Consider the following 42,513-nt stretch of genomic DNA (forward strand, 5'->3'; position numbering starts at 1 on the left):
CGCCCGGGCCCCCATCGCGGATCCCTCGCCACCACCGCCTGCATGGAGACGCTGCAGGTGGGCTATCTGCACGCCGTCGCGGCCGCCGCCGGCTGCTCCCTCTCCCAGCCCTTCCCCGACAACGGCATCGACTGGCACGTCAGCCACAGCGCGCCCGGGCACACGATCGACGACGAGGTCACCATCAAGGTGCAGCTCAAGGCCACCTACCGGATCCCGCCCGACCCGCCCGGCCGGTTCTTCTCCTTCACGCTCGACAACGAGCACCTCGTGAAGCTCGCCCGCACGCCCGTCTCCGTGCACAAGATCCTGGTCGTCATGCTCGTCCCGCGCTCCCAGGACGACTGGCTCCGGGCCGGACACGACCGGCTCGACCTGCGGCACTGCTGCTACTGGATCAACCTCGCCGGACACCCGGTCACCGGGCGGCGCCGGACCAACGTGCGGATACCGACCACACGCGTCTTCGACGACCGCGCCCTGTGCGAGATCATGACGCGGGTCGGGACGGGAGGCAGACCATGACGCAGCGCCCGCTCCACGAACCACTCAGGACCGCCCGGCCCCACCCCGAGGCACCCTGGAGCCGCCCGCCCGAGCCCGGCCAGGTCGACCCGGCCGTCCTCGGCGCCCTGCTGCGCCGGCACGGCTGGCAGCGCCGCGGCGGGGCCGCGGGACGCTACGGCCGCTGGACCCCGCCCGGACCCGGCGGCCGCCCCACCAGCCTGCTCGTCCCCGAGAACCGCGACTTCCCCGACAGCGACGACCTGCTCGCAGAAGCGCTCACCGCCCTCACCCGCAGCAGCGACCCCGCCGCGCGCGACGTCCTCGTCGGCCTCACCGTGCCCAGCGACGAGATCCACTGGTGGCGCGACGTCCCCTGCGGACCCGCCGGCGTCGCCGCGTGGACCGTCGAGGAACAACTGCGCACCGCCGCCCGGCGACTGCTGCTCGCCGGCGCCCTCGCCACCCGCGCGCGGGCCGGCTACCACGGCGCCCGGCACCGCCGCTCCGCCGCCGCCCTGCTGGACAGCGTCCTGGTCGGCGCCCCGGCCGGCGGCCGGCGCCTGACCGCCTTCGTGCCCGTGGGCACCGGCCGCCCGCTCGCCCTGCGCCTCCACCAGGCCCTCCACGCCACCCGCGAGGCCGTCGACCACCGGCGCGCCACCGGCGGCATGGACGCCTTCGACGCAGCCGTCGGGGCGGGCGTCAGCCGGGAGCTCACCGAGGCCCTCGTCGCCCTGGTGAGCGGTGCCGAGGGCGCCCGGATCGCCGTCGAGTGGGCGCCCGCCGCCGCACCCCCCGACGGCGCCGCCCCCGCCGAGACCGTCGGGTTCACCCCCGGCGACCTGCCCGCCCTGCGCGAGGCCGGCGCCCGCTACCTGCGCGAGGAGCCGTCCGTGCCCGCCCGCGTCACCGGCGACGTGATCCGCATGCGCCGGTCCGGGCGGGGCGGCACCGGCGTCGTACGGCTGCGCGTCCTGGCCGGCGCCGAGGTCCCCCACCTGCGGGTGATCCTCGACGAGGAGGACTACCGCGTCGCCGGACAGGCCCACCTCCTCGGGCTGCCGGTGCGCGTGCACGGGCGGCTGGACAGCAGCGGCGGCTTCCGGCGGTTGACCGGCGCCTCCGGTGTCGTACCGGTCCAGGTGGACGAGGCGGAGCGGGACCGGCTGATGAAGTCGCTCCAGGAGAATCTCGACTTCTTCGAGGATGCCTGCGCCGGGGACGACTGACACAACCGTTTCGCGGTCGGTGGCCGCGGGTCGGTACGATCCGCTGTGGCGCGCGCAGTGGAACGCCGCGCATCCATTCGTCAGTCAGGAGAGACCGGTGTCAGACGTCCGTGTGATCATCCAACGCGATTCCGAGCGGGAAGAGCGCGTGGTGACGACGGGCACTACGGCCGCCGACCTCTTCGCCGGCGAGCGCGCGGTCATCGCCGCGCGCGTGGGCGGCGAGCTGAAGGACCTCGCGTACGAGCTGAGCGACGGCGACGAGGTCGAGGGCGTCGAGATCTCCTCCGATGACGGTCTCGACATCCTGCGCCACTCCACCGCGCACGTCATGGCGCAGGCCGTGCAGGAACTCTTCCCCGAGGCCAAGCTGGGCATCGGCCCGCCGGTCAAGGACGGCTTCTACTACGACTTCGACGTCGAGAAGCCGTTCACGCCCGAGGATCTCAAGGCCATCGAGAAGAAGATGCAGGAGATCCAGAAGCGCGGGCAGAAGTTCGCCCGCCGTGTGGTCACCGACGAAGCCGCCCGCGAGGAGCTGGCCGGCGAGCCGTACAAGCTGGAGCTGATCGGCCTCAAGGGCGCCGCCTCCAGCGACGACGGCGCGGACGTCGAGGTCGGCGCCGGTGAGCTGACGATCTACGACAACCTGGACCCGAAGACCGGCGAGCTGTGCTGGAAGGACCTGTGCCGCGGCCCGCACCTGCCGTCGACCCGGCTCATCCCGGCGTTCAAGCTGATGCGCAACGCGGCCGCCTACTGGCGCGGCAGCGAGAAGAACCCGATGCTCCAGCGCATCTACGGCACCGCCTGGCCGTCCAAGGACGAGCTGAAGCAGTACCTGGACTTCCTCGCCGAGGCCGAGAAGCGCGACCACCGCAAGCTCGGCTCCGAGCTGGACCTGTTCTCCGTCCCGGAGCAGATCGGCTCCGGCCTCGCCGTCTTCCACCCCAGGGGCGGCATCGTCCGCCGCGTCATGGAGGACTACTCGCGCCGTCGCCACGAGGAGGAGGGGTACGACTTCGTCTACACCCCGCACGCGACGAAGGGGGCGCTCTTCGAGACCTCGGGCCACCTGGACTGGTACGCCGACGGCATGTACCCGCCCATGCAGCTCGACGAGGGCGTGGACTACTACCTCAAGCCCATGAACTGCCCGATGCACAACCTGATCTTCGACGCGCGGGGGCGGTCCTACCGTGAACTGCCGCTGCGTCTGTTCGAGTTCGGGACCGTGTACCGGTACGAGAAGTCGGGCGTCGTGCACGGCCTGACCCGCGCCCGGGGCTTCACCCAGGACGACGCGCACATCTACTGCACCCGCGAGCAGATGTCCGAGGAACTGGACAAGACCCTCACCTTCGTCCTGAACCTGCTGCGCGACTACGGTCTGACCGACTTCTACCTGGAGCTGTCCACCAAGGACCCGGAGAAGTTCGTCGGCTCGGACGAGGCCTGGGAGGAGGCGACGGAGACCCTGCGCGAGGTCGCGGAGAAGCAGGGCCTGCCCCTGGTTCCCGACCCGGGCGGCGCGGCCTTCTACGGTCCGAAGATCTCCGTCCAGGCGCGCGACGCCATCGGCCGCACCTGGCAGATGTCGACCATCCAGCTCGACTTCAACCTGCCCGAGCGCTTCGACCTGGAGTACACCTCCGCCGACGGCTCCAAGCAGCGCCCGGTCATGATCCACCGCGCGCTGTTCGGCTCCATCGAGCGGTTCTTCGCGGTGCTGCTCGAGCACTACGCGGGCGCGTTCCCGGCGTGGCTGGCCCCGGTGCAGGCGGTCGGCATCCCCATCGGCGATGCGCACGTCGATTATCTGCAGCAGTTCGCCGCGGAGGCCAAGCGGAAGGGCCTGCGGGTGGAGGTCGACTCGTCGTCGGACCGGATGCAGAAGAAGATCCGCAACGCACAGAAGCAGAAGGTGCCGTTCATGATCATCGTTGGGGACGACGACATGAACGCAGGGACGGTGTCGTTCCGCTACCGCGACGGTTCACAGGAGAACGGCATCCCGCGCGACCAGGCGATCGCCAAGCTCGTCGACGTGGTGGAGCGTCGCGTGCAGGTGTGACGCGGTCCCCGCCGGTGCGGGGATTTCCGGCCCCCGGGAACTCCCGGGGGCCTTTCCCGTCCTCCCGGCGGCACGCCATATGCTGCACGCATGACGAGTGAGCCGGAACAGCAGTGGGGAGTGGGCACGCAGGACGCGTTCCAGCGTCTGTGGACGCCCCATCGGATGGCCTACATCCAGGGTGAGAACAAGCCGAGCGGCCCGGGCGCCGACGACGGCTGCCCCTTCTGCTCGATCCCGGCGAAGTCCGACGAGGACGGTCTGATCCTGAGGCGTGGGGAGCGGGTGTACGCGGTGCTCAATCTGTACCCGTACACCGGCGGCCACCTGATGACCGTGCCCTACCGTCACGTCGCCGACTACACCGACCTCACCGTCGAGGAGACGGCCGAGCTGGCCGAGCTGACCAAGCAGGCGATGACGGCCCTGCGCGCGGCGTCCGGCGCGCACGGGTTCAACATCGGGATGAACCAGGGCTCGGTGGCCGGCGCCGGCATCGCGGCCCATCTCCACCAGCACGTCGTCCCGCGCTGGGGCGGCGACACGAACTTCATGCCGGTCGTGGGCCACACGAAGGTGCTGCCGCAGCTGCTGGCCGACACCCGCAAGATGCTGGCGGAGGCCTGGCCGAAGGCATGACGGCCACGTGACGGCCGGGGCCGTCGCTCTCCGCCCGTCCGGCGCCTGGGACGAGGGCCGACGGGGCCCGGAGCGCAGCGCTGCTCCGGGCCCCGTCGGCCCGACGGCCGGCCGGAGGGCCTACGCGTCGTACACGTCCGCCTTGCGCGGGCTCGCGTCCTGCACGGCCGTGCTGAGGAACGCCGAGCGGGTGCCGAACTTCTCCGTGTCCACGCCGTTCTCCTTCAGCACCTTGATCGCCGCCGCGTGCACCACCCGCAGTACCGGCGTCGCCGCCCGCAGCGCGTCGTCGGCCATGAACCGGTGCCGCCAGGGCTTGTCGGCCCAGGCGTGGCGCAGGCCGAACGGCTCGGGCAGGGCGAGGGTGCCGCCGAGCCAGTTCAGCAGCGGGGGATACCAGGTCAGGGGGGCGCGGGCCGCGAGCCGTACGACCTCGTCGGTGTCGACCAGGGGGAGCTTTATCTTCCGGGTCTCCCACCGCTTCAGCGACTTCTGCACCTCCTTCTCCTTCGCCTCCGGCTTCGACGTGAACAGCCCGTGCACGGGGCCGAGGGCATGTCCGGTGACCTCGATGCGCAGGGTCTCGTAGAGCACGGTCACGGTGATCATCATGGTGATGACCAGCTGGCCGTCCCACAGCGTCCACTGGACGCCCAGGTAGTGCCGGTCGCCGCTGCCGAACTGCTGCTTGTTGCAGATGTCCTGTATGGCGTGCGGTTTGACCTGGTACGCCTCGACGTCCGTGCCCTCGGGCCGGGACACCGAGCCCGCGTTCTCACCGACCGGGGTGACGATCCAGTGGCGTATCGACGGGGTCGGGAAGCCGCCGGTGTTCAGCGGGCCGCGCTCCAGCATGCGCAGCTGGTCGTGGATGGAGCGGATCACGTCCCAGCTGCGGAAGGGGTGGATCTCCCGGTCGGGATCGGCCGGGGCCAGGTCCTCGGCGAGCTGCCAGGCGCCCCAGCGGGTGCCCATGCCGAGGATGCCCTTGGGGCCGGCGTAGAAGACGGAGTTGGACCGCTGCTCGGCGCCGAGCCGGGCGAGGGACTGGCGCAGCGCTTCGGCGGCGGTCTCGCCGGGGTTGCTGGGCACGGCCTCGGGCACCTTGGCGCCTACGCTGCCGCCGGACAGCAGGCTCTCCCAGCGTGCCCGCAGGTCGACGGCGGTGCGTTCGCAGATGCGCTTGGCCCAGAACCAGCCGACGACCGGGAGGACGACCGCCGCGCGTCCGTACCAGCCCCAGAAGCCGCCGAACGGCATGCGCAGCACGAACAGCAGGGCCAGCGCGCCCACGGCGAACAGCAGCACGGTCGCCAACGTGGAGGCGCGTTTGTCCTCGCGCTTGGCGACGGTGGTGCGCAGCGTGAACACCAGCAGCCACACCAGCAGGCCGGGCAGGACGAGCACGCCGCACAGCACCATGATGATCGCGAGCATGTTGTCCCGCTCGCGGCGGATGCGGTTGGCGGCGAGGCAGTGCTCGACCACCACCTGTGGCTCGATGCCGAAGGACTGGATGAGCGGCTTGCGCCCGGCGCCGAGCATGCGGTCGACCACCGCACGGGAGAACGCCTCGCCCAGGTTGGGACGGAAGATCCGGGCCCACCTCCGGCCCGGTTTCACGGTCGACTTGTGCCACTCGTTGTTGGCCTTGAGTATCTCCTCGACCTCGTTGTCCCGGTAGGCCGCCGAGGCCAGCGCGTACGTGGCCGTCTGGCCCTCGTCGCCCGTACGCGGCACCTGCGGCCCGAAGCTGTCCGCGTAACCGCCGTCAACGGTCATTCCCGCCCCCGATCGCCGCCACTGTCGTCCTGCGGCCTTCCCGACTTCCGTGCTCCGCACACCTGTTGATCAGGCCGTCAACAGCGTATCCGCAGGCGCGGACATTCGTCGGCGGACGACCGAAGCCGTCCGCCGAGTGCGGGCAAGCCCGCCCCACAGGTCACTTGGGTCGCGTTGCGCCCCGACTAGGCGACCTGGCGCTCGTGTTGGCGCAGCCTTTCGGCGACCTGGGCGGGCATCGGCTCGTGCCGGGCATACCCGCGGCTGAAGCGTCCGGTGCCGTGCGACAGGGAGCGCAGGTCCACGGCGTAGCGGCCGATCTCGATCTCGGGCACCTCGGCCCGGACCAAGGTACGTGCGCCGGGCGCCTGTTCGGTGCCGAGGACCCGGCCGCGCCGGCCCGACAGATCGCTCATGACGGCGCCGACGTACTCGTCGCCGACCAGCACGCTCACCTCGGCCACCGGTTCCAGCAGGTGGATCCTCGCGCTCGCCGCGGCCTCCCGCAGGGCGAGCGCGCCGGCCGTCTGGAAGGCGGCGTCGGAGGAGTCCACCGAGTGCGCCTTGCCGTCGAGCAGCGTCACCCGCACGTCGATGAGCGGGTATCCGGCGGCGACGCCCTTGGCGGCCTGGGCCCGGACGCCCTTCTCCACCGACGGGATGAACTGCCGCGGCACGGCGCCGCCGACGACCTTGTCCACGAACTCGATGCCCGAACCGCCCGGCAGCGGCTCGACCTCGATCTCGCAGATGGCGAACTGCCCGTGCCCGCCGGACTGCTTGACGTGCCGCCCGCGTCCGGACGCCCTGCTTCCGAAGGTCTCCCGAAGCGACACCCGGTGCGGTACGACGTCGACCTGGACGCCGTAGCGGCTGCGCAGCCGTTCCAGGGCCACGTCGGCGTGCGCCTCGCCAAGGCACCACAGCACGACCTGACGGGTGTCCTGGTTCTGCTCCAGCCGCATGGTGGGGTCCTCGGCGACGAGGCGGGCCAGCCCCTGGGAGAGCTTGTCCTCGTCGGCCTTGCTGTGCGCCTCGATGGCCAGCGGCAGCAGCGGGTCGGGCATGTCCCACGGCTCCATGAGCAGCGGGTCGTCCTTGGCGGAGAGGGTGTCGCCGGTCTCCGCGCGGCTCAGCCTGGCGACGCAGGCCAGGTCGCCGGCGATGACGTGGGAGACCGGGCGCTGCTGTTTGCCGAAGGGCGTGGACAGGGCGCCGATGCGTTCGTCCACGTCGTGGTCCTCGTGGCCGCGGTCGGTCAGCCCGTGCCCGGAGACGTGGACCGTCTGGTCGGCGCGCAGGGTGCCGGAGAAGACGCGGACCAGGGAGAGCCGGCCGACGTACGGGTCGGAGGAGGTGCGGACGACCTCGGCGACCAGCGGGGCCTCGGGGTCGCACGGGCGCAGCTCGCGGGGCCGGCCGTCGACGGTGGTCACGCGCGGGGTGCCGTGCTCCAGCGGGGTGGGGAAGCCGCGGGTGACCAGATCGAGCAGTTCCACCGTGCCGAGCCCTTGCCGGGCGCCCTCGGGGGCGGGGGCGGCGGCCAGCACGGGGAAGAAGCTGCCGCGCGCGACGGCCCGCTCCAGATCCTCGATCAGCGTCGTGACGTCGATCTCCTCGCCGCCCAGGTAGCGGTCCATGAGGGTCTCGTCCTCGCTCTCGGCGATGATGCCCTCGATCAGACGGTTGCGGGCCTCCTCGATCAGCGGCAGCTGGTCCCCGACCGGTTCGGACTCCGCGCGCTCCCCGCCCGAGTAGTCGAACAGCTTCCGCGTGAGCAGCCCGATCAGCCCGGTCACGGGCGCGTGCCCGTCGGGCGACGCGGGTCCGCGCAGGGGCAGGTAGAGCGGCAGCACGGCGTCGGGGTCGTCGCCGCCGAAGGCCCCCGCGCAGATCCGGGTCATCTCCTCGAAGTCCGCGCGGGCGGCCTCCAGGTGGGTGACGACGATCGCGCGCGGCATGCCGACGGCCGCGCACTCTTCCCACACCATGCGGGTGGCGCCGTCCACGCCGTCGGAGGCCGAGACGACGAAGAGGGCCGCGTCCGCCGCGCGCAGACCGGCCCGCAGCTCCCCGACGAAGTCGGCGTAGCCGGGGGTGTCGAGGAGGTTGACCTTGATGCCGTCCCATTCGACGGGCACCAGGGACAGCTGTACGGAGCGCTGCTGCCGGTGCTCGATGTCGTCGTAGTCGCTGACGGTGCCGCCGTCCTCCACGCGGCCCGCCCGGTTCACGGCGCCCGCGGTCAGCGCGAGAGCCTCCACCAACGTCGTCTTGCCCGATCCGGAGTGGCCGACCAGCACCACATTCCGTACGGACGCGGGATGGTCGGCCGCCACTGCCCTGCCGGCGGCTCCGGGGTGGGTGTGCGCCTTGTCGCCCATGACTTGCCTCCCGTGCACGGTGAGGTCACTGCGGGCGCGGGCACGCGAGAGCCGTGTGCGAGCGGCTTCTGCGGCGCCCGCGATCCTTCGAGCTTTCCACTCCCGTCACCGGTCGTCCATACGAGGGACCGGAACCCGTCGCCCGCGGCCGTGCGGCGGGCCCGGGTGCCCGGCCGTCGCCCGCCCGCGCGCGTGGCTACGATGGGCCAGCCGGCGGCCAGCAGGGGCCGCGCGGCGCAGCGACCCTCGGGAAGGCCATGCTGAACAAGTACGCGCGTGCATTCTTCACGCGTGTCCTCACACCGTTCGCCGCGTTTCTCATCCGCCGGGGCGTCAGCCCCGACACGGTCACGCTCATCGGGACCGCGGGTGTGATGGCCGGTGCGCTGGCGTTCTACCCGCGGGGCGAGTTCTTCTGGGGCACGGTCGTCATCACGCTGTTCGTCTTCTCCGACCTGGTCGACGGCAACATGGCCCGCCAGCTCGGCCGCAGCAGCCGGTGGGGCGCGTTCCTGGACTCGACGCTGGACCGGGTCGCCGACGGGGCGATCTTCGGCGGGTTCGCGCTGTGGTACGCGGGCGGCGGCGACGACAACGTGCTGTGCGCGGTGTCGATCTTCTGTCTGGCCAGCGGCCAGGTGGTGTCGTACACCAAGGCCCGCGGCGAGTCGATCGGCCTGCCGGTCGCGGTCAACGGGCTCGTCGAACGCGCCGAGCGGCTGGTGATCTCCCTGGTCGCGGCGGGTCTGGCGGGGCTGCACGCGTTCGGCGTGCCGGGCATCGACGTGCTGCTGCCGGTCGCGCTGTGGATCGTCGCCGCGGGCAGCCTGGTCACCCTGGTGCAGCGGGTCGTCACCGTCCGGCGCGAGTCCGCCGAGGCGGAGGCGCGGGAGGGCGCCGCGCGGGACGACGCCGGCAACGCCTCCCGCGGGAGGGAGGCGACCACATGAGCGCCCGCGACCGGCTGACGGACGCCCTGTACGGGCTGGGCTGGAGCACGGTCAAGAACCTCCCGGAGCCCGCCGCCGCACGGCTCGGCCGCACCATCGCCGACCTCGCCTGGAAGCAGCGCGGCCAGGGAGTGCTGCGGCTGGAGGCCAACTACGCGCGCGTGGTGCCCGGCGCCTCCCCGCAGCGGCTCGCCCAGCTCTCTCGCGCGGGCATGCGCTCCTACCTGCGCTACTGGATGGAGTCCTTCCGGCTGCCGGCCTGGAGCCCCGAGCGGATCCGGGACGGCCTCGACGTCAAGGACCTGCACCACCTGACCGACGGCATGGCCGCCGGCAGGGGCGCGATCCTCGCGCTGCCGCACCTGGCCAACTGGGACCTGGCCGGCGCCTGGGTCACCACCCACCTCGGCATCCCCTTCACCACGGTCGCCGAGCGGCTCAGGCCGGAGACGCTGTACGACCGTTTCGTCGCCTACCGCGAGGGCCTCGGCATGGAGGTCCTGCCGCACAGCGGCGGCGAGGCTTTCGGCACGCTGGCACGGCGGCTGCGCCGGGGCGGCCTGGTCTGCCTGGTCGCCGACCGGGACCTGTCCGCGACCGGCGTCGAGGTGGATTTCTTCGGCGAGACCGCGCGGATGCCCGGGGGACCGGCGCTGCTGGCGCAGCAGACCGGCGCGGCGCTGCTGCCGGCGAACCTCTGGTACGACGACTCGATGATGCGGGGCAGGGTGCATCCCCCGATCGAGGTACCGGAGTCAGGCAGCCGGGCCGAGAAGACGTCTGTGATGACACAGGCGCTGGCAGACGCCTTCGCCACCGGCATCGCCGAGCACCCGGAGGACTGGCACATGCTGCAGCGGTTGTGGGTCGCCGACCTCGACCCCGCGAAGGGGCCCGCGTGAGGATCGGCATCGTCTGCCCGTACTCCTGGGACGTGCCGGGCGGCGTCCAGTTCCACATCCGCGACCTCGCCGAGTACTTCCTGCGGCTCGGGCACGAGGTGTCCGTCCTCGCCCCGGCCGACGACGACACCCCGCTGCCGCCGTACGTCGTCTCGGCCGGACGCGCGGTGCCGGTGCCCTACAACGGCTCGGTGGCCCGCCTCAACTTCGGTTTCCTGTCGGCGGCGCGGGTACGGCGGTGGCTGCACGACGGCGCGTTCGACGTGATCCACATCCACGAGCCGACGTCGCCGTCGCTCGGGCTGCTGGCCTGCTGGGCCGCGCAGGGCCCGATCGTCGCCACGTTCCACACGTCCAACCCGCGCTCGCGCGCGATGATCGCCGCGTACTCCATCCTCCAGGCCGCCCTGGAGAAGATCAGCGCCCGGATCGCGGTGAGCGAGTACGCCCGGCGCACGCTGGTGGAACACCTCGGCGGGGACGCGGTGGTGATCCCCAACGGCGTCGACGTGGACTTCTTCGCCAAGGCGGAGCCCAGACCCGAGTGGCAGGGCGACACCATCGGCTTCATAGGCCGCATCGACGAGCCCCGCAAGGGCCTGCCGGTGCTGATGCGCGCCCTGCCCCGCATCCTCGCCGAGCGCCCGGGGACCCGCCTGCTGGTGGCCGGCCGGGGCGACGAGGAGGAGGCGGTGGAGTCCCTGCCGGCCGCGCTGCGCCCCCGCGTGGAGTTCCTGGGCATGGTCAGCGACGAGGACAAGGCGCGTCTGCTGCGCAGCGTCGACCTGTACGTCGCGCCCAACACCGGCGGCGAGAGCTTCGGCATCATCCTGGTCGAGGCCATGTCGGCGGGCGCCCCCGTCCTCGCCTCCGACCTGGACGCCTTCGCCCAGGTCCTCGACCGGGGAGCCGCGGGCGAACTCTTCGCCAACGAGGACGCCGACGCCCTCGCGGAGGCGGCCCTGCGCCTCCTGGCCGACCCGGGCCGCCGTGCCGAACTCCGCGACCGGGGCAGCGTCCATGTGCGCCGTTTCGACTGGTCGACGGTGGGCGCGGACATCCTGTCGGTCTACGAGACGGTGACGGCGGGCGCGGCGGCGGTGGCCACGGACGACCGGGCCACGGGGCTGCGGGCACGGCTCGGGCTGGCGCGGGACTGAGCCGGGCAGCGCCTGCGGGGGCGGGTGGCCGCGTCCCGTGCGACGGCCACCGCGGCCCGGCGCGGGGCCGCACGCGGGCCGACGGGCGGGCCGCCGTGCGCGCTGCCGGGCTGGGCAGCCGTGACCGGCGTTCCCCGCGGGGCCTGCCACGCAAGGGCCGTCCGCCGCTGAGGGTCCACGACCCGGGCGGCCGACGCCGCGGAAGCCGCGGTCCAGGAGGCGGGATGCGGCCCGCCCTCGCCCCGGCCACCTCGCCCACCCAGGGCCGGCACCGGGCATCGGGCGCACCGGCCGCGCGCGAGGCCGCCGATCCGGGAGCGCCCGGCGGCGCGGCCCCCGTGGTGCGACCGGTAGCCTTGCCGCCCGTGTACTCCACCCTCGTCTGGATCCTCGTCGGGCTCGCGGCGGTCGGGCTGTATCTCAGCTGGACCGCCGGGCGGCTCGACCGGCTGCATGCCCGGATCGACGCCGCGCGGGCCGCGCTCGACGCGCAACTGCTGCGGCGGGCTTCCGTGGCGCAGGAACTGGCCACCTCCGGGGTGCTGGATCCGGCCGCGTCGATCGTGCTGTACGAGGCCGCCCACGCGGCGCGGCAGGCCGAGGAGGAGCAGCGGGAGGTCGCCGAGAGCGAGCTGAGCCAGGCGCTGCGGGCCGTCTTCGCCGACGCGCCGCAGGTCGAGGCCGTGCGCGCGGCTCCCGGCGGTGAGGAGGCGGCGCGGGAGCTGACGGAGGCCGTACGCCGGGTGCCGATGGCGCGGCGGTTCCACAACGACGCCGTGGGCGCGGCCCGGCGGCTGCGCCAGCACCGCAAGGTGCGCTGGTTCCGGCTGGCCGGTCACGCCCCCTTCCCGCTGGCCTTCGAGATGGACGACGAGCCGCCGGCGGCTCTGGTCGACCGGACCTGAGACCACCGGAGGAGTCCCCCGAAAAGAGTCCACAGGGTGTCCATTGGCCCTTGCTGTGGACTGCTGTGTTCACGTTTCCTCGATCGGGCAGCAACCTTCTTTCCACCGAGTGAGGTCAACCCGTGTCCAGCACCCAGAACCAGGCTCCCGAGACCGGCACCGCCCGTGTGAAGCGCGGCATGGCCGAGCAGCTCAAGGGGGGCGTGATCATGGACGTCGTCACCCCGGAGCAGGCCAAGATCGCCGAGGACGCGGGCGCCGTCGCCGTCATGGCCCTGGAGCGCGTGCCGGCCGACATCCGCAAGGACGGCGGCGTGGCCCGCATGTCCGACCCGGACATGATCGAGGGCATCATCGACGCCGTCTCGATCCCGGTCATGGCCAAGTCCCGCATCGGCCACTTCGTGGAGGCCCAGGTCCTGCAGTCCCTCGGCGTCGACTACATCGACGAGTCCGAGGTCCTCACCCCCGCCGACGAGGTCAACCACTCCGACAAGTGGGCCTTCACCACCCCGTTCGTCTGCGGCGCCACCAACCTCGGCGAGGCCCTGCGCCGCATCGCCGAGGGCGCGGCCATGATCCGCTCCAAGGGCGAGGCCGGCACCGGCAACGTCGTCGAGGCCGTCCGCCACCTGCGCCAGATCAAGAACGAGATCGCCCGCCTGCGCGGCTACGACAACAACGAGCTGTACGCCGCCGCCAAGGAGCTGCGCGCCCCCTACGAGCTGGTCAAGGAGGTCGCCGAGCTGGGCAAGCTCCCCGTGGTGCTGTTCTCCGCCGGCGGCGTCGCCACCCCGGCCGACGCGGCCCTGATGCGCCAGCTCGGCGCCGAGGGCGTCTTCGTCGGCTCCGGCATCTTCAAGTCCGGCGACCCGGCCAAGCGCGCCGCCGCCATCGTGAAGGCGACCACCTTCTACGACGACCCGAAGATCATCGCGGACGCGTCCCGCAACCTGGGAGAGGCCATGGTCGGCATCAACTGCGACACCCTCCCCGAGACCGAGCGCTACGCCAACCGCGGCTGGTAGGACGCACCGACATGAGCGACACCCCCGTCATCGGCGTCCTGGCCCTCCAGGGCGACGTCCGGGAGCACCTCGTCGCCCTGGCCGCGGCCGACGCCGTGGCCAGGCCGGTGCGGCGCCCCGAGGAGCTCGCCGGGGTGGACGGCCTGGTCCTGCCCGGCGGCGAGTCCACCACCATCTCCAAGCTGGCCGTCCTGTTCGGCGTGATGGACCCCCTGCGCGCGCGGGTGCGCGACGGCATGCCCGTCTACGGCACCTGCGCCGGCATGATCCTGCTCGCCGACAAGATCCTCGACCCGCGCTCGGGCCAGGAGACCGTCGGCGGCATCGACATGATCGTGCGCCGTAACGCCTTCGGGCGACAGAACGAGTCCTTCGAGGCCGCCCTCGACGTGAAGGGCGTGGCGGGCGATCCTGTGGAGGGCGTCTTCATCCGCGCCCCCTGGGTGGAGTCCGTCGGAGCGGGCGCCGAGGTGCTCGCCGAGCACGACGGCCACATCGTCGCGGTGCGCCAGGGCAACGCGCTGGCGACGTCGTTCCACCCGGAACTGACGGGCGACCACCGCGTCCACGGCCTCTTCGTGGACATGGTGCGCGCAAACCGGGCGGCCGGGGCCTTGTAGGATTCCTGCGTCGTTGCAGAGATGGGTTACGCGAAGGAGACAGGCAGATGTCCGGCCACTCTAAATGGGCCACGACGAAGCACAAGAAGGCCGTGATCGATGCCAAGCGCGGCAAGCTCTTCGCGAAGCTGATCAAGAACATCGAGGTCGCGGCCCGGATGGGCGGTGCGGACCCCGAGGGCAACCCGACGCTGTACGACGCCATCCAGAAGGCCAAGAAGTCGTCGGTTCCGAACAAGAACATCGACTCCGCGGTCAAGCGCGGCGCGGGCCTGGAGGCCGGCGGCGCCGACTACGAGACGATCATGTACGAGGGCTACGGCCCCAACGGCGTCGCGGTGCTCATCGAGTGCCTCACCGACAACCGCAACCGCGCCGCCTCCGAGGTCCGCGTCGCCATGACCCGCAACGGCGGCTCCATGGCCGACCCGGGCTCCGTGTCCTACCTGTTCAACCGCAAGGGCGTGGTGATCGTCCCCAAGGGCGAGCTGACCGAGGACGACGTCCTCGGCGCCGTCCTGGACGCGGGCGCCGAGGAGGTCAACGACCTCGGCGAGACCTTCGAGGTCATCAGCGAGCCCGGTGACCTGGTCGCCGTCCGCACCGCCCTCCAGGACGCGGGCATCGACTACGAGTCCGCCGACGCCAACTTCGTCCCGACCATGCAGGTCGAGCTGGACGAGGAGGGCGCCAAGAAGATCTTCAAGCTGATCGACGCGCTCGAGGACAGCGACGACGTCCAGAACGTCTTCGCCAACTTCGACGTCAGCGACGAGATCATGGAGAAGGTCGACGCGTAACCGCGCGGGCTGAGCACGGCTCAACGGGCCGACGGGACACACCCGTCGGCCCGTCGTCTTGCCGGGCGTTGTCGGTGGCACCCGATAGCCTGCCCAAACAGGAGAGCGAAGGGAGGGGGCGACGTGCGCGTGCTGGGGGTGGACCCGGGGCTGACCCGGTGCGGCGTCGGCGTCGTGGAGGGCGTCGCCGGACGGCCGCTCACCATGCTCGGCGTCGGCGTCGTCCGCACGCCCGCGGACGCCGAACTGGGCGAGCGACTCGTCGCCGTCGAGCAGGGCATCGAACGGTGGCTGGACGAACACCGGCCCGAATTCGTCGCCGTCGAGCGGGTGTTCAGCCAGCACAACGTCCGCACCGTCATGGGCACCGCCCAGGCCAGCGCCGTCGCCATGCTCTGCGCCGCCCGCCGCGGCATCCCCGTCGCCCTGCACACCCCCAGCGAGGTCAAGGCCGCCGTCACCGGCAGCGGCCGCGCCGACAAGGCCCAGGTCGGCGCCATGGTCACCCGCCTGCTGCGACTCGCCGCACCGCCGAAACCCGCCGACGCCGCCGACGCCCTGGCCCTCGCCATCTGCCACATCTGGCGCGCCCCCGCCCACAACCGGCTCCAGCAGGCCGTCGCCCGGCACACGGCCGCCCACCCGATCGCATCGAAAGGCCGTACGGCATGATCGCCTTCGTCAGCGGCACCGTCGCCGCACTCGCCCCCGACGCCGCGGTGATCGAGGTCGGCGGCGTCGGCATGGCCGTCCAGTGCACGCCGAACACCCTCTCCACCCTGCGCACGGGGCAGCCCGCCAGGCTGCACACATCCCTGGTGGTCCGCGAGGACTCCCTCACCCTGTACGGCTTCGCGGACGACGACGAGCGCCAGGTCTTCGAACTGCTCCAGACCGCCAGCGGCGTCGGCCCCCGCCTGGCCCAGGCCATGCTCGCCGTGCACAGCCCCGACGCGCTGCGCCGGGCCGTCGCCACCGCCGACGAGAAGGCGCTCACCGCCGTCCCCGGCATCGGCAAGAAGGGCGCCCAGAAGCTGCTGCTGGAGCTGAAGGACCGCCTCGGCGCCCCCACCGGCGCCCCCGCGGCGGCCGGCGCCGCCGCCACGGGCTGGCGCGACCAGCTGCACGCCGCCCTCATCGGCCTCGGTTACGCCACCCGCGAGGCCGACGAGGCCGTCGCCGCCGTCACCCCCCAGGCCGAGGCCGCCGGGGGCGCGCCCCAGGTGGGCGCGCTGCTCAAGGCCGCGCTGCAGACCCTCAACAGGGCCCGCTGACGCGCCGGCCCGCGCACCGGCGCGCCGGAACGGCCGGAAACCACCCCGGCGAGGGCGCCGCCCAGCCCGTACGAACCACCCGACCGCGACCCCGAGGCACACTCCATGAACTGGGACGACACGACCGACAGCACCGCCGACGACCGGCTGGTGGGATCTGTCGCCGACCGTGAGGACCAGGCCGTCGAGGCCGCCCTGCGCCCCAAGGACCTCGGCGAGTTCATCGGCCAGGAGAAGGTTCGCGAGCAGCTCGACCTGGTGCTGCGCGCCGCCCGCGCGCGCGGCGCCACCGCCGACCACGTGCTGCTCTCCGGCGCCCCCGGCCTCGGCAAGACCACCCTCTCGATGATCATCGCCGCCGAGATGGGCGCCCCGATCCGGATCACCTCCGGCCCCGCGATCCAGCACGCCGGCGACCTCGCCGCGATCCTGTCCTCCCTCCAGGAGGGCGAGGTCCTCTTCCTCGACGAGATCCACCGCATGTCCCGGCCCGCCGAGGAGATGCTGTACATGGCGATGGAGGACTTCCGCGTCGACGTCATCGTCGGCAAGGGCCCGGGCGCCACCGCCATCCCCCTCGAACTGCCCCCCTTCACCCTGGTCGGCGCCACCACCCGCGCGGGCCTGCTGCCGCCCCCGCTGCGCGACCGCTTCGGCTTCACCGCGCACATGGAGTTCTACGAACCCGCCGAGCTGGAGCGGGTCGTGCACCGCTCGGCGCACCTGCTCGACGTCGAGATCGACGCCGACGGCGCCGCCGAGATCGCCGGCCGCTCCCGCGGCACACCCCGCATCGCCAACCGCCTGCTGCGCCGCGTCCGGGACTACGCCCAGGTCAAGGCCGACGGGATCATCACCCGCGAGATCGCCGAGGCGGCCCTCGCGGTCTACGAGGTCGACGCCCGCGGGCTCGACCGGCTGGACCGCGCCGTCCTGCACGCCCTGCTCAAGCTGTTCGGCGGCGGCCCGGTCGGCCTGTCCACCCTCGCCGTCGCGGTTGGGGAGGAACGCGAGACCGTCGAGGAGGTCGCCGAACCCTTCCTGGTCCGGGAGGGCCTGCTCGCCCGCACCCCGCGCGGCCGGGTGGCCACCCCCGCGGCATGGGCGCATCTCGGCCTCACTCCGCCCCGCTTCGCGTCCCCGGGAAACGGACAACAGGACCTGTTCGGGGCGTGACAGCGCGGGCATTCGCCCCCGCAGGAACCCCGATGCCATGCTGAGCGTTGTTCCCTGCGCGCGGACTCGCTTAGACTCCGCCGATGCCGCCTCTCCGCGGCGGCAGACACACCCCCAGCCAACAGGCCGCTCACCTGCGCGGTCGTGCGAAGGAAAATCGTCCCGTGAATAGCCTCGTGACCCTCCTCCCGTTCATCGTGCTCATCGGGGCCATGTTCCTGATGACCCGCTCGGCCAAGAAGAAGCAGCAGGCCGCCGTCGACATGCGGAACCAGATGCAGCCCGGTTCCGGCGTCCGCACCATCGGGGGCATGTACGCGACGGTCAAGGAGGTCAACGAGGACACGGTCCTCCTCGACGCCGGCCCGGGCGTCGAACTGCTCTTCGCCAAGAGCTCCATCGGCGCCGTCCTCTCGGACGACGAGTACAACCGCATCGTCCACGGCGTCGAGCACGACCTGAAGTCCGACGCCGACGTGGTCCCGGACGACGCCTCCTCCCTCACCGAGACCGACGAGCAGGCCGCCGCCGACGACACCTCCGTCGACCTCGGCAAGAAGGACGCCGCCGAGGACGCGCCGAAGACGGACGCCCAGCCGAAGAAGACCGACGGCGACACCGACGCGAAGTAGTCATGTCCCGCAGTGCGCCGGCCGGGCTCGAGCGCACCAGGACATGCGCACCCCGCACGGGATCCCCACACCATGTCATGGCCGCCCGCCCGCCGACCCGGCGCCGGGCGGCCCGAGAGGGAGTACGAGAAGGTGGCAGCACCTAAAAAGGGCCGGAGTGCGAGCGCCCAGAGCAAGCCGTGGCGCTCGCTGGCCCTGATCCTGATCGCCATCCTGGCGCTCACCGGCGGCATGTTCGCCTCCGGTCACACCACTCCGCGTCTCGGCATCGACCTGGCCGGTGGTACGAGCATCACGCTCGGCGCGGTCCCCGAGGACGGCAATGAGTCCGCGATCAACCCGACCAACATGAACACGGCCGTCTCCATCATGGAGCGCCGCGTCAACGGTCTCGGCGTCTCGGAAGCAGAGGTCCAGACGCAGGGCGATCGCAACATCATCGTCAACATCCCCAAGGGCACCAACTCCGAGCAGGCACGCGAACAGGTCGGCACCACCGCCAAGCTCTACTTCCGCCCGGTCCTGGCCACCGAGGCCACCGGCGCCCCGGCGACGACCCCCTCGCCCAGCGGCTCGCCCTCGGCGAGCGGCTCCCCGAGCCCGTCCGCCTCGGCGTCCGCCTCCGAGAAGGCCACGCCCTCCGACGACGAGAGCGCGAGCCCCTCGGCCTCCGCGACCACGCAGGGCCGCGCCGTCACCGACGCGCTGAAGGCCGACCCCACCCCGTCCGCGAGCGCCTCGGCGTCCGCGAGCCCCAGCGCCTCCGCGCCGGCCGGGGACGCCGGCAAGGCGAGCAAGGCGGAGTCCCAGTACGCCACCCTCGACTGCAGCAAGCCCGCGGTCCGAGCGGAGGCCGGCGACGGCTCCAAGCCCGAGGAGACCACCGTCGGCTGCGGTGAGATGGACGGCGTCTGGTACAAGTACCTGCTCGGCCCCGCGGCCGTCGACGGCACCGAGGTCGACGACGCCCAGGCCGTCTACGACACCCAGAGCGGCGCCGGCTGGAAGGTCCAGATGGACTTCACCGGCAGCGGTTCCAAGAAGTTCGCCGAGATCACCGGCCAGCTCGCGAAGAACTCCCAGCCGCAGAACCAGTTCGGCATCGTCCTGGACGGCGAGGTCGTCTCCAGCCCGTACGTCAGCCAGTCGATCACCGGCGGCAACGCCGAGATCTCCGGCAGCTTCACCCAGGACGAGGCGCAGAACCTCGCCAACATGCTGTCGTACGGCGCCCTGCCGCTGACCTTCAAGGAGGACAGCGTCACCACGGTGACCGCGGCCCTCGGCGGCGAGCAGCTCGAGGCAGGCCTCATCGCGGGCGCCATCGGCCTCGCGCTGGTCATCGTCTACCTGCTGGTGTACTACCGCGGCCTGTCCTTCATCGCGATCCTGTCGCTGCTGGTCTCCGCCGCGCTCACCTACGTGATCATGTCGCTGCTCGGCCCCGCGATCGGCTTCGCGCTGAACCTGCCGGCCGTCTGCGGCGCCATCGTCGCCATCGGCATCACGGCGGACTCGTTCATCGTGTACTTCGAACGGGTCCGGGACGAGATCCGCGAGGGCCGCTCGCTGCGCCCCGCCGTCGAGCGGGCCTGGCCGCGTGCCCGGCGCACCATCCTGGTCTCCGACTTCGTCTCGTTCCTCGCCGCGGCGGTGCTCTTCATCGTCACCGTCGGCAAGGTGCAGGGCTTCGCGTTCACGCTCGGCCTGACCACCGTCCTCGACGTCGTGGTGGTCTTCCTGTTCACCAAGCCGCTGCTGACGCTGATGGCCCGCCGGAAGTTCTTCGCGAGCGGCCACCCGTGGTCCGGCCTCGACCCGAAGCGCCTGGGCGCCCGCCCGCCGCTGCGCCGCACCCGCCGTCCCGTCGCCCCCGTCGACCCGAAGGAGGCGTGAGATGTCGAAGCTCGGCACGCTCGGCGCCCGACTGCACCGTGGCGAGGTCGGTTACGACTTCGTCGGCAACCGCAAGCTCTGGTACGGCATCTCGATCCTGATCACCATCACGGCCATCGTCGGCCTGGCGGTGCGCGGCCTGAACATGGGCATCGAGTTCCAGGGCGGAGCCGTCTTCACCACCCCGAAGACGTCCGTCTCCGTGTCCCAGGCCGAGGAGTACGCGGAAGAGGCCTCCGGCCACGACGCCATCGTCCAGAAGCTCGGCAACGGCAGCCTGCGCATCCAGATCGCCGGCACCGACACCAGCAAGTCCGACCGGATCAAGGCGGACCTCGCAGAGAACCTCAAGGTCGACGGCGAGAAGATCAACGCCGAACTCGTCGGCCCCAGCTGGGGCGACCAGATCGCCAACAAGGCCTGGCAGGGACTCGGGATCTTCCTGGTCCTGGTGGTGATCTATCTGGCGATCGCCTTCGAGTGGCGGATGGCGCTGGCGGCGTTCGTCGCGCTCATCCACGACATCACCATCACGGTCGGCATCTACGCCCTCGTCGGCTTCGAGGTCACACCGGGCACGGTGATCGGTCTGCTGACCATCCTCGGCTACTCGCTCTACGACACGGTCGTCGTGTTCGACAGCCTCAAGGAACAGACGAAGGACATCGCCAAACAGACCCGCTGGACGTACAGCGACATCGCCAACCGCTCCATCAACAGCACCCTGGTCCGCTCGATCAACACCACGGTGGTCGCGCTGCTGCCGGTGGCGGGCCTGCTGTTCATCGGCGGCGGCGTCCTCGGCGCGGGCATGCTCAACGACATCTCGCTGTCGCTGTTCGTCGGTCTCGCGGCCGGCGCGTACTCCTCGATCTTCATCGCCACGCCGCTCGTCGCGGACCTCAAGGAGCTGGATCCGCAGATGAAGGCCCTGCGCAAGCGGGTCCTCGCCAAGCGCGCCCACTCCGGCGACCAGGGACCGGCCGAGGACGAGCACACCACCGCCGAGCCCTACGACGAGGACGACGAGCCGGGCGACGCCGCCCCGGCGGTGGTCGGCCCCCGCAACCAGCCCGCGTCCCGCACCCGGGGCCGCGGCCGGCCGTCGGGCAAGCGCCGATGACGGACGTCCAGGAACTGCTGCTCAGCCGCATCCGCGACGTTGCCGACTACCCGGAGCCGGGCGTGATGTTCAAGGACATCACCCCGCTCCTCGCGGACCCGGCGGCGTTCACGGCGCTCACGGACGAGCTGGCCGCCGTCGCCGGGCGCACCGGCGCCACCAAGGTCGTCGGTCTGGAGGCCCGGGGCTTCATCCTCGGCGCCCCGGTCGCCGTCCGGGCCGGCGTCGGCTTCATTCCCGTGCGCAAGGCGGGCAAGCTCCCCGGCGCCACCCTCCGCCAGGCCTACGACCTGGAGTACGGCTCCGCGGAGATCGAGGTGCACGCCGAGGACCTGAGCGCGGGCGACCGCGTCCTGGTCGTGGACGACGTGCTGGCCACCGGCGGCACCGCCGAGGCGTCCCTCACCCTCGTCCGCCGCGCCGGGGCCGAGGTCGCGGGCGTCGCCGTCCTGATGGAACTGGGCTTCCTGGGCGGGCGCGCCCGCCTCGAACCGGCCCTCGCCGGAGCGCCCCTGGAGGCACTCCTCACCATCTGAGACCCGTAGCCACCACCCGAGGCGGGCCCGGAGGAATCCGGCGCCCGCCTCCGGCGTTCCACCGGGGACGGTCCGCACAGTGGCCTGAAGGCGATCTGGGAGCCCCGGCTCGCTACCATGGGATTTCCGGAGCCTGACCGGGGACCCGGATCGCGCACGAGGAGCCCTCTTGCCAGACGAGGCCCAGCACCTGACCGCCGCCAAGCCCGAGCAGCCCTCGGAGCCCGCGGCGAAGCCCGCGCCGCGCCCGACGAACGACACCCGCGGGACGGCCGGGCACGCCCAGCCCGAGCCCGTCGCGCAGCCCGCCGAGCAGGCCCGCCCCAAGCCCGCGCCGCCAGAGCGCCCCGCGCCCGCTCCGGCGCCCGCGATCCGCCCCGCCGCGACCCCGCAGCCCGCCCGCTCCGGCTCCTCCAACCGCGTGCGCGCCCGTCTCGCCCGCCTCGGCGTCCAGCGCGCCAACCCGTACAACCCGGTTCTGGAGCCGTTGCTGCGCATAGTCCGCAGCAACGACCCCAAGATCGAAACGGCGACATTGCGCCAGATCGAGCGCGCCTACCAGGTCGCCGAACGCTGGCACCGCGGACAGAAGCGCAAGAGCGGCGACCCGTACATCACCCACCCGCTCGCCGTCACCACCATCCTCGCCGAGCTGGGCATGGACCCCGCCACCCTCATGGCGGGCCTGCTGCACGACACCGTCGAGGACACCGAGTACGGCCTGGACGACCTGCGCCGCGACTTCGGCGACGTGGTCGCCCTCCTGGTCGACGGCGTGACCAAACTGGACAAGGTCAAGTTCGGCGAGGCCGCGCAGGCCGAGACGGTGCGCAAGATGGTCGTCGCCATGGCCAAGGACCCGCGCGTCCTGGTCATCAAGCTCGCCGACCGCCTGCACAACATGCGCACCATGCGCTACCTCAAGCGCGAGAAGCAGGAGAAGAAGGCGCGCGAGACCCTGGAGATCTACGCGCCGCTCGCCCACCGCCTGGGCATGAACACCATCAAATGGGAGCTGGAGGACCTCGCCTTCGCGATCCTCTACCCCAAGATGTACGACGAGATCGTCCGCCTCGTCGCCGAGCGCGCCCCCAAGCGCGACGAGTACCTCGCCATAGTCACCGACGAGGTCCAGCAGGACCTGCGGGCGGCCCGCATCAAGGCGACCGTCACCGGCCGCCCCAAGCACTACTACAGCGTCTACCAGAAGATGATCGTCCGCGGCCGGGACTTCGCGGAGATCTACGACCTGGTGGGCATCCGCGTCCTCGTGGACACCGTCCGCGACTGCTACGCGGCCCTGGGCACCGTGCACGCGCGATGGAACCCGGTCCCCGGCCGGTTCAAGGACTACATCGCGATGCCCAAGTTCAACATGTACCAGTCGCTGCACACGACGGTCATCGGCCCCAACGGCAAGCCGGTCGAGCTGCAGATCCGCACCTTCGACATGCACCGCCGCGCCGAGTACGGCATCGCCGCGCACTGGAAGTACAAGCAGGAGGCCGTCGCCGGCGCCTCCAAGGTCCGCACCGACGCCCCGAAGTCGTCCGGCAAGGGCAAGGACGACCACCTCAACGACATGGCGTGGCTGCGGCAGCTGCTGGACTGGCAGAAGGAGACCGAGGATCCGGGCGAGTTCCTCGAGTCCCTGCGCTTCGACCTCTCCCGCAACGAGGTCTTCGTCTTCACGCCCAAGGGCGACGTCATCGCGCTGCCGGCCGGGGCCACCCCGGTCGACTTCGCCTACGCCGTCCACACGGAGGTCGGCCACCGGACCATAGGGGCACGGGTCAACGGCCGTCTGGTGCCGCTGGAGTCCACCCTGGACAACGGCGACCTGGTCGAGGTCTTCACCTCGAAGGCGGCCGGCGCGGGACCGTCGCGGGACTGGCTCGGCTTCGTCAAGTCGCCCCGCGCCCGCAACAAGATCCGCGGCTGGTTCTCCAAGGAGCGCCGGGACGAGGCGATCGAGCAGGGCAAGGACGCCATCGTCCGCGCCATGCGCAAGCAGAACCTGCCGATCCAGCGCATCCTCACCGGCGACTCGCTGGTCACCCTGGCCCACGAGATGCGCTACTCGGACATCTCCGCGCTGTACGCGGCCATCGGCGAGGGCCATGTCTCCGCGCAGAACATCGTGCAGAAGCTCGTCCAGGCCTACGGCGGCGAGGAGGCCGCCACCGAGGAGATCGACGAGAGCGTCCCGCCGGCCCGCGGTCGCCGCAAGCGCCGTTCCAGCAGCGACCCGGGCGTGGTCGTCAAGGGCGTCGACGACGTGTGGGTCAAACTGGCCCGCTGCTGCACCCCCGTCCCCGGCGACCCGATCATCGGCTTCGTCACCCGGGGCAGCGGCGTCTCGGTGCACCGCAGCGACTGCGTCAACGTCGAGTCGCTGTCCCGGGAGCCCGAGCGCATCCTCGACGTCGAGTGGGCGCCCACCCAGTCCTCGGTCTTCCTGGTCGCCATCCAGGTCGAGGCGCTGGACCGCTCCCGCCTGCTGTCGGACGTCACCCGCGTGCTGTCCGACCAGCACGTCAACATCCTCTCCGCGGCCGTCCAGACCTCCCGCGACCGCGTCGCCACCTCCCGCTTCACCTTCGAGATGGGCGACCCCAAGCACCTGGGCCACGTCCTGAAGGCGGTCCGGGGCGTGGAGGGCGTCTACGACGTCTACCGCGTGACGTCGGCGCGCAGCCGGTCGTAGGGGGCCGCCGCACCCACGAGGGGCAGCGGCCGGACAGCACGAGGAGGGGACAGCACGAGGAAGGGGCTCCCGTACGCGGTACGGGAGCCCCTTCCTCGGTGCGCTGCGTCAGCCGCCGAACTCCTGCAGACCCTTCAGCGCCTGGTCCAGCAGGGCCTGGCGGCCCTCCAGCTCACGCTCGAGCTTCTCCGCCTTCGCGGTGTTGCCCTGGGCGCGCGCCTGCTCGATCTGGCCCTTGAGCTTGTCCACGGCGGCCTGGAGCTGCCCGGTGAGACCCTCGGCACGTGCCCGCGCCTCCGGGTTCGTCCGGCGCCACTCGGCCTCCTCGGCCTCCTGGATCGCCCGCTCCACCGCGTGCATCCGGCCCTCGACCTTCGGCCGGGCGTCGCGCGGCACGTGGCCGATGGCCTCCCAGCGCTCGTTGACCGAGCGGAAGGCGGCCCGCGCGGCCTTCAGGTCCGTGACCGGGAGGATCTTCTCGGCCTCCTCGGCCAGCTCCTCCTTCAGCTTGAGATTCTCGGCCTGCTCCGCGTCCCGCTCGGCGAAGACCGAGCTGCGGGCGGCGAAGAACACGTCCTGGGCGCCGCGGAAACGGTTCCACAGGTCGTCCTCGTGCTCGCGCTGGGCGCGGCCCGCGGCCTTCCACTCGGTCATCAGCTCGCGGTAGCGCGCGGCGGTCGGACCCCAGTCCGTCGAACCGGACAGCGACTCGGCCTCGGCGACCAGCCGCTCCTTGATCCGACGGGCCTCCTCGCGCTGCGCGTCCAACTGCGCGAAGTGCGCCTTGCGTCGCTTGGAGAACGCCGACCGCGCGTGCGAGAAGCGGTGCCACAGCTCGTCGTCCGACTTGCGGTCGAGCCTCGGCAGCCCCTTCCAGGTGTCCACCAGCGCCCGCAGCCGCTCGCCGGCCGCCCGCCACTGGTCGGACTGCGCCAGCTCCTCCGCCTCGGCGACCAGCGCCTCCTTGGCGTGCCGGGCCTCGTCGGTCTGCTTGGCCCGCTGCGCCTTGCGCTCCTCGCGGCGCGCCTCGACGGTCGCGACGAGCTGGTCCAGCCGGGCCCGCAGCGCGTCCAGATCACCGACCGCGTGGTGCGCGTCGACCTGCTCGCGCAGATGGTCGATGGCGGCCTGCGCGTCCTTCGCGGACAGGTCGGTGGTCTTCACTCGCTTCTCGAGGAGGCCGATCTCGACAACCAGGCCCTCGTACTTGCGCTCGAAGTAGGCCAGCGCCTCGTCAGGAGAGCCGGCCTGCCAGGAACCGACGACCTTCTCGCCGTCGGCCGTACGCACGTACACGGTCCCCGTCTCGTCGACGCGGCCCCACGGGTCGCTGCTCACAGCGCCTCCTCCACATGATGCCCGCGGGGGCCTCAGCTGCCCCGGGCATCGTCCACAGTTTCGTCACGGCCAACATAGGCGACCGGCGGGCGGCCTGTCCGCATCCCGCGCGACCGAAGTTCCGCAGTTGGGGGTCAGGATTCGGTGACCGTCATCTTGTTGATCACGACGGTCGCGTTCGGGGCCCCGTCACCGGCTCCGGTGCTCTCGCCGGCGTCGGCGATCTTCTTCAGCACCTTCATGCCCGACTCCGAGACCGTACCGAACGGGGTGTAGCTGGGCGGCAGCTGGCTGTCCTGGTAGACGAGGAAGAACTGGCTGCCGCCGGAGTCCGGCTGGCCGGTGTTGGCCATCGCGACCGTCCCCGCCGGATAGACGTTGTCCTTGAGGCTCTTGTCCTTCAGATTCTCGTCGGGAATCGTGTACCCCGGACCGCCGCTGCCGCTGCCCGTCGGGTCGCCGCACTGGAGCACGTAGATGCCGTTGGTGGTGAGCCGGTGGCACTTGGTGTGGTCGAAGTAGCCCTTGCCGGCGAGGAAACCGAACGAGTTGACCGTGTGCGGCGCGGCGGACGCCTTCAGGTCGACGTCGATGTCGCCGCAGGTCGTCGCGAGCTTCATCGTGTACTTCGCCGACTTGTCGATCGTGAGCTTTGGCTCCTTCTTCCAGGTCATCTTCTCGACCTTGCCCGCGGCCGGCTTCTCGCACGGGTCCGGAGCCTTCTTGGTCGGCGACGCGCTCGGCGTGACCTCGGCGCCCGCGTTCGTCTTGTCGTCGTCGCCCTTCATGACCCCGGTCGTGTACAGCGCGAGGCTGCCGATGAGGACCACGCCGAGCGCCGAGGCGATGGCCGCGTTGCGCGCGCGGGCCTTTCGCCTGGCGGCCGTACGCCGCTGCTGCTGCCGCAAGAACTTCTCCCGGGCGAGCTGACGCCGCCGCTGTTCCTGGGTGACCACCGGGTTTACTCCTCATGCGTCTCGGACGTCGACGGTTACGCGTGCGCCCCAGTGGGCCGATCGCGTGCGTGTGCCCCGTACCGTATATGGGTTCGCTGAGGAAACGGCAGCGCCGGTAGGCTCTGAACGCGGGCGCAGCCGGCCCGTGATTCCGCCCGAACCGACACAACGAAGGACGATCGTGCTCATTGCCGGGTTCCCCGCCGGGGCCTGGGGGACGAACTGTTATCTCGTCGCCCCCGCCGCCGGTGAGGAGTGCGTGATCATCGACCCCGGCCACCAGGCCGCCCCCGGCGTCGAGGAAGCGGTCCGCAAGCATCGGCTCAAGCCCGTCGCCGTCGTCCTCACCCACGGCCACATCGACCACGTCGCCTCGGTCGTCCCGGTGTGCGGCGCGCACGACGTGCCCGCCTGGATCCACCCGTCCGACCGCTACATGATGAGCGACCCCGAGAAGGCCCTGGGGCGTTCCATCGGCATGCCGCTGATGGGCGAGCTGACGGTCGGGGAGCCGGACGACGTCCGGGAGCTGACCGACGGGGCGCGGCTGGAGCTGGCCGGCCTGGAGTTCTCCGTCGCGCACGCGCCGGGCCATACCAAGGGGTCGGTGACCTTCCGGATGCCCGAGGCCGGCGACATCCCGCCGGTGTTCTTCTCGGGCGACCTGCTGTTCGCCGGCTCCATCGGACGCACCGACCTGCCCGGCGGCGACATGGCCGAGATGCTCGACTCGCTGGCCCGCGTGTGCCTGCCGCTCGACGACTCGACCGTGGTGCTGTCCGGCCACGGCCCCCAGACGACCATCGGCCAGGAGCGCGCCACCAACCCCTATCTGCGGCAGGTGGCGGCCGGCCAGGGAGCATCCCCGGCTCCCCGACGAGGAATGTGACGAGAGACCTTCCGTGAGCACCTTCAAGGCCCCCAAGGGCACGTACGACCTGATCCCGCCGGACAGCGCCAAGTACCTCGCCGTCCGCGAGGCCATCGCCGCCCCCCTGCGCAGCTCCGGCTACGGCTACGTCGAGACGCCCGGCTTCGAGAACGTCGAGCTGTTCGCGCGCGGCGTCGGCGAGTCCACCGACATCGTCACCAAGGAGATGTACGCCTTCGAGACCAAGGGCGGCGACCGGCTGGCGCTGCGCCCCGAGGGCACCGCGTCCGTGCTGCGCGCCGCGCTGGAGGCCAACCTGCACAAGGCGGGCAACCTCCCCGTCAAGCTCTGGTACTCGGGCTCCTACTACCGTTACGAGCGCCCGCAGAAGGGCCGCTACCGCCACTTCTCGCAGGTCGGCGCCGAGGCGATCGGCGCGGAGGACCCGGCCCTGGACGCCGAGCTGATCATCCTCGCCGACCAGGCGTACCGCTCGCTGGGGCTGAGCCGGTTCCGCATCCTGCTCAACTCCCTGGGCGACAAGGAGTGCCGCCCGGTGTACCGGGAGGCGCTGCAGAACTTCCTGCGCGGCCTCGACCTCGACGAGGAGACCCTGCGCCGGGCCGACATCAACCCGCTGCGCGTCCTCGACGACAAGCGCCCCGACGTCCAGAAGCAGCTCACCGACGCCCCGCTGCTGCGCGACTACCTGTGCGACGCCTGCAAGGCGTACCACGAGGAGGTCCGTGAGCTGATCACGGCCGCGGGCGTCGCCTTCGAGGACGACCCCAAGCTGGTGCGCGGTCTGGACTACTACACCCGCACCACCTTCGAGTTCGTCCACGACGGCCTCGGCTCGCAGTCCGCGGTCGGCGGCGGCGGCCGGTACGACGGCCTCTCCGAGATGATCGGCGGCCCCGCCCTGCCGTCGGTCGGCTGGGCCCTCGGCGTCGACCGCACGGTGCTCGCCCTGGAGGCGGAGGGCGTCGAGCTCCAACTGGCGCCCGCGACCAGCGTGTTCGCGGTCCCGCTGGGCGAGGAGGCCCGCCGGGTGCTGTTCGCGAAGGTCACCGAGCTGCGCAAGAACGGCATCGCCGCCGACTTCTCCTACGGCGGCAAGGGCCTGAAGGCGGCGATGAAGGCCGCCAACCGCTCCGGCGCCCGCTACGCCCTCGTGCTCGGCGAACGCGACCTCGCCGAGGGCGTCGTCCAGCTCAAGGACATGGAGTCGGGCGATCAGACGGCGTTCGGCGTCAACGAGATCGTCGCCGAACTCGAGTCCCGGCTGGGCTGATCGTCGTACCGGAGGGCGCCGATTGTCCGTACGGGCATTCGGCGCCCTCCGGTGTGTCCGAATCCGTGCGGCGATCCCTGCCCCTTTATGCGCAGTGAACGGTGACGACGGGTGTGCGTGCGGCACAATGGCCCCTGCCGGAAGCAGCCCCCTCGAGTGACGGATCGGCGTGATGAGCAAGACGACAGTGAAGGACGTCTCCACCGCCCCGGAGCCGCAGCGTGCCGCCCCCGGGGCGCGGACGGTCGGCGCGGGCCGGGCCTTCGCCCTGCTGCTGGTGATCACCGGCGCGGCGGGACTGCTCGCCGCGTGGGTCATCACGATCGACAAGTTCAAGATCCTGGAGGCCAAGGCCGAGGGCAAGACGTTCACGCCGAGCTGCAGCCTGAACCCGATCGTCTCCTGCGGCAGCGTGATGGAGAGCGACCAGGCGTCCGTCTTCGGCTTCCCCAACCCGATGCTGGGCCTCGTCACCTACGGCATCGTGATCTGCGTGGGCGTCGGCCTGCTCGCGAACGCCCGCTTCCCGCGCTGGTACTGGCTCACCTTCAACGCCGGCGCCCTCTTCGGCGTCCTGTTCTGCACCTGGCTGATGTTCCAGTCGCTGTACCGGATCAACGCCCTGTGCCTGTGGTGCTCACTGGCCTGGGTCGCCACGATCTTCATGTTCTGGTACCTGACCTCGTTCAACGTGCGCAATGACCTGCTGCCCGCGCCGACCTGGCTCAAGGGCTTCTTCGGCGAGTTCAGCTGGGTCCTGCCGGTCACCCACGTCGGCGTCATCGCCATGCTGATCCTGACCCGCTGGGGCTCCAAGCTCTGGGCCTGACGCTCCCGGACCCGGTCCGGGGGCCGGCGGCGTTGTCGGTGCCGTGCTCTAGGGTTTCAAGCGTGGAGCCCGACCTTTTCACCGCCGCCGCCGAAGACCGCCAGGAGAAGGACCCGACCAGCAGCCCCCTGGCGGTGCGGATGCGCCCGCGCACGCTGGACGAGGTGGTGGGACAGCAGCACCTGCTCAAGCCCGGCTCGCCCCTGCGCCGGCTCGTCGGAGAAGGCGCCGGGGGACCGGCCGGCCCGTCCTCCGTGATCCTGTGGGGTCCGCCCGGCACCGGCAAGACCACCCTCGCCTACGTCGTCTCCAAGGCCACCAACAAGCGCTTCGTGGAGCTGTCCGCGATCACCGCCGGCGTCAAGGAGGTCCGCGCGGTCATCGACGGCGCCCGCCGCGCCACCGGCGGCTACGGCAAGGAGACCGTCCTCTTCCTGGACGAGATCCACCGCTTCAGCAAGGCCCAGCAGGACTCCCTGCTGCCCGCCGTCGAGAACCGCTGGGTGACCCTGATCGCCGCCACCACCGAGAACCCGTACTTCTCGGTGATCTCCCCGCTGCTCTCCCGTTCCCTCCTGCTCACCCTCGAACCGCTCACCGACGACGACCTGCGCGGCCTGATCCGCCGCGCCCTCGCCGACGAACGCGGCCTGGGAGCCGCCGTCGCCCTCCCCGACGACACCGAGGACCACCTGCTGCGCATCGCCGGCGGGGACGCCCGTCGCGCCCTGACCGCGCTGGAGGCCGCCGCCGGGGCCGCCCTCGACAAGGGCGAGAGCGCGATCGCCCTGAGCACGCTGGAAGAGACCGTCGACCGCGCGGCGGTGAAGTACGACCGCGACGGCGACCAGCACTACGACGTCGCCAGCGCCCTGATCAAGTCCATCCGCGGCTCCGACGTCGACGCCGCCCTGCACTACCTGGCCCGGATGATCGAGGCCGGGGAGGACCCCCGCTTCATCGCGCGCCGGCTGATGATCTCCGCCAGCGAGGACGTCGGCCTCGCCGACCCCAACGCCCTGCCCATCGCGGTCGCCGCCGCCCAGGCCGTCGCCATGATCGGCTTCCCGGAGGCCGCTCTCACCCTCAGCCACGCCACCATCGCCCTCGCCCTGGCCCCCAAGTCCAACGCCGCCACCACCGCGATCGGCGCCGCCCTGGACGACGTGCGCAAGGGACTGGCCGGCCCCGTCCCGCCCCATCTGCGCGACGGCCACTACAAGGGCGCCGCCGAACTGGGCCACGCCCAGGGGTACGTCTACCCGCACGACCTGCCCGAGGGCATCGCCGCCCAGCAGTACGCCCCCGACGCCCTCAAGGACCGGGAGTACTACGCGCCCACCCGGCACGGCGCCGAGGCCCGCTACGCGGACGCGGTCGAGTGGACCCGCAAGCACCTCGGTCGCAAGCCCTCCTGAGCACCCTGTAAACTTCCTCGAAGCGCTGCGTCCCGTGTCCGGCCCCGGTCGGCTCACCAGAGCGGGACATCCAGCCGGAGCCCTGGTCCGCCAGGCCTCCAGGAGCGTCGCGCACCGTCGAACGGTGTCGCGGGCAGCCCACCACCACCCGGAGTCCCGGAGCGGTCGGTGGGCCACTCGCGTGCTGCACGTATGTGCCCAGATCAGGGGAGCGGCTGCCCGGCGAGTCCGGTGACGGACCCGCAGGGTTTCCCCGGCTGCGGATTGCGACCTCCCGTAACCCTGGTGAAGCCGTAAACAGACAGAGAGACAAAGACAGTGGCGAACCAGTCCCGCCCCAAGGTCAAGAAGTCGCGTGCCCTCGGCATCGCGCTGACCCCGAAGGCCGTCAAGTACTTCGAGGCCCGTCCCTACCCGCCGGGTGAGCACGGCCGCGGCCGCAAGCAGAACTCGGACTACAAGGTCCGTCTGCTCGAGAAGCAGCGCCTGCGCGCGCAGTACGACGTGTCCGAGCGCCAGCTCGTCCGCGCCTACGAGCGTGCCTCCAAGGTCCAGGGCAAGACCGGTGAGGCCCTGATCATCGAGCTGGAGCGTCGTCTCGACGCCCTGGTCCTGCGTTCGGGCATCGCCCGCACGATCTACCAGGCCCGCCAGATGGTCGTCCACGGCCACATCGAGGTCAACGGCCAGAAGGTCGACAAGCCGTCCTTCCGCGTCCGCCCGGACGACGTCGTGATGGTGCGCGAGCGCAGCCGTGAGAAGCCGCTGTTCCAGGTCGCCCGCGAGGGCGGCTTCGCCCCCGACGGCGAGATCCCGCGCTACCTCCAGGTGAACCTCAAGGCCCTGGCGTTCCGCCTGGACCGCGAGCCGAACCGCAAGGAGATCCCGGTGATCTGCGACGAGCAGCTCGTCGTCGAGTACTACGCCCGCTGATCCCTCGGCAGGCGCGGTACCCAGCGGTGCCTCAGCCCGTCGTCTCCCCGCCCTGCCGGGTGGGGGAGGCGGCGGGCTCTCGCGTGTCCGTGCCGGGCGGACCCGGCGGCACCGGCCCGCGCGGTCCCGGCAGCGCCGTCGCGCCCCGGGCCGCCCCGCCCAGCGCCCGGCCCACGGCCTCCGCGCGGTCCAGCCGCCCGCCGGCCCGCACGCACTCCTCGTACCGCTCGTCGCCCAGCCGCCGGCGCGCCTCGGCCTCGCACAGCCGGTGCGGCGTCGAGAAGTACGCCGAGCCGAACAGCGGCAGCCCCACCGACGGCCACATCCGCGCCGCCGCCCCCTGCAGCACCGCGGCCTCGCCCGGATCGCCGTCCGCCGTGGTCACCAACGCCAGCAGCTCGATCGACAGCACCTGCCCGAGCAGGTCGTGGAAGGCGTCGGCGCCCGCCAGACAGTCCCGGAGCAGCTCCCGCGCCCGGCCGGGGTCGCCCTCGGTCCAGGCCGCGTACGCCAGCACGTACAGGGCGTAGCCGCGGGCCCACCGCTCGCCGTGGTCCTCGCACACCCGGCGCACGTCCTCGCACAGGCGCACCGCCTCCTGCAGATCACCCTGGAACGCCCGCGTCATCGCCAGCTCCACCTGCGCCATCAGCACATTGCTGTTCAGCTCGCCGATCTCCCGGTAGCGCGCCAGCGCCGAGCGCAGCAGCGTCCGAGCCCGGGCCATGTCGTCCGTGACCAGTGCCAGACAGCCCGTGCGGTGCTCGGCGTACGCCACCGCCACCGCGCTGCCCGCCCGCTCCGCCCGCCGGCGGCACTCCTGGAGCGCCGCGAGCGCCGGCGCCGCGTCGCCCTGGAGGATCGCCACATAGCCGAGCACCCACAGCGCCTTCAGCCGCGACTTCTCGTTGTCCGAGCCGAGTTCCAGGCCGCGCTCCAGCCAGTGCCGCCCCTCGGCGAGCCGCCCGCAGCCGGCCCAGTAGAACCACAGGGTGCCCGCCAGGTACTGGCCCAGATGCGTCTCGCCCCGCTCGGTCAGACAGAACTCCAGCGCGGCCCGCAGATTCGGCAGCTCCGCCGCGATCCGCCCGGCCGCCTGCGCCTGGCGCGGCGAGAACCACTCCAGCTCGCACCAGGTCGCCAGGCCCAGGTACCAGTCGCGGTGCCGCCGCCGCAGCCGGGCCGCGTCCCCGCTCGCCTCCAGCCAGTCGCCGCCGTACGCCCGGATCGTGTCCAGCATCCGGTAGCGCGGCCCCGACGGGGCGTCCTCCCGTACGACCACGGACTGCGCGATCAGCTCCGACAGCACGTCGAGGACATCGTCGGCGGGCAGCCCGTCCCCGCTGCACACGTACTCCACGGCCTCCAGGTCGAACGGCCCGGCGAACACCGACAGCCGCGCCCACAGCAGCCGCTCCTCGGGGGCGCACAGCTCATGGCTCCAGCCGATCGCCGTGCGCAGCGTCCGGTGGCGCGCCGGCGCCTCGCGGCCGGACCTGCCCAGCAACCGGAACCGGTCGTCCAGCCGGGCCAGCAACTGCTCGCAGGACAGTGCCCGCAGCCGCCCCGCGGCCAGCTCGATCGCCAGCGGAATGCCGTCCAGGCGCCGGCACAGCTCCCGTACCGCCGCCTCGTCGCCGGGCGGCGCCCCCTGCTGCGCGGCGCGCTCCGCGAACAGCCGGGCCGCCTCGTCCTCCTCCAGCGGGGCCAGCGGGAACAGCCGCTCGCCGGGGACGTCCAGCGGCCGGCGGCCCACCGCGAGCACCGTGAGCCCCGGCGCGTGCCGCAGCAGTTCGGACACCAGCTCCGCGCACGCGTCCACCAGATGTTCCACCCCGTCGAGCAGCAGCAGGAGCCGGCGGTCGCGGACGTGGCCGAGCAGGGTGTCGCGGGGCGCTCGCGTGGTGTGGTCGGTCAGGGCCAGGGCCTCCACGACCGCGTAGTCCAGCAACGTCGCGTCGCGCACCGGCGACAGGTCCACCCGCCACACCCCGTCGGGCGGCGCGGCCCGCGCGGCCGCGCGGGCGGCCAGCCGCGACTTGCCGACGCCGCCGGCGCCGGTCACGGTCACCAGCCGGGCGGTGTCGAGCGCCCGGGCCAGCGCCGCGAGTTCGGCGGCGCGTCCGACGAAGGCGTCCAGTTCGAGCGGGAGATTGCCGGGCAGGGGAGTACCGGCGGGCTCAGGGTCTCGCATGGGATACGGAGCGTAGTGAATCGTCATCGCTCCGTACAATCGCGCGGACGGTCCGGGGGCCTGGCGCGGCGAGGTAATCCGGTACGGAGCCCCAGCCCCGGCGCGATAGGCTCGGTGCACGACTTTTTCGATGCAGAGGCACGTTCTCAGGGAGCGGGTGCGCGGTGTCCGGTGGAGAGGTGGCCGGGATTCTGGTGGCCGTCTTCTGGGCGATCCTGGTCTCCTTCCTCGCGGTGGCCCTGGCGAGGCTGGCCCAGACGCTCAGGGCGACCACCAAGCTGGTGGCGGACGTGACCGACCAGGCCGTCCCGCTGCTGGCGGACGCCTCCCAGGCGGTGCGCGCGGCGCAGACCCAGATCGACCGGGTCGACGCCATCGCCTCCGACGTCCAGGAGGTCGCCTCGAACGCCTCCGCGCTCTCGACGACCGTCGCCTCCACGTTCGGCGGCCCCCTCGTCAAGGTCGCGGCCTTCGGCTACGGAGTGCGGCGGGCCCTCGGCCGCAAGGACGACGTGCCCGCCGAGGACTCCCGGCGTACCGTGATCGTGGGCCGCACCGTGCCGGCCACCCGGCGGGAGAAGCGGAACCTCCGTGGGAAGAAGGACTGAGCCGAGATGTTCCGCCGCACCTTCTGGTTCTCCACCGGCGTCGCCGCCGGCGTCTGGGCCACGACCAAGGTCAATCGCAAGCTGAGGCAGCTGACGCCGGAGAGTCTCGCCGCCACGGCCGCGACCAAGGCGCTCGAGGCAGGCCACCGGGTCAAGGACCGCGCGGTCGGCTTCGCCCTGGAGGTCCGCGACAACATGGCCCGGCGGGAGGCCGAACTCGGCGAGGCGCTCGGCCTGAACGCGCCCGTCGACCGGGAGCTCCCGCCGCCCGCGGGGTTCGCCGTCATCGAGAACCGCAACGACCCCAAGTACGTCGAGACCACGACGTACTCGTACAACCGGAATGAGGACCACTGATGGAGTCGGCTGAGATCCGCCGTCGCTGGCTGAGCTTCTTCGAGGAGCGCGGGCACACCGTCGTCCCTTCGGCGTCGCTCATCGCGGACGACCCGACTCTGCTGCTCGTCCCGGCCGGCATGGTGCCCTTCAAGCCCTACTTCCTGGGCGAGGTCAAGCCGCCCTTCGACCGCGCCACCAGCGTGCAGAAGTGCGTGCGCACGCCGGACATCGAAGAGGTCGGCAAGACCACCCGGCACGGCACCTTCTTCCAGATGTGCGGCAACTTCTCCTTCGGCGACTACTTCAAGGAAGGCGCCATCAAGCTCGCCTGGGAGCTGCTCACCAGCCCTCAGGACAAGGGCGGTTACGGCCTCGACCCCGAGCGCCTGTGGATCACCGTCTACAAGGACGACGACGAGGCCGAGCAGATCTGGCACGAGGTCGTCGGCGTGCCCAAGGAGCGCATCCAGCGCCTGGGCATGAAGGACAACTTCTGGTCCATGGGCGTGCCCGGACCGTGCGGCCCCTGCTCCGAGATCAACTACGACCGCGGCCCCGAGTTCGGCGCCGAGGGCGGCCCCGCCGTCAACGACGAGCGGTACGTGGAGATCTGGAACCTCGTCTTCATGCAGTACGAGCGGGGCCAGGGCATCGGCAAGGACAACTTCGAGATCCTCGGGGACCTGCCGAGCAAGAACATCGACACCGGCCTCGGCCTCGAGCGGCTCGCCATGATTCTGCAGGGCGTGCAGAACATGTACGAGATCGACACGTCCATGGCCGTCATCGACAAGGCCACCGAGCTGACCGGCGTCCGCTACGGCGACGCCCACTCCTCCGACGTCTCCCTGCGCGTGGTCACCGACCACATGCGCACCGCCGTGATGCTCATCGGCGACGGCGTCACCCCGGGCAACGAGGGCCGCGGCTACGTGCTGCGCCGGATCATGCGCCGCGCCATCCGCAACATGCGCCTGCTCGGCGCCACCGGCCCGGTCGTCAAGGACCTGGTCGACACCGTGATCGGCATGATGGGGCAGCAGTACCCGGAGCTGATCACCGACCGCGAGCGCATCGAGAAGGTCGCCCTCGCCGAGGAGAACGCCTTCCTCAAGACGCTGAAGGCCGGCACCAACATCCTCGACACCGCCGTGTCCGAGACCAAGGCCGCCGGCGGCAGCGTCCTGCCCGGCGACAAGGCCTTCCTGCTCCACGACACCTGGGGCTTCCCGATCGACCTCACCCTGGAGATGGCCGCCGAGCAGGGGCTGTCCGTGGACGAGGACGGCTTCCGGCGCCTGATGAAGGAGCAACGCGAGCGCGCCAAGGCCGACGCCCAGGCCAAGAAGACCGGCCACGCCGACATGGGCGCCTACCGGGAGATCGCCGACCTGGCCGGGGAGACCGAGTTCATCGGCTACACCGACACCGAGGGCGAGTCGACCATCGTCGGCATCCTCGTGGACGGCGTCTCCTCGCCGGCCGCCACCGAGGGCGACGAGGTCGAGATCGTGCTGGACCGGACGCCGTTCTACGCCGAGGGCGGCGGCCAGATCGGCGACACCGGCCGGATCAGGGCCGACTCCGGGGCCGTCATCGAGGTCCGCGACTGCCAGAAGCCGGTGCCGGGCGTCTACGTCCACAAGGGCGTCGTCCAGGTCGGCGAGGTGACCGTCGGCGCCCGCGCCCAGGCCTCCATCGACGCCCGCCGCCGCAAGGCCATCGCCCGCGCCCACTCGGCCACCCACCTCACCCACCAGGCCCTGCGCGACGCTCTCGGCCCCACGGCCGCCCAGGCCGGCTCCGAGAACCAGCCCGGCCGCTTCCGCTTCGACTTCGGCTCGCCGTCCGCCGTTCCGACGGCCGTGATGACCGACGTCGAGCAGAAGATCAACGAGGTGCTCGCCCGCGACCTCGACGTCCGCGCCGACGTCATGGGCATCGACGAGGCCCGCAAGCAGGGCGCCATCGCCGAGTTCGGCGAGAAGTACGGCGAGCGGGTCCGCGTGGTGACCATCGGCGACTTCTCCAAGGAGCTGTGCGGCGGCACCCATGTGCACAACACCGCCCAGCTCGGCCTGGTGAAGCTGCTCGGCGAGTCCTCCATCGGCTCCGGCGTGCGCCGTATCGAGGCCCTCGTCGGCGTCGACGCCTACCACTTCCTCGCCCGCGAGCACACGGTCGTCAACCAGCTGACCGAGCTGCTCAAGGGCCGTCCGGAGGAGCTGCCGGAGAAGGTCTCCGCCATGCTCGGCAAGCTCAAGGACGCCGAGAAGGAGATCGAGAAGTTCCGCGCCGAGAAGGTGCTCCAGGCCGCCGCCGGCCTCGCCGAGTCCGCCAAGGACGTCCGGGGCGTCGCCCTGGTCACCGGGCAGGTCCCGGACGGCACCACCGCCGACGACCTGCGCAAGCTGGTCCTCGACGTGCGCGGCCGCATCCAGGGCGGGCGGGCCGCCGTCGTGGCCCTGTTCACGACGGTGAACGGCAAGCCGCTGACGGTCATCGCCACCAACGAGGCCGCCCGCGAGCGCGGCCTCAAAGCCGGCGACCTGGTCCGTACGGCCGCCAAGACCCTCGGCGGCGGCGGTGGCGGCAAGCCGGACGTCGCCCAGGGCGGCGGCCAGAACCCGGCCGCCATCGGCGACGCCGTCGACGCCGTCGAACGCCTCGTGGCGGAAACGGCCCAGTGACGATGCGCCGAGGACGCCGGCTCGCGATCGACGTCGGCGACGCCCGGATCGGGGTCGCCTCGTGCGACCCCGACGGGATTCTCGCCACCCCGGTGGAGACGGTCCCGGGCCGGGACGTCCCCGCGGCCCACCGTCGGCTGGGGCAGCTCGTCGAGGAGTACGAGCCGATCGAGGTCGTCGTCGGTCTCCCTCGCTCCCTCAAGGGAGGCGAGGGCCCGGCCGCGGTCAAGGTCCGCGCCTTCGCGGGAGAACTCGCACGCATGATCGCGCCCGTTCCGGTCAGACTCGTCGATGAGCGCATGACGACGGTCACGGCCACCCAGGGGCTGCGCGCATCCGGCGTGAAGTCCAGGAAGGGCCGTTCCGTGATCGACCAGGCCGCGGCGGTGATCATTCTGCAGCAGGCCCTGGAATCCGAACGGGTGTCAGGTACAGCGCCGGGCGAGGGCGTCGAAGTGGTCATCTGATCGCGATACGGTAACGTTCCGCGCGATGCGGCGGCGTTCGAAACAGCCGGCGCACAGCAAGAGGCGGGACGGGAGCCGGGACTCGCAGGCCGCGCACCCGCCGCCTCGCGGCTCTAGGGGATCGATGACTGAGTATGGCCGGGGCCCAGGCTCCGAACCGTGGCATCCGGAGGACCCGTTGTACGGGGACCGCGGATGGGCAGGACAGCAGGCCGCAACGGGCCCGCAGTCCCCCTACGGCGGCCAGCCGCAGCACCACCCGCACCAGCAGCCGCAGCAGCCGCAGTACGGCGACTGGAGCCAGGGAGGCCCGCAGGACCCCTACGGCCAGGGCCGGCAGCAGCACCCGCAGCCGTACGACCAGCAGCCTTACCACCCCGGCCACGGGCAGCAGCCGTACGACCCCGCATACCCCCAGCAGCCCGGCCAGGAGCAGGAGGGCTGGAGCACCGGCGCGCAGCCGCACGTCCCCTACGCAGCCGACCCCGCCGACCCGTACGTCCAGCAGTCCGAGGCGTACACCGGCGAACAGCCCGACTTCTACGGCACCCCGGACGCCTACCCGCCGCCCGAGCCGCCCGCCCGGAGACGCGCCGAGCCGGAGCCGGAACGGGCCGGCGGCGACTGGGATCCCGGCCCCGACCGGGGCGAGCACGCGTTCTTCGCGGACGACGACGAGGACGGCGACGACGACGCGCGGAGCACCCGCAGCGGGCGCGGCGACCGGCGCGGACGGGGCGGCAAGAGCCGCAAGAGCCGCAGCGGCTGCGCCTGCCTGGTGGTCGTCCTGGTCTTCGGCGGCGGCCTGGCCGGCGTGAGCTACTTCGGCTACCAGTTCTACCAGGACCGTTTCGGCAGCGCTCCCGACTACGCGGGCGACGGCAACGGCGAGCAGGTCACCGTCCAGATTCCCAAGGGCGCACTCGGCTACGAGATCGGCCGGCGGCTCAAGGAGGCGGGCGTGGTCAAGAGCGTCGACGCGTTCGTCGCCGCGCAGGCGCAGAACCCCGAGGGGCAGTCCATCCAGGCGGGCGCCTATCTCCTCAACAAGGAGATGTCCGCCGAGAGCGCCGTCGAGCTGATGCTCGACCCCAAGAGCCAGAACAATGTGATGGTCACACCGGGGCAGCGCAACATCACGGTGTACCGGGCCATCGACGAGCGGCTCGGCCTCAAGGACGGCACCACCCGGGACGTCGCCGGGAAGAAGTACAAGAGCCTCGGCCTGCCCGAGTGGGCCAACAGCGACCGCGACATCAAGGACCCGCTGGAGGGCTTCCTCTACCCGGGCACCTATCCCGCGGCCAAGGGCATGAAGCCCGAGGCGGTCCTGAAGCAGATGGTCACGCAGGCCAACGAGAAGTACGGGCAGTACGACCTGGACGACAAGGCCCGGGAGCTCGACCTCGACAACCCCCTGCAGGTCGTCACGGTCGCCAGCCTCGTCCAGGCCGAGGGCAAGACGGAGGAGGACTTCCGCAAGATGGCGGAGGTCGTCTACAACCGCCTCAAGCCGTCCAACACCGAGACCTACCAGCTGCTCCAGTTCGACTCGACCTTCAACTACCTGAAGGGCGAGAGCAACATCCACATCAGCGAGTCCGAGATCAACAGCAACCGGGACCCGTACAACACGTACACCCGCAAGGGCCTGCCCCCCGGACCGATCGGGAACCCCGGAGCGGAGGCGCTCAAGGCGGCGCTGAACCCGACCGGCGACGGCTGGCTCTACTTCGTGGCGACCGACGGAGCGAACAAGACAGAATTCGCCCGGACCCACGACGAATTCCTGAAGCTCAAGGACAAGTTCAATGACAGCACGGGCAACTGACGCCCGCCGTGCGGCCGTTCTCGGCTCGCCCATCGCCCACTCCCTCTCCCCGGTGCTGCACCGGGCCGCGTACGCGGAGCTGGGGCTGACCGGCTGGACGTACGACCGGTTCGAGGTGGACGAGGACGCCCTGGCGGGCTTCGTGGAGGGGCTCGGTCCCGAGTGGGCCGGGCTGTCGCTGACCATGCCGCTGAAGCGGGCCGTGATCCCGCTGCTGGACGGAATCAGCGAGACGGCGGCCTCGGTCGAGGCGGTCAACACACTGGTGTTCACCGACGACGGCCGCCGCCTCGGCGACAACACCGACATCCCCGGCATGGTCGCCGCGCTGCGGGAGCACGGCATCGAGCAGGTCGCCTCGGCGGCGGTCCTCGGCGCCGGCGCCACCGCCTCCTCCGCGCTGGCCGCGCTGGCCCGGATCTGCACCGGTGAGGTCGTGGTCTACGTGCGCAGCGCGGCGCGCGCCGCCGAGATGCGGCAGTGGGGCGAGCGGCTCGACGTCGAGGTGCGCACCGAGGACTGGGCGGACGCGGCCGACGCGCTGCACCGGCCGCTGGTGATCGCGACGACCCCGGCCGGGGCCACCGACGCGCTCGCCGCCCGGGTGCCGGAACGGCCCGCGACCCTGTTCGACGTGCTCTACGAGCCGTGGCCGACCACCCTCGCCGCCCGCTGGTCCGCCTACGGTGGCGCCGTCGTCAGCGGTCTCGACCTGCTGGTGCACCAGGCGGTGCTCCAGGTCGAGCAGATGACCGGCCGGACGCCGGCGCCCGTGGACGCCATGCGGAAAGCTGGCGAGCAGGCGCTGGCGGAACGCTAGGATCACTGCGGTCCGCAGGGGGCGGATCTTCTCTTGTGACCGTGGGGGAGCGGTAGTTCATGTCCACAGGTGTGTCCCTGGCGTCCGTCAAGGCGCAGATCTTCGACGCCGTGCTGGGGTTTCTGCCGGACTGGGTGCAGATCACCGTACTGGCGCTGATCGTGCTCGCCGTCGTGGCGTCCTGGGTGATCAGGATCAAGCGCAGGATCGCCCGGCGCCGGGCGGCCCGTTCCGGCCGCCCGGTGCACGCGGCGGCGCAGTACGGGCAGGGGAGCGGCGCCGACCACCTCGGTCCCTACGCGCCGCAGCAGGCGCCGGCCCGGGGGAGCGGCGCGGACCACCTCGGCGCCTACGCGCGGCAGCAGGCGCCCGCTCCGGGGAGCGGCGCCGACTACCTCGGCGCCTACGCGCCGCACAGCGCCCGGCGTGACGGATCGGGCTGACGCGACTACGTCCGCCTGATGGAACAGCGGCCGGGGCAGCCGCGGGGACATGGGAGGATCGGAGATGGCCGGCCAGGGCCGCGCACCCCGGTCGCGCCACCACGGCACGCGAGGACGAAGGCGTGCCGCAAGGGCAGTACCGGGGCGCGAATCATGAGGAGCACCGTTGAGCAGGTTGCGCTGGCTGACCGCGGGGGAGTCCCACGGTCCCGCACTCGTCGCGACGCTGGAGGGCCTTCCGGCAGGTGTGCCGGTCACCACGGAGATGGTGGCCGGTCATCTGGCGCGGCGGCGGCTCGGTTACGGCCGGGGCGCCCGGATGAAGTTCGAGCGTGACGAGGTCACCTTCCTCGGCGGCGTCCGGCACGGTCTGACCCTGGGTTCTCCGGTGGCGGTCATGGTGGGGAACACCGAGTGGCCGAAGTGGGAGCAGGTCATGGCGGCCGATCCGGTCGATCCGGAGGTGCTCGCCGGTCTGGCCCGCAGTGCCCCGCTGACCCGGCCGCGTCCCGGTCACGCCGATCTGGCGGGTATGCAGAAGTACGGTTTCGCCGAGGCCCGGCCGGTCCTGGAGCGGGCGTCGGCGCGGGAGACGGCGGCCCGGGTGGCGCTGGGCGCGGTGGCCCGTTCGTACCTGAAGGAGACCGCGGGCATCGAGATCGTCAGCCATGTCGTGGAGCTGGCCGGGGCGAGGGCGCCCTACGGCGTCCATCCGACCCCGGCCGACGTGGAGAGGCTGGACGCGGACCCGGTGCGGTGCCTGGACGCGGACGCGTCGGAGGCGATGGTCGCCGAGATCGACCGGGCCCACAAGGACGGTGACACCCTGGGCGGGGTGGTGGAGGTGCTGGCGTACGGGGTGCCGGTGGGGCTGGGCTCGCACGTGCACTGGGACCGGCGGCTGGACGCGCGGCTGGCCGCCGCGCTGATGGGCATCCAGGCGATCAAGGGCGTCGAGGTCGGCGACGGTTTCGGTCTGGCGCGGGTGCCGGGTTCGAAGGCGCACGACGAGATCGTGGCCACCGGCGAGGGCGTCCGGCGGGCGACGGGGCGTTCCGGTGGCACGGAGGGCGGTCTGAGCACGGGCGAGCTGCTGCGGGTGCGGGCCGCGATGAAGCCGATCGCCACGGTGCCGCGGGCGCTGAGGACGGTCGACGT

The 42,513-nt window shown here is 71.8% G+C and carries 37 protein-coding genes (1 of these 37 only partly in view); 32 read left to right on the forward strand and 5 right to left on the reverse strand.

Annotation, left to right across the window (positions count from 1 at the left end; genetic code table 11):
- The 4 genes from ACZ6KF_RS18305 to ACZ6KF_RS18320 all read left to right on the forward strand — a co-directional run.
- Nucleotides 1–525, forward strand: partial view of a DUF4365 domain-containing protein gene (locus ACZ6KF_RS18305; protein ID WP_469176399.1) — the 3' portion only. The gene continues 42 nt to the left of window position 1, outside the view; 525 of the gene's 567 nt are visible here — the last part of the coding sequence; the start codon falls outside the window, past its left edge; its stop codon occupies nucleotides 523–525.
- Nucleotides 522–1,736: a hypothetical protein gene (locus ACZ6KF_RS18310; RefSeq protein WP_469239217.1), complete on the forward strand. Its 1,215-nt coding sequence runs from the start codon at nucleotides 522–524 to the stop codon at nucleotides 1,734–1,736. The genes ACZ6KF_RS18305 and ACZ6KF_RS18310 overlap by 4 nt, the downstream gene beginning before the upstream one ends.
- A 97-nt stretch (nucleotides 1,737–1,833) precedes the next feature.
- On the forward strand, nucleotides 1,834–3,810 hold the full coding sequence (gene thrS, locus ACZ6KF_RS18315) for a threonine--tRNA ligase (RefSeq protein ID WP_469239219.1): 1,977 nt from the start codon (nucleotides 1,834–1,836) through the stop codon (nucleotides 3,808–3,810).
- 90 nt (nucleotides 3,811–3,900) lie between these two features.
- On the forward strand, nucleotides 3,901–4,449 hold the full coding sequence (locus tag ACZ6KF_RS18320; protein ID WP_469159164.1) for an HIT family protein: 549 nt from the start codon (nucleotides 3,901–3,903) through the stop codon (nucleotides 4,447–4,449).
- Nucleotides 4,450–4,569: 120 nt separating this feature from the next.
- On the opposite strand, the gene ACZ6KF_RS18325 is transcribed toward ACZ6KF_RS18320, so the two are convergent.
- The gene (locus ACZ6KF_RS18325; protein WP_356627093.1) at nucleotides 4,570–6,231 is read right to left on the reverse strand and encodes a hypothetical protein; all 1,662 of its coding nucleotides are present in this window, start codon (nucleotides 6,229–6,231) and stop codon (nucleotides 4,570–4,572) included.
- Between the two features lie 185 nt (nucleotides 6,232–6,416).
- Nucleotides 6,417–8,615, reverse strand: a complete 2,199-nt coding sequence (locus tag ACZ6KF_RS18330) for an elongation factor G-like protein EF-G2 (protein WP_469239221.1) — start codon at nucleotides 8,613–8,615, stop codon at nucleotides 6,417–6,419.
- 257 nt (nucleotides 8,616–8,872) lie between these two features.
- Between ACZ6KF_RS18330 and pgsA the strand changes: the two genes are divergently transcribed.
- The 15 genes from pgsA to ACZ6KF_RS18405 all read left to right on the forward strand — a co-directional run bounded on the left by pgsA (nucleotide 8,873) and on the right by ACZ6KF_RS18405 (nucleotide 24,324).
- On the forward strand, nucleotides 8,873–9,565 hold the full coding sequence (gene pgsA, locus ACZ6KF_RS18335; RefSeq protein ID WP_469159166.1) for a phosphatidylinositol phosphate synthase: 693 nt from the start codon (nucleotides 8,873–8,875) through the stop codon (nucleotides 9,563–9,565).
- Nucleotides 9,562–10,467 carry a phosphatidylinositol mannoside acyltransferase gene (locus tag ACZ6KF_RS18340; RefSeq protein ID WP_356627096.1) on the forward strand — a complete coding sequence of 302 codons (906 nt, stop codon included), beginning with the start codon at nucleotides 9,562–9,564 and terminating at the stop codon, nucleotides 10,465–10,467. Before pgsA ends, ACZ6KF_RS18340 begins: the two co-directional genes overlap by 4 nt.
- Nucleotides 10,464–11,627, forward strand: coding sequence for a glycosyltransferase family 4 protein (locus ACZ6KF_RS18345; RefSeq protein WP_469159167.1), 1,164 nt, complete (start codon nucleotides 10,464–10,466; stop codon nucleotides 11,625–11,627). Before ACZ6KF_RS18340 ends, ACZ6KF_RS18345 begins: the two co-directional genes overlap by 4 nt.
- Before the next feature lie 365 nt (nucleotides 11,628–11,992).
- Nucleotides 11,993–12,532: a LemA family protein gene (locus ACZ6KF_RS18350; RefSeq protein ID WP_356627098.1), complete on the forward strand. Its 540-nt coding sequence runs from the start codon at nucleotides 11,993–11,995 to the stop codon at nucleotides 12,530–12,532.
- Between the two features lie 122 nt (nucleotides 12,533–12,654).
- A complete protein-coding gene (gene pdxS / locus ACZ6KF_RS18355) occupies nucleotides 12,655–13,560 on the forward strand; it encodes a pyridoxal 5'-phosphate synthase lyase subunit PdxS (protein ID WP_356627099.1) in 906 nt (301 codons plus the stop codon).
- A gap of 11 nt (nucleotides 13,561–13,571) precedes the next feature.
- Nucleotides 13,572–14,180, forward strand: coding sequence for a pyridoxal 5'-phosphate synthase glutaminase subunit PdxT (gene pdxT, locus ACZ6KF_RS18360; protein WP_356627100.1), 609 nt, complete (start codon nucleotides 13,572–13,574; stop codon nucleotides 14,178–14,180).
- 47 nt (nucleotides 14,181–14,227) lie between these two features.
- A complete protein-coding gene (locus ACZ6KF_RS18365) occupies nucleotides 14,228–14,980 on the forward strand; it encodes a YebC/PmpR family DNA-binding transcriptional regulator (RefSeq protein WP_356627101.1) in 753 nt (250 codons plus the stop codon).
- Nucleotides 14,981–15,103: 123 nt separating this feature from the next.
- A complete protein-coding gene (ruvC, locus tag ACZ6KF_RS18370; protein WP_356627102.1) occupies nucleotides 15,104–15,652 on the forward strand; it encodes a crossover junction endodeoxyribonuclease RuvC in 549 nt (182 codons plus the stop codon).
- Complete coding sequence (ruvA, locus tag ACZ6KF_RS18375; protein ID WP_469176389.1) at nucleotides 15,649–16,254, forward strand: Holliday junction branch migration protein RuvA; 606 nt, start codon at nucleotides 15,649–15,651, stop codon at nucleotides 16,252–16,254. The genes ruvC and ruvA overlap by 4 nt, the downstream gene beginning before the upstream one ends.
- A 105-nt stretch (nucleotides 16,255–16,359) precedes the next feature.
- Nucleotides 16,360–17,430 carry a Holliday junction branch migration DNA helicase RuvB gene (gene ruvB, locus ACZ6KF_RS18380; protein ID WP_469239223.1) on the forward strand — a complete coding sequence of 357 codons (1,071 nt, stop codon included), beginning with the start codon at nucleotides 16,360–16,362 and terminating at the stop codon, nucleotides 17,428–17,430.
- 164 nt (nucleotides 17,431–17,594) lie between these two features.
- Entirely contained in the window at nucleotides 17,595–18,062 is a 468-nt protein-coding gene (gene yajC / locus ACZ6KF_RS18385) for a preprotein translocase subunit YajC (protein ID WP_356627105.1), read from the forward strand.
- Between the two features lie 132 nt (nucleotides 18,063–18,194).
- A complete protein-coding gene (gene secD / locus ACZ6KF_RS18390; protein WP_356627136.1) occupies nucleotides 18,195–19,958 on the forward strand; it encodes a protein translocase subunit SecD in 1,764 nt (587 codons plus the stop codon).
- A 1-nt stretch (nucleotide 19,959) separates the two neighbouring features.
- Nucleotides 19,960–21,081: a protein translocase subunit SecF gene (gene secF / locus ACZ6KF_RS18395; RefSeq protein ID WP_356627106.1), complete on the forward strand. Its 1,122-nt coding sequence runs from the start codon at nucleotides 19,960–19,962 to the stop codon at nucleotides 21,079–21,081.
- Nucleotides 21,078–21,617: an adenine phosphoribosyltransferase gene (locus ACZ6KF_RS18400; protein WP_469176386.1), complete on the forward strand. Its 540-nt coding sequence runs from the start codon at nucleotides 21,078–21,080 to the stop codon at nucleotides 21,615–21,617. The genes secF and ACZ6KF_RS18400 overlap by 4 nt, the downstream gene beginning before the upstream one ends.
- A gap of 169 nt (nucleotides 21,618–21,786) precedes the next feature.
- Nucleotides 21,787–24,324, forward strand: coding sequence for a RelA/SpoT family protein (locus ACZ6KF_RS18405; RefSeq protein WP_469159170.1), 2,538 nt, complete (start codon nucleotides 21,787–21,789; stop codon nucleotides 24,322–24,324).
- Between the two features lie 108 nt (nucleotides 24,325–24,432).
- On the opposite strand, the gene ACZ6KF_RS18410 is transcribed toward ACZ6KF_RS18405, so the two are convergent.
- Nucleotides 24,433–25,662 (reverse strand): DUF349 domain-containing protein, encoded by a 1,230-nt coding sequence (locus ACZ6KF_RS18410; RefSeq protein ID WP_356627109.1) that lies wholly within the window; start codon nucleotides 25,660–25,662, stop codon nucleotides 24,433–24,435.
- A gap of 134 nt (nucleotides 25,663–25,796) precedes the next feature.
- The gene (locus ACZ6KF_RS18415; protein ID WP_356627110.1) at nucleotides 25,797–26,618 is read right to left on the reverse strand and encodes a peptidylprolyl isomerase; all 822 of its coding nucleotides are present in this window, start codon (nucleotides 26,616–26,618) and stop codon (nucleotides 25,797–25,799) included.
- 181 nt (nucleotides 26,619–26,799) lie between these two features.
- Between ACZ6KF_RS18415 and ACZ6KF_RS18420 the strand changes: the two genes are divergently transcribed.
- From ACZ6KF_RS18420 to rpsD, 5 genes are all read left to right on the forward strand, one after another.
- Complete coding sequence (locus tag ACZ6KF_RS18420) at nucleotides 26,800–27,507, forward strand: MBL fold metallo-hydrolase (protein ID WP_356627111.1); 708 nt, start codon at nucleotides 26,800–26,802, stop codon at nucleotides 27,505–27,507.
- 13 nt (nucleotides 27,508–27,520) lie between these two features.
- Nucleotides 27,521–28,783: a histidine--tRNA ligase gene (gene hisS / locus ACZ6KF_RS18425; protein ID WP_469159171.1), complete on the forward strand. Its 1,263-nt coding sequence runs from the start codon at nucleotides 27,521–27,523 to the stop codon at nucleotides 28,781–28,783.
- 172 nt (nucleotides 28,784–28,955) lie between these two features.
- Nucleotides 28,956–29,612: a vitamin K epoxide reductase family protein gene (locus ACZ6KF_RS18430; RefSeq protein ID WP_356627114.1), complete on the forward strand. Its 657-nt coding sequence runs from the start codon at nucleotides 28,956–28,958 to the stop codon at nucleotides 29,610–29,612.
- Between the two features lie 62 nt (nucleotides 29,613–29,674).
- A complete protein-coding gene (locus ACZ6KF_RS18435; protein WP_356627115.1) occupies nucleotides 29,675–31,030 on the forward strand; it encodes a replication-associated recombination protein A in 1,356 nt (451 codons plus the stop codon).
- 318 nt (nucleotides 31,031–31,348) lie between these two features.
- A complete protein-coding gene (gene rpsD / locus ACZ6KF_RS18440) occupies nucleotides 31,349–31,963 on the forward strand; it encodes a 30S ribosomal protein S4 (RefSeq protein WP_356627116.1) in 615 nt (204 codons plus the stop codon).
- A 31-nt stretch (nucleotides 31,964–31,994) separates the two neighbouring features.
- On the opposite strand, the gene ACZ6KF_RS18445 is transcribed toward rpsD, so the two are convergent.
- Nucleotides 31,995–34,157 carry an ATP-binding protein gene (locus ACZ6KF_RS18445; protein ID WP_469239225.1) on the reverse strand — a complete coding sequence of 721 codons (2,163 nt, stop codon included), beginning with the start codon at nucleotides 34,155–34,157 and terminating at the stop codon, nucleotides 31,995–31,997.
- 164 nt (nucleotides 34,158–34,321) lie between these two features.
- Here ACZ6KF_RS18445 and ACZ6KF_RS18450 point away from each other — a divergent pair, with 164 nt between their 5' ends.
- The 8 genes from ACZ6KF_RS18450 to aroC form a co-directional block, all read left to right on the forward strand.
- The gene (locus tag ACZ6KF_RS18450) at nucleotides 34,322–34,765 is read left to right on the forward strand and encodes a DUF948 domain-containing protein (protein ID WP_356627118.1); all 444 of its coding nucleotides are present in this window, start codon (nucleotides 34,322–34,324) and stop codon (nucleotides 34,763–34,765) included.
- Between the two features lie 6 nt (nucleotides 34,766–34,771).
- The gene (locus ACZ6KF_RS18455; RefSeq protein WP_356627119.1) at nucleotides 34,772–35,122 is read left to right on the forward strand and encodes a hypothetical protein; all 351 of its coding nucleotides are present in this window, start codon (nucleotides 34,772–34,774) and stop codon (nucleotides 35,120–35,122) included.
- A complete protein-coding gene (gene alaS, locus ACZ6KF_RS18460; protein ID WP_356627120.1) occupies nucleotides 35,122–37,794 on the forward strand; it encodes an alanine--tRNA ligase in 2,673 nt (890 codons plus the stop codon). Before ACZ6KF_RS18455 ends, alaS begins: the two co-directional genes overlap by 1 nt.
- Before the next feature lie 2 nt (nucleotides 37,795–37,796).
- Nucleotides 37,797–38,261, forward strand: coding sequence for a Holliday junction resolvase RuvX (ruvX, locus tag ACZ6KF_RS18465; protein ID WP_356627137.1), 465 nt, complete (start codon nucleotides 37,797–37,799; stop codon nucleotides 38,259–38,261).
- A gap of 124 nt (nucleotides 38,262–38,385) precedes the next feature.
- Nucleotides 38,386–40,092, forward strand: coding sequence for an endolytic transglycosylase MltG (mltG, locus tag ACZ6KF_RS18470; RefSeq protein ID WP_469159174.1), 1,707 nt, complete (start codon nucleotides 38,386–38,388; stop codon nucleotides 40,090–40,092).
- Nucleotides 40,073–40,912, forward strand: coding sequence for a shikimate dehydrogenase (locus ACZ6KF_RS18475; protein ID WP_356627122.1), 840 nt, complete (start codon nucleotides 40,073–40,075; stop codon nucleotides 40,910–40,912). The genes mltG and ACZ6KF_RS18475 overlap by 20 nt, the downstream gene beginning before the upstream one ends.
- Nucleotides 40,913–40,971: 59 nt before the next feature.
- Complete coding sequence (locus ACZ6KF_RS18480; protein ID WP_356627123.1) at nucleotides 40,972–41,355, forward strand: hypothetical protein; 384 nt, start codon at nucleotides 40,972–40,974, stop codon at nucleotides 41,353–41,355.
- Nucleotides 41,356–41,521: 166 nt separating this feature from the next.
- Nucleotides 41,522–42,513 (forward strand): chorismate synthase (gene aroC / locus ACZ6KF_RS18485; RefSeq protein ID WP_469239227.1); only part of this gene is annotated, 992 nt, incomplete at its 3' end.

It is taken from the genome of Streptomyces sp. NPDC046379 (genome assembly GCF_055587785.1).

Excerpts from the sequence above, each read along its gene's own strand:
- ACZ6KF_RS18320 (WP_469159164.1), top strand. The coding sequence starts at position 3,901 with ATGACGAGTGAGCCGGAACAGCAGTGGGGAGTGGGCACGCAGGACGCG.
- ACZ6KF_RS18310 (WP_469239217.1), top strand. The coding sequence starts at position 522 with ATGACGCAGCGCCCGCTCCACGAACCACTCAGGACCGCCCGGCCCCAC.
- alaS (WP_356627120.1), top strand. The coding sequence starts at position 35,122 with ATGGAGTCGGCTGAGATCCGCCGTCGCTGGCTGAGCTTCTTCGAGGAG.
- ACZ6KF_RS18430 (WP_356627114.1), top strand. The coding sequence starts at position 28,956 with ATGAGCAAGACGACAGTGAAGGACGTCTCCACCGCCCCGGAGCCGCAG.
- ruvX (WP_356627137.1), top strand. The coding sequence starts at position 37,797 with ATGCGCCGAGGACGCCGGCTCGCGATCGACGTCGGCGACGCCCGGATC.
- ACZ6KF_RS18365 (WP_356627101.1), top strand. The coding sequence starts at position 14,228 with ATGTCCGGCCACTCTAAATGGGCCACGACGAAGCACAAGAAGGCCGTG.
- ACZ6KF_RS18480 (WP_356627123.1), top strand. The coding sequence starts at position 40,972 with ATGTCCACAGGTGTGTCCCTGGCGTCCGTCAAGGCGCAGATCTTCGAC.
- ACZ6KF_RS18475 (WP_356627122.1), top strand. The coding sequence starts at position 40,073 with ATGACAGCACGGGCAACTGACGCCCGCCGTGCGGCCGTTCTCGGCTCG.
- pgsA (WP_469159166.1), top strand. The coding sequence starts at position 8,873 with ATGCTGAACAAGTACGCGCGTGCATTCTTCACGCGTGTCCTCACACCG.
- ACZ6KF_RS18325 (WP_356627093.1), bottom strand. The coding sequence starts at position 6,231 with ATGACCGTTGACGGCGGTTACGCGGACAGCTTCGGGCCGCAGGTGCCG.
- secF (WP_356627106.1), top strand. The coding sequence starts at position 19,960 with ATGTCGAAGCTCGGCACGCTCGGCGCCCGACTGCACCGTGGCGAGGTC.
- ACZ6KF_RS18330 (WP_469239221.1), bottom strand. The coding sequence starts at position 8,615 with ATGGGCGACAAGGCGCACACCCACCCCGGAGCCGCCGGCAGGGCAGTG.
- ruvB (WP_469239223.1), top strand. The coding sequence starts at position 16,360 with ATGAACTGGGACGACACGACCGACAGCACCGCCGACGACCGGCTGGTG.
- mltG (WP_469159174.1), top strand. The coding sequence starts at position 38,386 with ATGACTGAGTATGGCCGGGGCCCAGGCTCCGAACCGTGGCATCCGGAG.
- ruvA (WP_469176389.1), top strand. The coding sequence starts at position 15,649 with ATGATCGCCTTCGTCAGCGGCACCGTCGCCGCACTCGCCCCCGACGCC.
- ACZ6KF_RS18445 (WP_469239225.1), bottom strand. The coding sequence starts at position 34,157 with ATGCGAGACCCTGAGCCCGCCGGTACTCCCCTGCCCGGCAATCTCCCG.
- ACZ6KF_RS18340 (WP_356627096.1), top strand. The coding sequence starts at position 9,562 with ATGAGCGCCCGCGACCGGCTGACGGACGCCCTGTACGGGCTGGGCTGG.
- pdxT (WP_356627100.1), top strand. The coding sequence starts at position 13,572 with ATGAGCGACACCCCCGTCATCGGCGTCCTGGCCCTCCAGGGCGACGTC.
- ACZ6KF_RS18400 (WP_469176386.1), top strand. The coding sequence starts at position 21,078 with ATGACGGACGTCCAGGAACTGCTGCTCAGCCGCATCCGCGACGTTGCC.
- ACZ6KF_RS18455 (WP_356627119.1), top strand. The coding sequence starts at position 34,772 with ATGTTCCGCCGCACCTTCTGGTTCTCCACCGGCGTCGCCGCCGGCGTC.